Origin of the sequence: Burkholderia sp. BCC1996 (assembly GCF_905339955.1) — a bacterium.
Lineage (GTDB): Bacteria > Pseudomonadota > Gammaproteobacteria > Burkholderiales > Burkholderiaceae > Burkholderia.
The window spans coordinates 1-55170 of the sequence record NZ_CAJPHM010000025.1; the positions used below are offsets into that span (position 1 = coordinate 1).

Genomic DNA, 55170 nt, shown 5'->3' on the forward strand with positions numbered 1-55170 from the left:
GGTTAAGAACCGGTCGCTCACTCAAAGCTGACAGGAATATGAATTGCTTCATAAACCTGACTTACTTTAGTGTGAGACTCTTGATACTTTCGCTATCTGATCCGAGGATCAGCTCGCGGCCATCAAGCGCCCACACTTATCGGCTGTTAATTTTTAAAGAGCATTTCTGCAAGAAACTTCGTGTTTCTCAGCAGCGCTGCGTTTTCAGCAGCAGAGAAGCGAGATTATCAACCGTTTTTTAAAACTCGTCAACAACTTTTTTAACTACTTCGTTGCGACGACTGCGGTTTAAATTCGTATGCACTGGAGTCGCTAAAACCGACTTCAACAGCACCGCTTCCCTTCTTTCCCCCGCGCTGCGTTTCCGTTAGCGCGAAAGAGGCGTGATTCTAAGCACCTGCCCCGGTCTCCGCAACCCCTTTTGTGAAATATTTTTGACGTGCTAGGCCGGGAGCCGCTGAGCCGCCCTAGTGGTCATATATAAGCGGCACGGCAAGAGCAGCCTCGGTCCCCCGTGAACAGCCCCGCCGTCGCGAACTCAACCTTCCGTCAATTACCGCCCAACCATCGCCCTCACCACGCCGTCCCGTCGAATCAGTCCGTGATACAGCGCCGCCGCGAAGTGCGCGAGGAACGTCAAGAAGAACAGATAGGCCAGCACGCGATGCGCGACCCGGAGCCAGGCGAACGCAACCGGATCAGCCGCAACGATCGCCGGCAACTGCACGCCGCCGCCCAAGGTCACCGGATACCCGCCAGCCGACAGCATCGCCCACCCGATCAGCGGCATCGCCAGCATCAGCGCATACAGCACCAGATGCGACCCATGCGCGGCAACCTTCTGCCACCCAGGCAAATCCTCAGGCAACGCCGGCGGCTTCGACGAAAACCGCACCACGATCCGCACACACACCAGCACCAGCACGGCAATCCCCAGCGGCTTGTGCAACGCCACCAGGAAATCGTGCCGCCCGGAAACCGACGCCACCATTCCTACCCCGATGAACAGCATCGCGACGATCATCGCGGCCATCACCCAATGCAGCAGCCTCGCCGGCAAGCCAAACGTCGTAGCAGCCTTCATCATCGTCCCTCCGCACTCAATCGCGCCGCGCCAGCCACGCCGGCCTCTTCACTCGTCCTGCGCAGATACGAATCCGCATAAGCCGCCGACCGCGCCGCCAGCAACGGATCCCCCGACACCTGAATCCCCTGCGGCAGCACCGTCGGGTCGTAATTCACGTCCCGGCACGGCCCGCTGTCCTGCAGCTCCACGCGATCGAGCACGAGCGTGCCCGCGTCGATCGTCATCCGCTGCGCGGGCCAGGTCTTCGTCGCGTCGTCCACCGGGTCGCCGGGTTCCGCCAGCGTGACCAGTAGCTTCCACTTCTGCGCGCCGTCCGCGATGCGCCGCGTCAGGTCCTGCTGCAGCACGTTCGGATCCGCGGCCGTCGCGACGTCCCCGGCGCCCGCCGTCTGCTCCGGCACGACGCGCCATCGCACCGCCTGGCGCTTGCCGGCCGCATCGACGAAGTAGAACGCGTTCAGCCCGTAATAGCTTTCGGTGACGTAGCTCGCGCTCGGCTTCGCACCCTTCACCCAGGCGCGGAACGCGGCCGTCTCCGGATGCGCGCCGAAAAACGCCTTCACCTTCTCCGGATCGGGCTTGCCCGTCGCCGGATCCGGCCGGGTCGCGAGCAGTTGCGCGTAGAACGCCTTCGGCGTCGCCACCGGAAACACCGGCATCGCGTTCATCCCGGTCCGCCATTGCTGGCCATCCGGTGCGGTGAGCTTCAGCGCGAGACTGCGGATCGGCACGCTGCTGTCTGGCGCATACGGATTTCCGCCCGGCAGTGCGAAGCGCCCGACCACCGGCGTGCGCACCGCCTTGAAGAACGGCGCGACCGAATACGCGCTCGCGGCGCCGTTGCCTTCGAAATAGCCGGTCACGCACACGCCCTTCGCGTGATTGCGCCGGAAACCCGGATGCTCGCCGCCGGCCGTCTGCAGCGCGTCGACGAGCCGGTGCGGGGTCAGACGCGCCGGCGCGAGCCAGCCGCCGACATACCCGAACGCCACGGCCACGCCGGCCACCGCGCCGCCGATCACGGCCCAGCGCCACCATCCGTGCCCAGGCTCGCGCGGCGGTGAAGAAGAGGATGATTGCTTCATGGATGCACTCCCGATCGTCAGATCATTGTCGAACGCGTGTAGGACGCCACCCGCGCCGCTTTATTCCATGAAGAAATTTTTCGTATGCTGACGGAATAAGCGGCGCCGACCGGCGTCCTACGCGGCATCTCCACGCTTATCGGCTCGCGCCCCCGGCCATGCCCTCAAACGCCCCCGACGACGACGCATTGCGCGAACTCATCCCCAGGCTGCGACGCTTCGCGCTCTGGCTGGCACGTGATGTCCATGCGGCCGACGATCTCGTCCAGTCGACGCTCGAGCGTGCGCTGTCGCGCTGGGCGAGCCGCCGCGACGACGCGTCGCTGCGCAGCTGGCTCTTCACGATCCTTTACCGGCAGTTTCTCGACGGCAAACGCAGCGCGAAGCGCTATGCGTGGCTGCTCGGCCGCATTCGCGACGACGACGAAGCGCACTGGCCGTCCGCCGAACGCGAGGTGGCCGCGCGCGCGACGCTCGAAGCGTTCGGCCGTTTGTCCGACGAGCAGCGCAGCCTGCTGCTGCTCGTCGCGGTCGAGGGCTTCACGTATCGGGAAGTCGCCGACCTGCTCGACGTGCCGATCGGCACCGTGATGTCGCGACTCTCCCGCGCCCGCCAGGCGCTGCGCCAGCTCAGCGACGGCGAGCTTCCCGCTCCTTCTCTCCGTTTGATGAAATGAATACGCTCCGTCCCGACGAACACGATCTCCAGGCCTATGTCGACGGCCAGCTCGACGACGATGCGCGCGCCGCGGTCGAGCGATATCTCGCGCTGCATCCGGAGAGTGCGGAACAGGTGAAGCAATGGCAGCAGGATGCGCAGCGATTGCGGGCCGCGCTCGAAGGCGTGCGGATGCCTGGCGAGAATCCTGCGCTGGATCCGGCGGCGATTCGTGCGAAGCGTGCGGAGCGCTCGCGGGTGCGGTTCGCGATGGCGGCTTCGTTCGTGTTCTGTATCGGGCTCGGGACGTTTGGCGGGTGGCAGGCGCGTGGGTGGAACGCGGCGCCGCCGATTGCGCCGATGAGCGATGCGGTCGGGGCTTACCGGATGATGGTGGTCGATCAAACCGCGAAGGTGGATTTCCGGCCGAACGGTGCGGGCGATTTGCAGAGGTGGCTCACCCGCCGCGTCGGGGCATCAGCGAGGCTGCCGGATTTGAGTGCGGCGGGGTTCAGGCCGGTCGGCGGACGGTTGTTTACGACGGACAGTGGGGCCACGGCCGCGATGGTGCTCTATGAGGACGACGCCGGGCGGACGCTGAGCTTCTATCTCCGGCCCGCGGAATCGAAACATCGGCTGCTGCCGGCCGGGCAACGCGTGGATGGGTCGTTGCTGGCGCGGTATGGGTCGGTGAATGGGCTCAACTTCGCGGTGGTCGGGCCTGTGGATAGTCTTGGTGAGCACGCGGTCGTGAGGGCGCTCGATCAGCAGATTTGAGCTGGACGATAGGCTGTCAGTTGGTGGCCGTTGTGCGCTGACTGCGGTCCGTCCGATGCGGTTCGATAAGCCTGAAAGCACTCACATTCACCGTTCGGGGTCACAGCGTTTAAATTCGCTTTCGTGGTGGTTGTCCACACCGCGAACCTCGTCGCGGTGCGTTCCCGGATGGGTAGACCCTCTTCGGTTCCGACGTCACAGGGTTTGGCGTCTTCTGGACGCAGGATATCCACATCGGCCGCAGCGGCTCGGTATGCCGTCTCTGGTTGAATCACTCACCTTCGACCCGCACAGCATTTCGAGTGTCTTTGGGTCGCGATATCCACATCGCCCTCTCCGAGCTGGTACACAGGATTTCGATTCGGCCGCTCACGGGTTGTTCGCATGCGCGTGAGCGCTTCGAATCAATGTGTTCCCGATGGGGGCACACAGCGTTCCTGATTGTTTTGCGTGCCGGTTGTCCACACGCGACAATCGGGCGCTACGGCCGCACGGACTCCAGCGTCGTGTCGTCCGTCATGTCGTACGACGGTGGCGTGGTCGTCATAACGGATCCTTGTGCAGCCGCATCGGTCATGAGCACCCACGACGCAGCCAGCAATATCGATCACCAGCATCTCATTGACGGGAGCCTTCATCGATCGTCGGGATCGAACTTCACGTTGAATCGCTCGCCCTTGAACCGACAACGATCCCGAACCCCGGCGATTCTACAGATACGAGCGTTCGAGCTGGTCGCCGGTTTCGGCTTAGCTTGATCCATCCACCGCACGCAGTGCATATCCCGTCCGGATCACAGTCGGCGGACTGTGCTTATCCAAAGGTGTTAACAGAGTTCGTATATATACGTAGTGATAGTTAACAAGCCCGCAGCCTCACAGTGGATAACTTCCGTAACGCCCTGAATTTTCAGCATGAAGTGGAATGCATAACCACAGGCGATGCACAGGAAAATCGCTGTGCATCACAGAACAACTTTCCGTCGATTCACAGTCGCGCCGACATATCCTCAATCGTTCCACTGTGAATCCAGAGGCTTGCCGGACGGTTATCCATAGCGCGCTGTGGATAAGTTGCAGCGCCAGTCCGCCCCGCTATCGAACCATGGCAATCAGATACAGCCCTCCGAGGATCATCGCGACGCCTCCCCATTGCGCATACGACACACGCTCGCCGAAGAACACGATTCCGGCCAGAAAGACGAGCACGAACGTAAGCGCGGTAAACGGATACACGACGGTGAGCCCGGTCTTGCTCAAGGCGAAGATCCAGAGCACCGTGCCTGCGCCGTAGCAGAGCAACCCGAGCGCGACCCACGCATTGATGAATTCAGTCAATGCATGGCGGCCGTCGGCACCGATCTTGAACGCGACCTGGCCGGTTGCCGCGAGGAACACGCCGGCCAGAATGAGCACGTAGACGGACAGTTTCACCGGTGTTCCTCGTGGCGCTTCAATTGGTTGGCGACCATCCGGCTCTTCAGCATGGCGATGCCGGTTTTCACGCGCACCGGCAGCCAGCGCAGCAGGAACTTGCGTGCCTTGTAGCCGGGCGGCGACACGTCCGGTATGCCCGAACGGCTGTCGACGCGGTGTTGTCCGATCGCGTCCGGCAGCCGTTCCGCTTCGTCGGCGGCAACGAAAAAGAGCAGGTTGTAGCGGTACCACGGCTCGATGCGCATGTCTGCGGCGATCATCGGCCGGACGAAATCGAACAGCTGGTAGCCGTGGCGCGCGAACAGGTCACGCCAGAATTCGTAGCGCTGTTCGTTGATGTGGTTCTCGCCGCCCTGGCCAGGCACGGCGGCGGAAAACAGCACGCGCTTGCCGTGCCGGACGAGATTGTCGACGAGTGCCTCGCTGGATGCCTTTGGCACGTGCTCGCCGACTTCGAGGCACTGGACGAGATCGAACGATCGCCCGAGATCGAAGCGCTTCGAAATATCGGCCGGTACGAAATCGGCGGGGTCGACCATCAGCATCGAACGATCGACATAGTCGCCGTCGATGCCGGTGATGTCCTGCACGCCGAGCTGGCGATGCACGCTGAGCCATGCTCCGGCACCGCAACCGACGTCGAGGATACTTGCAGGCTTCAGCAGCGCGTTGACGCCGGGCAGCACGCCATGCGCCGACCGCGCCGATCCCTCGCGCTGGTACCGGTAGAAGATCTCGTCATACGAGCGCGGCGTATCGTCCGCGATGAATCCAGGTGACATCGCAATCTCCCGATGGCGCGATCGGTGCACGACGTGGCGCGACGCATCGCACCTCATGCGACGCAGTGCAATCAATCGCCTCGACAAGCCTGCTTCTCGTACACCGACCATTCGCCCGCCGTCTTCACGCGCACGACGCGACAGTCCGGATTGGCGAAAAACGTGTCCGGCAGCGGTGTCTCGGCGCGAACGAAGAAATACCGGTACAGGCGCCCTTGGTGCCGCTGCCAGTCGAAGTGCCGGTACAGCGGCAGCGGCGAGACGTCGGACGGCCCGACACCGGGCAGCCGGTCGAGCCGAAAGCGGACGATCTGCGGCGGGAACCGCGCGGCATTGAAATCGACGAATCCGCGGTGCTCGGCCTGATACCAGAGCGCGAAGTTCTCGTAGGCATACGGGTTGCCGGCGGCCGGGCTCGTCCTGTCGACCATGATCGCAAGACCGCGCTGTGCGGGTTCGATCGCGTTGGCAACCACGTCGAAATCAGCGCTCTCGTCGGCGAAGCGCAGCGCGCGGACACCTTGCTGAACGATGAAACCGGCGCAGACCACGGCAAGGAGCAACTGCGTCATCAGCGCGAGCTGCGGCATTCGTCGGCCGGGTTCCATCGGTGCGGGCGCGCGGAACATCAGCGCATAAAACGGAAACAGGAACAGCGCAAAGCGCGGATACAGGAAAAACGTGTTGATCGCGAACAGCGGCACCGTAAACCAGACGATGGTCACGATGATTGCCGGTACATAGGCGGCGACTTGCCGGTTCGGTTTCGATGCCATCACGAACGGTGCGGCAGCGATCAGCAGGAATGCCAGCAGCGAACGGCTGTCGCCGGCGACACCCCACGGATAGAGCACGGCCGCGAACACGCGCACGACCGGGCTGATCCCCCACATCACGGTAAACGGATACATCGGCGTCAGATCGACGTCACGATGCAACGCCGCGTACAGCACGGTGACGGAGGCGAGGATCGCATACGGCCACGAGGCGAGCAGCACGCGCGGCAACATGCTGGTCCGGCGCAGGCGCACGAGCAGGAACAGCACGCCGATCGCGTTCGCGAACACGAAGAGTAGTCCGTGCGAGAAAAACAGCGCGAGATTCACGAGCACCAGCATTGCGCCGCGGCGGGCTGTCGGCCGCCCGGCATAGTCGAGCGCGAGCGCCAGGAAGATCATCGCGACCGGTACGGCGACGAGGTACGAGTAGAAACCGAACTCGTATGCGAAGCCGAAGAATCCGGGCACGCACAGCCAGTCGAGGCGCGGGTCCGTACCGAGACGCCGGCGCAGTGCGAGGTACGCGGCGACGAAACCATAGAACGACAGGGTCAGCATGACCTTGAACGCAGCCGCGACCGGCATCACGAACGAAAGCAGCGCCGCCGCGCCATAGCCGAGCAGGTAGGGCGTAAACAGATTGATCCGCAGCAATGGCGCCCATGGCGACTGGCCGCGCAGCATGTCGCGCAGCGTGGCGACCTGCGCCGCATGCTGCGGAAGATCGACCATCGGCGGGTGCGGCGCGAGCCAGAACAGCAGGCCGGCGGCGGCGACCGTCGCAACGAACAATGCGCGCAACGTGCGATCGGCTGTGCGATATGGCCACGCACGCGGCAAGCGGCCGCTTACCGTGCTGTCATCCATTGCACGAGCCCCCGCATGAGAGACCGCCGCCAGCCTGGCACCGGGCCGTTGCGCGACAGGACCGATGGCCCGTCATAGCGTCTTCTCGACGATGAAGCGCGGGCGCTGCTTCGTCTCCGAATAGATCTTCGCGACATAGCCGCCGATTACGCCGAGGAACAGCAACTGCAGGCCGCCGAGAAAATACATCGGGATCACGGTGGACGCCCAACCGGGCACCGAACGGTCGGTGAACAGCCGGATCGACAGCGCCCAGATGCCGAACACGGTCGAGGCCAGCGCGAGCAGCGCGCCAACGTACGCGCTCCATTGCAGCGGCTTCGTCGAAAACGACGCGACGCCGTCCGACGCGAGCAGGATCATCCTCGCCAACGGATATTTGCTTTCGCCGGCGAAGCGCGGCTGCCGGTCGTACCGGACGATCGCGGTACGGAAGCCCAGCAGCGGCACGATGCCGCGCAGGAACAGGTTGACCTCGCGGAAGCCGCGCAATTCTTCGATCGCCCGGCGGCTCATCAGGCGGAAGTCCGCGTGATCCGGCAAGATGTCGACGCCGAAGCGGCGCAGCAGCCGGTAGTAGCCGCGCGCACTGACGCGCTTGAAGAAGCCGTCGCTGTCACGACGCTGCCGCACGCCGAATACGATCTCGGCGCCGGACTGGTATTCGCGCAGCATGCGCGGAATCGCGTCGAGGTCGTCCTGGAGATCGGCGTCGAGACTGATCAGCACGTCGCCGTTGACTCTCATGAGCCCGGCAAGCAATGCGTTCTGGTGCCCGTGGTTGCGCGACAGCTTGAGGCCGTGGATACGTGGATCGGCTGCATGGAAGCCTTCGATGAGGGACCAGGTCCGGTCGTGTGAACCGTCGTCGACGAAGGTCACGCCGCTCGCGCCGTCAATGATGCCGTCGCGGGTAAGCTGATCAAGCAGGATCGTGAGCCGGCGTACGGTTTCCGGCAACACGGCTTCTTCGTTGAAGCAGGGAATTACCAGATTGAGCGCGACCATACCCACCCCGATATCGTTACGCGTGCGTTGCGGTCTGCCGTCGTCACGAGGCGCTACTGGTTCGTGCAAGGTGGCGGGCGGATCGTGCATCGCGCGCGCCTGTTCCCCGTGACCGGATCGGGCCGGTTCCTGCTCTTGATTGTCGTTCGCAACCCCCGGCCCCGGATTCGCGACGAATCCATTATGACGGAACGTACCCGGGCCCGGTGAGACGTCGCAGTGAGGATGAACCCGGATGCGATTGCGGTCTGCGCTCGAGCGCCGGACGATCCCCCAACGCATCCACCCCGATTCAAAAAATTTTCACGAAGGGGCTTGCGCACCTCCAAAACCCTCTCTATAATTCGCGGCTTCTTAGGCTCGTAGCTCAGTTGGTTAGAGCACCACCTTGACATGGTGGGGGTCGTTGGTTCGAATCCAATCGAGCCTACCAACGAACAAAATGAAGGGGTCTGGCAGCTCGCATTGCCTACAGGCAATCCGGCTCGCCAACATACAAACGCCACGCGGCAACATCGCGTGGCGTTTTTCTTTTTGCGGCCGAAACTGCGCATGCATGTGCAGATGCAGCGTGTACGATCCATGCACGACAGGCAGCCGGCAGTGGGTAAAAGCAGGGCGCAGAGCACGAAAAGCGGTCGCAAAGCCCCCGCTCGTTACGCATCAATGCAGATGCTTCAACTTGTCAGGATTCCGCACGACATAGATCGCGACGACCTTCCCGCCCTCGATCTCGAGAGCCGTCGTCTGCAGCTCGCCATCCGCTTCCAGTGTGACGAACCCCGGCAGCCCGTTGACGAACCCCGCGCGCACGAGCTTCGACGCATGCGTGGCGAACAGCTCGGCGAGGTACGCGTGCACCTTCATCACGCGCTCGAAGCCGAACACCGGCTTGCCCGCGGCCGTGCGCTTGCCGCCGCCGTCCGAATGCAGGCTCACGTCCTCGGCGAGCATCGCGCCTAGCGCGCGCATGTCGCCGCTGCGCGACGCCGCGAAAAACGCCTCGGCCAGCTCGATCCCGCGCTGCTTCTCGACATGAAACCGCGGCCGCGCCTCGCGCACATGCGTGCGCGCCCGCGCGGCGAGCTGCCGGCAGGCGGCCGGGTCACGCTGGATCGTCGTCGCGATCTCGTCGAACGCGAGGCCGAACACGTCGTGCAGCAGGAACGCCGCACGTTCGAGCGGCGACAACCGTTCGAGCGCGAGCATCAGCGGCAGCGTGACGTCCTCCTGTTCATCTTCCTCGACGACCGGCTCGGGCAGCCACGGGCCGATGTAGGTCTCGCGCCGGTGCCGCGCGGACTTGAGCTGGTCGAGGCACATGCGCATCACCATGCGGCGCAGGAACGCCTCGGGCACGCGCACCTCGGTGCGATCGACGTCCATCCAGCGGATGAACGCCTCCTGCACGATGTCCTCGGCGTCCGCGACGGAACCGAGCATCCGGTACGCGACGCGCATCAGCGTCCGACGCAGCGGGTCGAAGCTCGCCGCTGCGTCGGCCCGGTCTGCGGCGCTGCCGGCGGCCGGATCGAGGTGGGTCATCACGCCACCATCTTCGCGGCAGCGGCCTTCGCCTCGGCGGGATCGATCCACAGCCCGAAGCCGACGGCCAGCCGGTTCCAGCCGTTGATCACGTTGATCATCACCGTGAGTTTCACCTGTTCCTCCTGGCTGAAGTGGTCGTTCAGCACCGCATACGCGGCCTCGTGCGCGCCATGGCCTTCTGAAAGCCGCGTGAGCGCGTCGGTCCAGCCGAGCGCCGCGCGTTCGCGGTCGGTGTAGCAGGGCGCTTCACGCCATGCGGCCAGCAGGTTGATGCGTTGCTCGGTCTCGCCTTGCTCGCGCGCCTCGACGGTGTGCATGTTAAGGCAGTTCGCGCACGCGTTGATTTGCGACGCGCGGATCTTGACCAGCTCGATCAGCGTCGGCTCGAGGCTCCCGGCAGCGGCGACCGAGACGGCCATCCAGTTCTTCATCAATGCGGGCGCGGCGGCAAACGGATTGAGTTTCGCAGTCATGGTTCCTTCTCCTTTCGTGTGGGTTCCGGCGATATGACGAGCGAGCCCTGCGCCCCTGTGACATCGACGCAAAAAAATTTTCAAAAACGGGGAAGCGCGCGGAGGGCAGAGCGGTTGAACGGCGGTGTCGTGGTCCGCGACACCGACGCGCGGACCCGTGCCGATTTCGATGCCATGGCGCCGCTCCCATGGCGAACCCGTGTCATCCGATCTTTCATGACGCCGGTGTGGATGTCATGAGATGTCGGCATGGAGAACCCGCGGGCATACACATTGCGTTCACCCTCCGAGCCGCCGTCATGACGGGCATCGACGGTTCGTCACGCCGCCGCCCCGCGCATGATCGATGCTTTCATCTTTCTTTCGCGCTCGTTTCACCCGAAATCCGATTCGCGACCTTCACATTTCTGGCCCATACTGTTCTGCACGGGCAGATGAAGTCACGCCGCACCAGCGGCCCGGCGCGCGCGCCGGCTGTCCGACGACGCAGCAATGAAGGTCGCACGTCAGCCGCGCGCATCCGAGCGCAAGGCTTTCCTTTTTCCGGCAACGCAACGCAGCGAATCGCGACGTGAACGGTAAACCGATGAGCCTCCTTGCATCCCAGCTTCAGCGCCGTTACCAGGACGTGCGCGCCCATAGCATCGCGTTGACCGCGACGCTGTCCGCCGAAGACCAGGCCGTGCAGTCGATGCCCGACGCGAGTCCGGTGAAATGGCATCTCGCGCATACGACCTGGTTTTTCGAAACCGTCGTACTGATGCGTCGCGTGCGCGGCTACGCGCCGTTCGACGACGCGTTCCAGTTCCTCTTCAATTCCTATTACGAAGCGCTCGGCCCCCGCCATCCGCGGCCGCAGCGCGGGCTGCTCACGCGTCCGTCGCTCGATGAGGTGCACGCGTACCGGCAGTACGTCGACGATGCGATGCTGCGCGCGCTCGACGGTGCCGATCCGGCGTTGCTCGCCACGATCGCGCCCGAGATCGAGCTCGGCCTGCATCACGAACAGCAGCATCAGGAACTGATCGTCACGGACATGCTGCATGCGTTCTCGTGCAACCCGCTGAAGCCCGCGTTCCGGCCGCGCAGCGGCGCCGATGTGCACGCCGGGCGCGCCGGGCACGCCGCCCTGGCCGCGGGCGATGCCGGCCCGTTGCGCTGGCTGCATCAGCCGGGCGGGCTCGTCGAGATCGGCCACGATGGCGCCGCGTTCTCGTTCGACAACGAACGGCCGCGCCATACGGCGCTCGTGCGTCCGTGCGAGATCGCGAACCGTCTCGTGACGAATGCGGAATTCGCGGCCTTCATCGCGGACGGCGGCTATGCACGCCCCGAATACTGGCTGTCCGACGGCTGGGCGACGGTGCAGCGGGAAGGGTGGCAAGGGCCCGCGTACTGGATTCCCGGCGACGACGGTGATCCGGCAGCCGCACACGCGTGGCGCGCGTTCGGCCTGCACGGCGTCGAGCCGCTCGCGCCCGATGCACCCGTGTGTCACGTGAGCTTCTACGAGGCGGCGGCGTATGCGGAATGGGCCGGCGCACGCCTGCCGACCGAATTCGAATGGGAGGCCGCGTTCGGCGCGGATGGCATCGCGCAGATGCTCGGGCACGTCTGGCAGTGGACGCGTTCGTCCTACGAGCCGTATCCGGGCTTTCGGCCGCTCGCGGGCGTCGCTGCGGAATACAACGGCAAGTTCATGGTCGGCCAGCAAGTCCTGCGCGGCAGCAGCATCGCGACCCCGCCGGGGCACGAACGGCCGACGTACCGCAATTTCTTTCCGCCGGCCGCGCGCTGGCAATTCACGGGAGTGCGACTTGCGCGAGACGTCTGATCTGACGGCCACGAGCGGTGGCCTGCAACCCGCCCGCGATGCGCGGCCGAGCGCGTTCGAGCGCGACCTGATCGACGGGCTGTCGCGCACGCCGCGCAGCATTCCGCCGAAATACTTCTACGATGCGGCCGGCTCCGCGCTGTTCGATCGCATCTGCGAACTGCCGGAGTATTACCCGACGCGTACCGAACTCGGGATCCTGCGCGATCGCGCGGCCGAGATCGTGCGGCGCGTCGGCCCGCATGCGGACATCGTCGAATTCGGCGCGGGCTCGCTCGAGAAGATCCGCGTGCTGCTCGACGCGTGCGCGGACAACTATGCGAACGCGCCGGCGCGCTACGTGCCGATCGACATCTCGGCCGACTACCTGCACGGCGCGGCCGCGCGACTGCGTGCCGCGTATCCGTGGCTCGACGTCGCGCCGCTCGCGGCCGACTACACGAAGGCCGAGCAGCTCGCCGAGCTGACCGGCACGCCACGCCGGCGCATCGGCTTCTTTCCCGGCTCGACGATCGGCAACTTCTCGCCGGAGGAAGCCGATACGTTCCTGCGCGACGCCGCGCGGCTGTTGCGCGGCGGCGGCCTGCTGGTCGGTGCGGATCTCGTGAAGGACGAACGCACGCTGCATCACGCGTACAACGACGCGCAGGGCGTGACCGCCCAGTTCAACCTGAACCTGCTCGCCCGCGCGAACGCGGAGCTCGGCGCGGATTTCGATCTCGACGCGTTCTCGCATTGCGCGTTCTACGACCGTGAGCTGCAGCGCATCGAGATGCATCTCGTCAGCGATATCGCGCAGACGGTGCACGTGCGTGGCCACGCGTTCCGCTTCGAGGCCGGCGAACGCATCCACACGGAGAACTCGCACAAGTTCACGATAGACGGCTTCCAGGCGATCGCGCGGCGTGCGGGCTTCGAGCCCGACACCGTGTGGACCGACGCGGACCACCTGTTCAGCGTGCACTGGCTGCGCAGCGTCGACGATATCCGCGCGTAACGTCGTCGCGAGTCGTCGCGATCCGCTCGCACGGCGTGCGCGCGGGACGCGTGCGGTCTGCGTCGCCGGCCCGCGCGCCGGCAAAATTTCCCGACTCTCCGATTCGATGCGTCGTTGCAACGGCGTGTCGAATCGCTCGTGCCCCTTGTCCCGCAAGGCTTCGCGCCCCTCCGTAAACGTCCGTTACCGGTCTCGCATACCGGTTTCACCTGTGTCCGCCCGTGGTGCCTAGACTCCGAACCGTAGTCACATGACGCACGACACGTGCAGGGAGTCGCGAAATGAGCAAGAAACTTATTCTCGGTGCAGTTCTCGGCGTAGCGGCGCTGGCAGCTTCGGGCGTCGCATCGGCCCACGTCGACCTGTCGGTCGGCATCGGTGTGCCGGGCGTCTATGCGGCGCCGGCGCCGGTCTACGTCGCGCCGCCGCCGGTGACGTACGCGCCGGTTGGCTACTATCGCGATGACGACTGGCGTGAGCGTCAATGGCGCGAACACGAATGGCGCCGTCGTGAATGGCGCGAGCACGAGTGGCGCGAGCGCGGCTGGCGTGACGGCGACGGCTGGCGCGGCCGCTGGAACTGAACCGGGCAACCGGTTCACGAGGACACCGAGTACGACGACGAGAGGAGCGTGATCGCATGATGCCCATTCGACACATCAGGTATAGCGCGGCGGCCGCCGTCGTCGCGCTCGCAACGATCGGCAGCGCGCACGCGGCGGGCTGCATGAAGGGCGCGGTGGTGGGCGGCGTCGCCGGCCACTACGCGGGACATCACGCCGTGGTCGGCGCGGTCGGCGGCTGTATCGTGGGCCGCCACATGGCGAAGAAGCACGAGCAGGAACTGGCCGCGCAGCGCAAGGCCGCCGCGCAGGGCGTGCAGCCGGCGCAGTAAGCGTAGCCACCGGCGGAACGGCGCGATCGCGCCGTCTCCGCCTTTCGTTTCCCTTGTCGGGTGGCGGCCGACCGGCCGGTTCATCAAGCATGCCGAACGCCGTCGGATTGATCCGACGAAACCGCGCCGCGCGCGCCGTTACGATCATTTACAACGCCGCGCCGCACGAAGCGCGCGCGTACCTAGAATGCAGTCACTCGAACGCGCTCCAGGGAGCAAACAATGAAAACGCAACGATATCTGTCCGTGCTCGCAGCTGCGCTGCTCGCACTCGGCGCCGTTTCCGCGCAGGCGGCGGGCGGCGGCAATGGTGGCGGTGGTGGTGGCAACGGCGGCGGCCATGGCGCCGGCGGGATGGGCGGCATGGGTGCCAATGCGGGCGGCATGTCCGCCGGCCACATGAGCGGTGAAGCGCTGAGCAACTCGAACGGCATGCACGCGGGCGACCGCGACAAGGGCCTGTCGCGCGCAGCCGATCGCTCCGATTCGATCGCCGATCGTGCCGGCGCGCAGCCGGGCAGCGGTCACGGGCGCTCGCACGGGCACACCGCGCATGCATCGAAGTCCACGCGCCACGCGCATCGGAACGCATTCGGCCACACGCTGTAAGCGCGGCGCACGCATGCGGAAGAAGGGCGCTTCGGCGCCCTTTTTCATTGCCAGCGGACCAAGGGGCGCCGCGGTGAGTCGCGTTGCTCGTCGCGCATCGACCCCGATTTGCAACCAGCCGTAACCGCACGCACGAACGCGCCAGAATACGAACCGCTTTCACGCGAATGACAGGCGGATTCGCTCCCCCATACGCGGGCATCGCAGCAGCGCCGCGGCCCGCGCCATGAAAAAAGGGCGGCTCGTCGCCGCCCTTCGTTTCAGCGTCCCGCGCCCGCCAGCGGCGCGACGGCTGCAACAGGCTCGAACAACGCGTCGGCCTGCCTGACGCGCACGAACCGCGCGGCCGCCCCGCCGTCCACCAGCGCCCGGAAATGCGCTTCGCCGCACGCGAGCTTCGCGCGCTCGTGCTCGCTGGTCACGTCGCCGTCTGCATTCGGCGTATCGACGACGAAGTACAGCCGCTCGCCGCCATCCTGCTCCGCGAGCACCGCCCAGTCGGGGTGATAGCTGCCGAGCGGCGTCGGCACGCGGAACCATGCGGGCAACTTCGCGTACAGCTTCACGCCGTCGTGCGCTTCCAGCGCATCGGCGAACGCGCGCTCGGCGTCGGTCTCGCACACGACGGCCTCGTGGATCGACTTCCGCGCATCCGGCCGCAGGTTGCGCAGATAACCGGTCAGCGCCTCGCTTTCGAACGACTCGAGCGCATGCACGTGGCGCTCGCCGAGCTTCCGGTACGCGATGCCGGCAACCAGCGCGAGCCGCTTGCAGCGGTTGATCGCATCGGCGGCCAGCGCGATGAACTGCTGCGGATTCACGCGGAAATCGTCGAGCCGGCCGCTGTCGGCCAGGATCGTCGCGAGCGAGCGGCGCGTGAGCTGCGTGCGGTCCTGCAGTTCGGTGAGCAGGTCGGGTAGCGGCAGCTCGCCTTCATCGATCAGCACCGTGCCGGCGCCGGCCACCTCGATCGCCTCGATGCCGGCCTTGCCGATGTCGATCTCGGCCTTGCGCCACTGCAGCCGCGCGCGCGCGATGTCCGGCGCGTCGCGCAGCGCGGCCGTGCAGTCGCGCACGAGCTTCGCGTTGTCGAACTCGACGCTGTACACGGTGCGATGGCGGATGCGGTCCCACAACGCGCGGAAGTCGTCGCCGAACACGACGGCCTTGCCCGACGCGTCGCGCCGCAACGCGATCGCGCGCCGCTCGTCCGCGTTGCGCACCGCGAAGCGGCCCGACAGCTTGCGCAGCGTCGCGACGATCGGCGCGCGCAGCGTCTCGAACGCCGCGGGCAGCACGAGCGCGCTCTGGCGCAGCGCATCCTTCAGCCGGTCGAGCACCTTGCCCTGCGCGTCGACGTAGCCCTGCTCGTGCAGATGGGTCCACAGCACGCGCGACAGCTCGATGCCGAGCGCATGCGCGGGCCCGTCGCCTTCCTGCACCGGCAGCGCCGCGAACTGGTGTTCCTCGACGATCCCGAAACGGATGCCCGTATCGGCCTCGATTTCCTTCTGCAGGTTCTCCGCGAACGACTCGTAGCGCTCGGTCGCGATCACGGTGAGCGTGTTCACGCCCGGATCGCGCACGCGTTCGCCGTCCTGGTCGACGGCGAGGCGCAGCCCGCGGCCGAGCGTCTGGCGACGCTCGCGTTCGGTCTGGATGTCGCGCAGCGTGCAGATCTGGAACACGTTCGGGTTGTCCCAGCCTTCCTTCAGCGCCGAATGCGAGAAGATGAACTTCAGCGGCGTGTCGAACGACAGCAGCGCTTCCTTCTCGCGCATGATGAGGCCGTACGCGCGCTCCGCGTTCTCGCGGGCCGCGGCGCTGCTTTCGCTCGTGTCGGTCCAGCCGCCCTTGCGGTCGATCGAGAAGTAGCCGTTGTGCGCGCGCTCGACTTCGAGCGCGACGTCGACGCCGTCGAATAGCGCACGGTAGGCCGGCACACGCGCCGCGCGCGCATATTCTTCTTCGAAGATCAGCGCGTAGTCGCCCTTCACCGGCATCCCGTTCTCGTCGTAGCGGCGATAGCGTTCGACCGAATCGACGAAGAACAGCGACAGCACCTTCACGCCGCGCTCGGCCAGGCGCAATTCCTTGTCGAGATGCTCGCGGATCGTGCGGCGGATCATCTCGCGCTGCACGGCGAGTGTGTCGATGTCGCCGAACGCCTCGCCGAGCGACAGGAACGACTCGCCTTCCGGATGGCGCAGCTCGACGTACTCGGCGCCCTTCACCGCATGCACTTCGCCGATCCGCAGCCCCGCGTACAGCGCGCGCTTGGTCAGGCGCTCGAGATCGTCGCCGTCGGTGGCCGTCACGATCTGGCGCTTCACGCCGGCCGCGGTCGCGACGTCGAGCTCGATGCGTGCGCTGATCGCACCGCGCCGGTTCGACACGCCGACGAGCCGCACGTAAGGCTTGTTGTGCGCATCCTCGACGATCGCCGACGCGATCTCGATCTGCTTGACGAGCTTGCGTTCGTACGCGTCGACCGCGTCGAGCCGGTACACCATGTGGTGACGGTCGACGTGCGTGGCCGAATAGCGCAGCGTGCAGAGCGGCGCCATCGCGGCGAGCGCTTCGCGCCCGCGCCCCTCGAGCCCGCCGTCGACGCTCTGCGGCTCGTCGACGATCACGATCGGCCGCGTCGCGCGGATCAGGTCGATCGGCTTCTCGCCGCCGGTCTTCTCGCTGTCTTTATAGAGGTTGTTGATCTCTTTCTTGTTGATCGCGGCGACCGTCATCACCATGATCTGGATCGCCGCGCTCGCCGCGAAGTGGCGCACCTGGCCGAGCTTCGCGGAGTCGTACAGGAAGTAGTCGTACGGCACGCCCGCGTACAGCGCGCGGAAATGATCCTCGGTGATCGAGAGCGTCTTGTGCACGCCTTCCTTGATCGCGATCGACGGCACGACGATCACGAACTTCGTGAAGCCGTAGCGGCGGTTCAGCTCGAAGATCGTGCGCAGGTACACGTAGGTCTTGCCGGTGCCGGTCTCCATCTCGACGGTGAAGTCGCGCGAGCCGGGCTGGCCGGACGGCGGCAGCCCGCCGCGCAGCTGGACGTCGGCGAGGTTGCGCGCGAGCGCGTCGTCGGTCAGCGACAGCCGGTTGCCGACGCCTTGCTCCGACACCGCGAAGCCGAGCGAGCCTTGCGCCGCGGCCGTCGTGCCGGGCGCGGCGTTCGCGAGCACGCTGAAGTCGCCGCGATACGATTCCTGGCCGCGAAACAGGTCGCAGACGGCGTCGATCGCCTCGCGCTGGTAGTCGAGATCCGCTTCGAAATGCAGCCGCATCACAGGCTCCGCACGCGCTTCACGCCGTGCTGTTCGAGCAGCGCGGCGAGATTGAGCTTCGCGACGTCGTCGACGAAGCCGCTGTCGCGGAACAGGCACGTGACGTCGCGCGTGGCACCCGTCGCGTCGAGCAGCTCGACGATGCCGTCGGCGAGCGGGCCCGCGTCGTCGCGCGCGATGCGCGCGTCGAAGCACGCGACGATCGAGCGGCCGATCAGGTGCACGGTCTTGCCCGCGACCGGGTGACGTTCGACCGGCGTGCACAGATCGAGGCCGAGCTTCAACGTGAGTTCGGCGAGCAGGTCGTCCTCGCTGCGGCCGGTCTTCACGTGCTCGACGGATGCGAACAGCGCGTGGTCGAAGTCGTCGCGGCGCGGATCCCATTCGATCACGTTGGTCGTGTCGAGCCGGTACACGCGGAAACCGAGGTCGCCATAGCTTTCCGGGTAGTCGCGCGCGACCTGCTGCGCGGTGCGGCGCAGGCGTTCCTTCGTGATTTCCGCGAGCGTCAGCGGCTTCTTCAGCTTCGCGCAGAAATCGGCGGCCGCCAGCTGCGTCTTGTCGCGGCGGTCGAGCGCCTCGGGCAGCTGCACGAGGATGTAGCGCCGCGCGCCGCCGTCGGTCGCGTTCACCTGCATCACCGCGTGGCCGGTCGAGCCGGAACCCGCGAAGCAGTCGAGCACGATGTCGTCGCCGCGCGTGCACCAGCCGATCACCGCCGCCGCGAAATCCACCGGCTTCGGCTGGTCGAACGGGATGCCGAGCGTCTTCAGCAGCGCGTCGTCGGAGCCGGCGAACGGCAGCACCGACGGCACGTTCTCGTACATGTTCTCGTCGAGGTAGTAGATCCGCTGCGGCTGCGTGGTTTCATCCGGACCGAATTCGATCTGGCCGCGCTCGATCAGCGCCTGCATCGTCGCGGGCGGGTTGCGCCAGCCGCGCGCCGGCATCGCGCACGGCTTGCCGGTGACCGGGTGGATCAGCGGCGTGAAATACTCGTCCGGCGCCTTCTTCTTGTTCGGCCACGCCATCGACACGAGGCGATACACGCGCCCGTCGGCCGACAGCCGGTCGTACATCACCTCGCCGCCGGACAGGTTGGTCTGCGCCTTCATCCACGCGCGGTAGGCCTTCTGCGCGTCCTTCGCGTTGCCGCTGCGGTACACCGCGTCGTGCGCGGCATCCAGCATGCGCTGCGCATTGCGCTTCGGGCGCTTCAGCGGCGCCTGCTCGAGCAGCGTCTCGGCGTTGCGCGCGAACAGCACCAGCGATTCGTGCTGGTACGCGACGCCGCGCGCATCGCCCTTCGGGTTGCGCTTGTCCCACACGGCCACGCCGAGCTCGTTCTCCTCGCCGAAGATCTCGCGCAGCATCAGCACGAGCGCATGCACCTCGTGCTCGTCGATGTGCACGGCGATCAGCCCTTCGTCGGACAGCAGCGCGTGCGCGAGCTTCAGGCGCGGATACATCATGTTCAGCCAGTCGGTGTGGAACCGGCCGTTCGCCTCGGTGTTGGTGCTGCGCTTCACGCCGCCTTCGGTCTGGCCCGTCATCGCCAGGTAGTGGCGGATGCTGTCGCTGAAGTCGTCCGGATAGACGAAATCGCTGCCGGTGTTGTACGGCGGGTCGATGTAGACGAGCTTCACCTTGCCCGCGTAGCTCTTGTGCAGCAGCTTCATCACGTCGAGGTTGTCGCCCTCGATCACGAGGTGGCGCGTGTCGTCCCACGCGACGCTGTCGGCAGGGCACGGACGCAGCGTGCCCGTCGACGGCGTGAGTGCGGCCTGGCGCGCGCTGCGCTTGCCGTGCCAGTGGAAGCCGTAGCGCTCGTCGGCGTCGCCGACGGTGCGCTCGCCGACCAGCGCCTTGAGCACGTCGACGTCGACCGACGCGCCGTCCGGGCCTTCGGTCACGAGTTCGGGGAACAGCGCCTTCAGGCGCGCGACGTTGTCGGCGGTGAAATCCGTCGACATCGCCTGCGGGCTCGCCGCATCGAGTTTCTGCATCGTTTTTTCCATCGGAGCCCGGCCGCGTGCGCCAGGACGTCGGGCGCACTCACGGCTCCGGCGGCAATGGCCACCCGGGCAAACCCGAAACGCTAGCGAGTCGGTCGGCGCAGGTCAAGCACCGATGTGAGGGCATCGTGCGCGCATCGGCCGCGATCGCCCGCCGGACGGGCCGCAAGCGGCTTCGGGCCGGTGGTCGCGGCGGCGGCCGACCGGCGTTCCCCGGGGGCGCTGCGCGGGCCAAAAGCGACGAAAAAACGGCGAAAAAAAGGGCACGGTCAGCGCGATGCGCCGCCGTGCCAGCATGGAGAATCCCGGATGGAGGGTGTGGCGGAGCCCGGCGGGCCCCGCCCGATGACCGGCCCTCGGGTCAGAAGCGCGTGCGGATGCCCGACGTCAGTTCGAGCTGGTTCTTCGCGCCGAACGTCGACGACACCTTGTAGCCGCCATGCAGCTTCATGTAGTCGCCGGCCAGATACACCTCGGTGCGCTTGCTCAGGTGGTAGAACACCGACCCGTAGATCGTCTCCTTGAAGCCGTTGCCGACGCCGTTGGTCAGGCTGAACGCGCCGAGGTTCGCGTTCGGCGTGAAGCCGTCGGCGTTGTACGCGGCGTTCTTGATGCGCATCTGCTGATAACCGAGCTCGTAGTCGAGCGCGCCCTTCGGCGCGATCTTCATCGACACGGTCCACGAATCGTCGTGGCGCTGGCCGAGCGCGCCCTGGTCGCCGTTGTAGCGGAAGTAGCCGGCGTTCAGGCGCACGATGCTGAACGAGTAGTCGCCGCCGACCGAGAACGTCTGGTTCCTGAAGCCGTTGTGGTTCACGTGGTTGTAGAAGCCCGACACGGCGAACGGCCCGCCGTTGTAGCCGAGCGCGACCTGGTATGCGGAGCCGGTCGCGAACGAGGTCGAGTTGCTGAACTGGTAGCCGGCGCTCGCGAAGATGCCGTTGCTGAACAGCTTCTTCCACGCGACGCCGTTGTTGTAGCGCGTGCCGGTCGGGCCGGCCGCGTAGAAGATCATTTGCTTGAAGTTGTTCGAGTTGGTCCAGCCGCCTTCCTCGGTCGTCAGCTTCGCGGAGCCGTACGCGTCGCCGTAGATCGCCGATGCGTCGCGCGCGATCGTGTTCTGGAAGCCGGCCGTCAGCTTGCCGAAGCGCTCGTCCTCGACGCCGACCCATGCGTCACGGTCGAAGATCTGGCCTTCGTCTTCCATCTGGCCGTTCGCGACCACGAATTCGCTTTCGAGGCGGAAGATGATCTTCGTGCCGCCACCGATGTCCTCGGCGCCTTTCAGGCCCCAGCGGCTGCCGCTGAACCACGGCTCGCCTTCGTTGCCCATGCCGATCACATGGTTGCCGTTGGCGTCGGCGTGGGTCCGGTAGGTCGGAAAGCTCAGGTCCATCAGGCCGTAAAGCTGCACGCTCGACTGCGCCTGCGCCTGGGTGCCGGCGCACAGGCCTGCCGCCGCGATGGAAAGGGCAAGGGTTTTTCGTTTCAAGATCGTCTCCTCCGAGCTGCCGCATTGAAATCTGTTTGTTGGCAGTACGTAATGTATGCCGATTGTTGCCGACCACAGCGAGAGGGCCGACGCATAGCATCGTAGAGGGGGCAATCCTTCACGCCGCTTTCCCGGAGGAAAGAATCGGATCGGTGAAAACACCGAAATCGCAATAATCGGGAATCGGGCAAGCGGGCAGCCCGCGGGCTGCCAAAACAACATTACGTGCTGCGAATCGATGCCGCGGGCCGCGCCGTCAGTCCTGCGCGGTCTTCGCGCGCAGGATATAGCCGAGCCCGCGCAGCGTGATGATCTCGGCCGTGCTGAGCGCGAGATGCTTGCGCAGCCGGTGGATGTAGATGTCGATCGCATCCGCGCTCGGCTCGTCGTCGAGCGCGAACACGCTGTCCATCAGCCGCGCCTTCGATACCGTCTTGTTCTGCTGCAGCATCAGCGTTTCGAGAATCGCATGCTCGCGGCGGCGCAGCGCGAGCACCGTGTCGCCGCAGCGGAATTCACGCGTGCCGAACGCATAGACGAGATCGCCGCACACGAGCTGCGTCGTGCCGACGCCGGCCTGCCGGCGGATCAGCGCGCGGATCCGCGCGACCAGCTCGCGCGATTCGAACGGCTTGACCACGTAGTCGTCGGCGCCCGCGCCGAAGCAGTCGACCTTGTCGTCGACCGAGCCGTGCGCGGTCAGCATCAGCACCGGCACGTTGTCGTTGCGGCGCCGCAATCGCGCGAGCACCTCCTTGCCGCTGATGCCAGGCAGCCGCATGTCGAGCAGCACCGCGTCGTAGCGCTCGGTCTTCAGCACGGTATCGGCGCGCTCGCCGTCGCCGACGCAGTCGACCGCGAAATCCTCGCCGCGCAGCAGGTTCACGATCCAGTGCGCGAGTTCGGCGTTGTCTTCGACCAGCAGGAGTTTCATGGCGACTTCATCTCTTCAAGGAAACGTCGGGCCGCCCCAAGTTTCCCGCCCGGCAGGAAGTCCCCTTGGGGGCCTGGCGCGCAGCGACCGGTTTGGGCGCACTCTTCAATCGTACGCGGGCAGCCGCACGGTCACGACGATACCGCGATTGCCGGGGCCCGGCGCGAGCGACGCGCTGCCGCCGTGCGCCTGCGCGATCTCGCGGACGATCGCGAGGCCCAGGCCCGAGCCTTCGGTGTCGGCCGACACGCGGTAGAACCGCTTGAACACGTGCGGCCGCGCTTCGGCCGGAATGCCGGGGCCGTTGTCGACCACCTCCAGCACGACCGCGGCGCCGTCGCGCCGTGCCGCGACCGTCACGCAGCCGCCCGGCTGCGTATAGCGCACCGCGTTGTCGACGAGGTTCATCACCAGCGCGGTCAGCAGGCTGTCGCTGCCCGCGACGTCGAGCCGTTCGCCGAGATCGGCGCCGAGGTCGATGTTGCGCTGCTGCGCGAGCACGATCGTTTCCTCGAGCACGCTCGACACGACGGCCGCGAGATCGACGCGATGCGTGAGCAGCGTCGACGGCGTCGCTTCCGCGTGCGCGAGCAGCAGCAGCTTGTCGGTCACGTCGGCCATCTTGCGGCTGCTGCGCTGCATGCTGTCGAGCACCGACGCCAGCTCGCGATCGTCATGGTCGCGCTGCTGCGCGTACTGGATCTGCGTGTCGAGCACCGCGATCGGCGTGCGCAGCTGGTGCGCGGCGTCGGCGATGAAGCGACGCTGCGTGGCCGTGTGCGTATTGAGCCGCGCGATGCACTGGTTGATCGCGTCGACGATCGGCCGCAGCTCGTGCTGCAGCCGCTCCGGGCGGATCGGCTCCAGTTCCATCGGCCCGCGGTCGGCGACGTCGTCCTTCAGCTTCATCAGCGGGCGCAGCTCGAGTGTGAGGCCGAGATAGACGAGCACGATCGCGAGCACCAGCATCAGCGACAGGCGCACGAGCTGCGGCCGCCAGATCGTCGCGACCATCGCGTCGTACGAGCGCGTCGTCTTCGCGACGATCACCGTGACCGTCTCGATCTGCCCCTCGTCGTACAGCTGGCGATCGTAGGCGGCCGCGCGCAGCCGCACGCCGTCGAGCGACGTGTCGTACAGCGTCGGCTCGACCCCGTGCCGCCCGGGCACCGCGAGCGCCGGGTTGCCCGCGAGCAGCCGGTCGTGGCCGTCGATCACCTTGTAGAACACCGAATCGCCCGACGGCGATTCGAAGATCTCCAGCGCGGCCGGCGGCACGTCGGCCGCCGGCCGCCCGTTGCGCCATTCGACGTCCTCGCCGATCGTGCGCGCGGACGCGACGAGCGCGCTGTCCTGCACGAGCCCGGCCGTGCGCCGCGCGGTGTCGTACGACATCGCGCCCGCGATCAGCACGAAAGCCGCGAGCGGCAGCAGCAGCCACCACAAGAGCCGCCCGCGCAGGCTGTGCGCCATTCCGTCTCCTCAATGCCGAACCGCGCCGGGGCAACCGGCGCGGTTCGGGCGTGTCATTCGATGATGCGTGCGTTGCTCAGAACGCGGCGGGGCGCCACTTGAGCAAGCGCTTCTCGAGCCAGGTCAGCAGGTAGTCGGCGGCCAGCGCGACCACGGCCAGCACGATCATCGCCGCGAACACGCCGCTCGCGTTGAACGCGCCCTGGGCGGTGGAGATTAGCAGGCCGATGCCCTGCTTGGAACCCAGGAATTCGCCGACGACCGCACCGACCAGCGCGAAACCGAAGCTCACGTGCAGGCTCGCGAGAATCCACGACAGCGCGGACGGAATCACGACCGACGTGGTGATCTGCCGGCGCGACGCGCCGAGGATCTGCGCGTTCGCGATCAGGTAGCGGTCGGCTTCGCGCACGCCCTGGAACGCGTTGCCGAACACGACGAAGAACACCATCACGACGGCCAGCGCGATCTTCGACGCCATGCCGAGGCCGAGCGCGATCACGAAAATCGAGCCGAGCACGACGCGCGGGATCGAGTTCGCGATCTGGATATAGAGGCCGAACACGTCGGACATCAGCTTGTTGCGGCCGAGTACGATCCCGCAGAGCACGCCGGCGACCGAGCCGATCAGGAAGCCGATCGTGGTTTCCTCGAGCGTCACCCAGACCTGCGTAAGCAGCGGCCCTTGCGACGTGCCGTTCGCGAACCAGTCCTGGAGCTGCGCGAAGATCAGCGTCGGCTGCGAGAAGAAGAACGGATCGATCCACTTCAGGCGCGCGGCGAGTTCCCAGCCGCCCAGCACGACGACGAGCACGGCGATCCGCAGGCCGATGATCAGTTGCCGGCGGCGGCGCAGCCGGGTTTGAGCGGCACGCGACTCGTCCTCGAGCGACGGTGCCGGAATGGCGGTGGGGGGAAGCGTCATGTCGGTCATGCTCCTGTCCTATCCTGTCCTGTCCTTGCTGCTGTCAGCCGATCTGCACTTCTTCGCGCAGGTCGTGCCAGATGTCCTTGGAAATTTCGATGAAGCGCGTGTCGTAGCGAATCTCCGACGTGACGCGCGGGCGCGGCAGGTCGATCTCGTACACGCGCTTGAGCGTCGCGGGGCGCGCGGTCAGCACGAACACGCGGTCGGCGAGCGCGATCGCCTCCTCGAGATCGTGCGTGACGAACACGACCGAGCCCTTGTTCGCGGACCACAGCTGCAGCAGCTCGTCCTGCATCAGCGTGCGTGTCTGCATGTCGAGCGCGGAGAACGGCTCGTCCATCAGCAGGATTTCCGGCTGGTTGATGAAGGTCTGCGCGAGCGCGACGCGCTTGCGCATCCCGCCGGAGAGCTGGTGCGGGTAGTGTTTCGTGAACTTGTCGAGGCCGACCTTGCGGATCCATTCCTCGGCCTGCGCATAGGCGACGTCCTTCGAGCGGCCGCGAAACAGCGGGCCTGCCGCGACGTTGTCGATCACGTTGCGCCACGGGAACACCGCGTCGGCCTGGAACACGAAGCCGATGCGCGGATCGATCCCGTCGACCGGGCGGCCCATCACGCGCACCTCGCCGGAAGCCGGCTTCAACAGCCCGGTGATCAGGTTCAGCGTGGTCGACTTGCCGCAGCCGGTCGGCCCGACGATCGCGATGAACTCGCCGCGCGCGACGCTCATGCTGAAGTCGCGCAGCGCGACGGTGGCCTTGCCTTCCGGCGAAATGAAGCGGCACGACACATTGCGAAACTCGATCGCCGGTGTGCTCGGAGAAACTGCCTGGGTCATCGCATTCGTCCTGCGGGTGAGGAGGGCGCCGCATCGTGGCGGCGCCGGGCCGGTCAGCCGGGCCGGAACGGGGAACGCGCGGCGGCGGGATCGCCGCCGCCGGCGCCGAGATCGATTACTTCGCGTTCACGAAATCGTTGGTGTAGGTGCGCGCCAGGTCGATGTGCTTGCCCTTCACCGACGGGTTGAACGCCGACAGTACCTTCAGCACGGTCGCCGGGCCGTCGGCCGGCATCTTCGCGTCGGCGGTGTACATCGGCAGCGATGCCTTCAGCGCGGACACGTAAAGCGCCTTGTCCTTCTGGTAGTCGGCCGGCATCTTCGCGGCGATCTCCTCGGCGCTGTGCGTGTGGATGAACTGCATCGTCTTCGCGAACGCGTGCGCGAGCTTGGTGGCTTCGGCCTTGTGCGAATCGGCCCACGCCGACTGCACGTACAGGCTCGCCGCCGGATAGGTGCCGCCGAGCGCGGCGCGCGTGCCTTCCAGCGTGCGCAGGTCGACCAGCACCTTCGCGTCGCCCATCTTCTCGAGCGCGGACACCGTCGGCTCGGTCGTCATCCCGGCGTCGATGCGGCCCTGCTTGATCGCGGCGATGAAGCTCGCGTCGGCGCCGACCGGCAGCATCGTGTACTGCGTCGACGGCACGCCGTGCTGCAGCGCGAGGTATTGGGTGAGGAAGCTCGTCGACGAGCCGAGGCCGGTCACGCCGAGCGTCTTGCCCTTCGCGTCGGCCATCGACTTGAAGGTGGGTGCCGCCTTGGTCGACACCATCTCGACCTCGCCCGGCACCTGGCCGAACACGGCGATCGCCTTCACGTCCTTGCCCTTGCTCTGCAGGTCGATCGTGTGGTCGTAGAAGCCGACGACGCCCTGCACGGCGCCCGCCAGCAGCTCGTTCTCGGCGTCGACGCCGGCCGGCTGCGACAGCAGCTCGACGTCGAGCCCTTCGGCCTTGAAGTTGCCGAGCTCCTGCGTGAGCCGCGCGGGCAGGTAGATCAGCTTCGCGATCCCGCCGACCATGATCGTGATCTTGCCGCCGTCGTCGGCGAAAGCGGGGTGAGCGGCGAGCGCGCAGCTCAGGCTGGCTGCCACGGCGAGGGTGCGCAGGATGGGTCGCATCGGGGTCGTCTCCTTCGTTGTATTCGTATGGCGCGATGCTTGCTGCATCGTCCTGACGAGTATAGGGAGGCGAAACCTTCCGGTACCTTTCGCGGGCGGGCGATTCCTTTAGGGGTTTTCCAGCAATCGGCGGCTCAAGCGACCTGGCGCCACCCGATCAACACCCGCCCCATCGCATCCAGCCCCATGTCGAACAGATGCGACACGAACGGCACGAGGTTCGGGATCATCAGTTGCACGAGCAACAGCCCGACCAGCATCGTGACCGGAAAGCCGATCTGGAAGATGCCGATCTGCGGCGCCGCGCGGTTCAGGATCCCGAGCGCGAGGTTCGCGATCAGCAGCGCCGCGACGACCGGCAGCGCGAGCAGCAGCCCCATCTCGAACACGGTCGCGCCGAACGCGGCGAGCGTGCGCCAGCCGGGCGCGTGCAGCAGGTCGGCCGACACCGGCAGCGTCTGGAACGACGCGGCCAGCGCCGCGAACACCTGCAGGTGGCCGTCCACCGCGAGAAACGCGAGCATCGCGATCGCGTTCAGGAAGCGGCCCATCGCCGGCGTCGCGCCGTTCGAATGCGGGTCGAAGAAGGTCGCGAAGCCGAGCCCCATCGACAGGCCGATGAAGTCGCCGGCCGCCTCGACGGCCGCGAACACGATCTGCATCGTGAAGCCCATCGCGACGCCGATCAGGAACTGCGTGACGACGATCCAGATGCCCTGCGCGGAGAACACCGTGACGCCCGGCATCGCGCCGAGCGTCGGCGCGACGACCAGCGCCAGGAACGCGGCGATGCCGATCTTCACGCGCACCGGCACGGCCGCATGGCCGACCACGGGTGCCGTCGCGACGAGCGCGAGCATCCGCACGAACGGCCACAGGAAGGCCGTCAGCCAGCCGTTGAGCTGCGCGTAGGTAACCGAGAACATCGGCGGGGAACGAAAGCCTGGCGCGCCGCTCAGCCGGCGCCGAGCGTCGCGACGTGCAGCAGCGTCTGCCGCAGGTAGTCGAGCATCGTCGTCAGCATCCACGGGCCGGCGATCACGAGCGTCGCGGCCACCGCGAGCAGCTTCGGGATGAACGACAGCGTCGATTCGTTGATCTGCGTCGCGGCCTGGAACAGGCTCACGACGAGGCCGACCGCGAGCGCGACCAGCAGCAGCGGGGCGGCCAGCAGCAGGCCGACCATCATCGCCTGGTGCGCCAGCGTCATCACCTGTTCGGGTGTCATCGTGCGCTTCCTCCGCTTACGTGAAGCTCTGCGCGAGCGAGCCGATCAGGAGCTGCCAGCCGTCGACCAGCACGAACAGCATCAGCTTGAACGGCAGCGACACGGTGGACGGCGACACCATCATCATCCCCATCGACATCAGCACGCTCGCGACGACCATGTCGATGATCAGGAACGGGATGAAGATCGTGAAGCCGATCTGGAAGCCGGTCTTCAGCTCGCTCGTGACGAACGCGGGCACCAGCAGCGACAGCGGCACGTCTTCCGGGCCCTGCATCGGCGCGGCCTTCGAGATCTTCGCGAACAGCGCGAGATCGGTCTCGCGGGTCTGCTTCAGCATGAAGGTCTTGAACGGCGCGACGCCGCGCTGCACGGCCTGCTCCATCGGCATCGAGCCGTCGGAAAACGGCTTGTAGCCGTCGGCGTACGCGCGGTCGAGCACCGGCGACATCACGAAGAAGGTGAGGAACATCGCGAGGCCGACCAGCACCTGGTTCGGCGGCGTCGTCGCGGTGCCGAGCGCTTGGCGCAGCAGCGACAGCACGATGATGATGCGCGTGAAGCTCGTCATCATCAGCAGCATCGCCGGCAGGAACGACAGCATCGTGAGCAGCAGCATCGTCTGCACGCTCAGCGAATAGGTGGTGCCGCCGTTCGGGCCCGGGCTCGTGTTGAACGCGGGCAGGCCGGCCCCCTGCGCGCACGCGAGCGCCGGGGCGGCGCAGAGGATCAGCACGGGCGTGAAGCGCGCCGCGCGACGCAGGAATTCGTGTTTCATCGGAATGCGAGTACGGAAAGAGGGCGCGACGCCATGTCAGCGGTCCTTGCCGCGTCCGAAGCGCTTCGCGGCTTCGCCCGCGAGCGCGTCGCGAAACCGCGCGCCGAACGTGCCGGGCTGACCGCCGCCGGTTGCGGTGCCGCCGGCAGGAGCCTCGACCGTCGCGGTGGCCGCCGCCGAGCCGGCCGGCAGCGTATGCAGCAGCCGCACGTTGCCCGGCGCGACGCCGAGCACGAGCCAGGTATCGCCGATCTCGACGATCGTCGCGCTTTCCTTCGCGCCGAGCCCGACGCTCGACACGACCTTCAGCGGGCCGCCGCGCCGCGCGGGCTGGAACCCGAAGCGGCGCGCGAGCCACGCGCAGCCGAACACGAGGCCGATCACGACCGCGAGCCCGACGAGTGTCTGCAGCACCGCGCCGACGCCGAGCGACGGCACGGCCGAGCCGACCGTCACGCTCGATGCGATGGCGCCGGCGTTGTTCACCGCGTTCATGTCGGCGGCGCCGGCCGGCGCGCACGCAAGCGACGCGGCAACGGCAGCCGCCGCCGCGATCGCGAACAGGCGCGCGCGCCGGCCAGACGTCACGACTTTCATCGATTCAGCTTCCGGATCCGTTCGGCCGGCGTGATGATGTCGGTCAGCCGGATGCCGAACTTGTCGTTGACCACCACGACCTCGCCCTGCGCGATCAGGCAGCCGTTCACGAGCACGTCCATCGGCTCGCCGGCGAGGCCGTCGAGCTCGACGACCGACCCCTGCGCGAGCTGCAGCAGGTTGCGGATCGCGATCTTGGTGCGGCCGAGCTCCACGGTCATCTTGACCGGGATGTCGAGAATCATCTCGATGTCGTTGTGCGTCGAGCTGGCCGCAGCCTTCGACAGCGGCTGGAACACGCCGGCGCCGGTCGCGCCCGCCTGCACCGGCTGCTGGTTCTGCTCGGCGAGCGCGGCAGCCCAGTCGTCAATGCCCGAATCCTCTTCCGCGGCGGCGGGCGCGGCCTGCACGGCCGCGGCCGATTCCGCGAGGGCCGCGTCGGCGAGTGCCTGCGGGTCGAGTTCGGTCGTCGGGTTCAGCTCACTCATATCCACCTTCCTTCATCGTGTCGCCCGCGCTGATCATCTTCTGTACGCGCAACGCATATTGACCATTGAAAATGCCGTAGCCGCACTCCATCACCGGCACGCCGTCGACCTTCGCGGTGATCGTGTCCGCGATCTCCAGCGGCAGCACGTCGCCCGCGCGCAGGTTCAGGATCTTCTCGAACGTCGACGGGATCTCGGCGAGATCCGCGCTCAGCTCGACCTCGGCCGACTGCACCTGCTGCGACAGCACGCGCACCCAGCGGCGGTCGACTTCGAGCGCCTCGCCCTGGATCGGCGACGCGAGCACGTCGCGGATCGGCTCGACCATCGAGTACGGCATGCAGATGTGCAGCGTGCCGCCGGTCGGTCCGAACTCGATCGAGAACTGCGTGACGATCACGATCTCGTTCGGCGTCGCGACGTTCGCGAACTGCGTGTGCATCTCCGAGCGCACGAATTCGAACTGCAGCGGCCGCACGCTCTTCCACGCGGTCGTGTAGTGCTCGAACACGAGGTTCAGCAGCTTGCCGATGATCCGCTGCTCGGTGGCCGTGAAGTCGCGGCCCTCGACGCGCGTGTGGAAACGCCCGTCGCCGCCGAACAGGTTGTCGACGACGAAGAACACGAGGTTCGGGTCGAACACGAACAGCGACGTGCCGCGCAGCGGCTTCACGTGCACCAGGTTCAGGTTCGTCGGGATCGGCAGGTTGCGGGTGAACTCGCTGTACTTCTGTACCTTCACCTGGCTCACGGAGATTTCCGCCGTGCGCCGCATGAAGTTGAAGATGCCGATCCGCAAGAGGCGCGCGAAGCGGTCGTTGATGATCTCGAGGCCGGGCATCCGGCCGCGGACGATCCGCTCCTGCGTCGCGATGTTGTAGGGGCGGACGCCCGACGTATCGCGCTGCTCGTCGATTGCGTCGGTTTCGCCCGTGACGCCCTTGAGGAGGGCATCGACCTCCTCCTGGGACATGAACTCCTGGTGGCCCATGCGCGCTCCTTTTCCGGCCGCGTTACTGGACGACGAATTCGGTGAACAGCACGTCGTCGACCTTCGCGCGCTGGTTGCCCGGCTGCGTCGGCTGTTCGATCAGCTCGCGCAGCTCCTTCGCGAGCGAACGCTTGCCGTCCGGCGTCGCGAGATCCTCGGGATGCTTGTTCGACAGCGCGAGCAGGATCCGGCTGCGGGTCTCCGGCATGCGCGCAGTCAGCTGCTCCTGTGCCTTCGGGTCGGTGAGCTTCAGCGACAGGCCGACGCGCAGGTAGTGCTGCACGCCGTCGTCCGACTGCAGGTTGACGGTCAGCGGGTCGAGCGGGAAGAACACCGGAGCGGCCAGCGGCGCCGGTTCGGCGGGCGCGCTCGCATGGCCGACGCCGGTCTTGCTCAGGAACACGTACATGCCGCCCGCGGCGGCGGCCGCTGCGCCCAGCGCGATGACGGCGATGAGCGCGATGCGCTTGAACTTGGCGGACGAGGCCGGCTTGTCGGCAGTCGGGTTTGCGGTCGTGGAGGCCATGTGAATGCGTGCGTGATGTCTCGTAGCATGCATTGTTCGGCATCCGGGCCGAGCCCGATGGGCGGAAAAGAGGGGGGAATTGCGGCTATCTCAGCCGATTGTCGGCCGCGTGTCGGCTCGATGCAGGGTACGAGCGGCGGGAAAACGGCGTCTGCGAGCGGTGAGGCAGGCGACCGGCGGGCATCCGGGCCTTCGGGCGGGAAGGGCGGGCGGCGGCACCCGCCCGCGCATCGTCAGATCGGCAGCAGCGACAGCAGCGGCGCGATCAGCACCATCGCCACGCCCGCGATCATCATCGTGAGGCTCGACACGACGCCTTCCTCGCTGCCGATCTCGCGCGCCTTCGCCGTGCCCACGCCGTGGGCGGCCGCGCCGAACAGCGCGCCGCGCGCGAGCCGCGTGCGCATCGGCACCAGCGCGAGCACGATCTCGCCGAGCAGCATCCCGCAGATGCCGGTCGCGATCACGAACAGCGCGGTGAGGTCCTTCGGCGCATGGATCTTGTCGGACACGGCGAGCGCGAACGGGGTCGACACCGAGCGCGTCATCAGCGAGCGCTGCAGCTCAGGCGACAGGTGCAGCAGCTTCGCGAGCAGCAGCGATCCGCACACGCCGGCACCGATCCCGACCGCGACGCCGACCGACAGCGACAGCCAGTGGCGGCGGATCAGGTCGCGATACTCGTAGATCGGCACCGCGAACGCGATCGTCGCCGGGCCGAGCAGCCACATCAGCCAGCGCGTGTCGCGGAAGTAGACCGAATACGGGATGCCGGTCAGCACGACGAGCAGCGCCAGCACGCCCGGCACGAACACGAGCGGCGAGAACAGCAGCGTCTTCCTGTATGCGTAGAGCCGCTTCGACACGAAATACAGGACGACCGTCAGCACGAAGCAGCCGACGGAGATCGCGGTATTCACGCGGTCGGCGGACAGGTTCGACAGCAGCGCAAGCATCGCAGGCTCCGGCTCAGTGGGCCGACGCGGTCGCGAGGCGCGCACGGCGGCGCTCGGCGAACACACGCTGCGCGGCGAGCCGGCGCTCGAGCTTCGCGGCGAGGTCGACCGCCACCGCCACCGCAACCATCACGAACGCGGTGCCGGCGAGCATGACCAGCGCGATGCGCCAGCCGTCCTCGCGGAACAGCCCGCCATACTGGACGGCCGCGACAGCGGCCGGCACGAAGAACAGCAGCATGTCGGACAGGAGCCAGTTCGCGCCGTCCTTCACCCACGCGGGCGCGACCCGGCCCGAGAACAGCAGCGCGAGCAGCACCGCGAGGCCGACCACGCCGGACGGCACCGGCAGCCCGACCGTGCGCACGGCCCAGTCGACCGCCATCCACAGCACGCCGAGCGCGGCGGCCTGCAGCACGATCCGGCCCGTACGCGCAACGTTGCCCGCGGCGGCGGGGCGGGCGGCGGCAGTGGCGGTCGGCTTGGTCATGGCGGGCTCCATACAGATATTGCGTTGATGGTGTGAGTATAGGGTTTCCCCTAACCATAAATAAAATGACTTGTCTCTATCCTTGTCATTCCAATTCGGAATTCAGCTTGGTTCGTTGCACCAACTTGGGGAGTCATCGATGGAATTGCGCGCGCTGCGGTACTTCGTCGAGGTGGTCCGTCAGCAGAGCTTCACGGCGGCTGCCGACCGGTTGTTCGTCACGCAGCCGACCATCAGCAAGATGGTGAAGGCGCTCGAGGACGAGATCGGCTCGCCGCTGTTGCTGCGCGACGGCCGGCAGATGGTGCTGACCGACGCGGGGCGGATCGTGTTCCAGCGCGGCCAGGACGTGCTCGCCGCGCAGGCGCAGCTGCAGTCGGAGCTGAAGGATCTGGGCACGCTCGGGCGCGGCGAGCTGACGATCGGCATTCCGCCGCTCGGCGGGTCGCTGTTCACGCCGATCATCGCCGCGTACAAGCAGCGTTATCCGAACATCGAGCTGAAGCTGTTCGAGCAGGGCGCGCGGATGATCGAGGCCGCGCTGATGTCGGGCGAGCTCGAGCTCGGCGGGCTGCTGGAGCCGGTCGATCCGGCCACGTTCGAGCGACTGCCGATGGTGCGCGCGCCGCTGTGGCTGGTCGCACCGCGCGAGTCGCGCTGGGAGGATCACACGGCCGTGCCGCTCGCCGATCTGGCGCGCGAGTCGTTCGTGTTCTACGCGGAAAGCCTCGCGCTGCACGACGCGGTGCTCGACGCGTGCCGGCAGGCCGGCTTCACGCCGTCGATCGTGAGCCGCAGCGGTCATTGGGATTTCATGGCCGCGCTGGTGCACGCGGGCGTCGGCATCGCGCTGTTGCCGGAGCCGTACTGCCGGCGGCTCGATGCGCGGCAGTTCACGTGCCGGCCGATCGTCGAGCCGGAGATCACCTGGGCGATCGCGCTCGGCTGGCTGAAGAAGGGTTACCTGTCGCACGCGGCGCGGGCGTGGCTCGACGTCGCGCGGGCGACGCTGCCGATCGCGTCGGGCGACGACCTGGCCTTCGGCGGGTTGCGGGCGCGGGAGTGAGGCGCGCGGCGCGGGCAGAATTCAGACGTGCTGAATCGGGCCCGCGTACCGCGCAACGGTGTGGTCGTGCGTGAGCAGCGATACACCTTCCGAAATTGCCTGCGCGATCAACAGCCGATCGAACGGATCGCGATGGACCGCCGGCAACTGCTCGACGCAGAGAACGTGCGCGCTCGTGATCGGCAATTCCACGTAGCCGACATCGAGCAGGTTGCGACGGAGCAGATGGGGATCGACCTGGAAATCGTCCCGATCCAGTCCGCGCTTGATCACGATTTCCCAGAGACTCACGACACTGAAAAGCAGGGTATAAGCCGGATCCTGAATGATCGACCGGGCGCTGCTCGGTAGTTCCGCAGCGTCGGCCGCCGCCCAAAGGAGCAGATGGGTGTCGAGCAGGACTTTCACGCGTCGCCCTCGAACAGCCTCCGAATGGCCTCGTCACCCATCGTGTCGAAATCGTCGGGAACCTGAATCTGTCCCTTCATGAAGCCGATCCGAGCCGGGGGAACGGCTTCAGGCGCATTGATCGGCACCACCTTGACGAGCGGCTTGCCGGCTTTCGCGATCACGAACGGTTCGCCCGCGTGGACGGCTTCGTCAATCAAACGCGATAGATTCGTCTTCGCGTCATGCATGTTGTAGGTCTGCATTCCCTCATCCCATGTGAACTAAGTTCAGTAATTTACTTAGCTTAGTCCGAACGGAAGGGGCTTGCAAGACGAACAAGGTGCAGCGAAAACGGTCCAGCCTCCGCGTTCAGTGCCCCATCGCCGGCCCCGCGCCTTTCCTCGGCTTCGTGATCCACACGAGCGCCGCGAGCGCGATGAACACGCCCGCCGACAGATGGAAGAAGTCGTTGGTCGCCATCATGAAGCCCTGCTGCGTGACGAGCTGGTTGAGCTGCGCGTTGGCCGTCTGCCCGACGATCCCGAGCTGCGCGAGCGCGCCCTGGTAGTCGGTCGTGCTCTGCGCGTAGATGCTCACCGATTCCGACAGCCGCGCGTGGTGATAGATCGCATCGTTCTCCCAGAACGTCGAGCTGGCCGCGGTGCCGATCGCGCCGGACAGCGTGCGCAGGAAGTTCGACAGCCCGGACGCGCTCGCGAGCCGCTCGTCGGAGATGCTCGACAGCGTGATCGTCGTCATCGGCACGAAGAAGCACGCGACGCCGATCCCCTGCACGAGCCGCGGCAGGATCACGTGGTTGAACGGCACGTCGAGCGTGAACGTCGAATTCCAGACCGATACACCCGCGAACACGATGAACGCGAAGCTCGCGACCATCCGCAGGTCGAGCCGGTGCATGTTGCGCCCGATCAGCGGCGACAGCACCAGCGCGAGCAGCCCGACCGGCGCGGTCGCGAGGCCGGCCTTGCCGGCCGTGTAGCCCATCACCGTCTGCAGCCACAGCGGGAAGATCACGACCGAGCCGAAGAACGCCATGAAGCCGAACGAGATGATCAGCGCGCCGAGCGCGAAGTTGCGGTCCTTGAACAGCGACAGGTCGACCACCGGTTCCTTCTCGGTCGCCTCCCACACGAGCATGAACGCGATCGACACGACCGCGATCAGCGCGAGCGCGACGATGAAGCTCGAGTTGAACCAGTCGCGGTCCTTGCCGAGGTCCAGCATCATCTGCAGGCACGACACGCCGATCACGAGCAGCGCGAGGCCGACCGCGTCGATCCGCTGCTTCGTCGTCTTCGTCTCGCGGCCGCGCAGCAGGAAGTACGCGCAGGCCGCCGAGAAGATGCCGATCGGCAGGTTGATGTAGAAGATCCACGGCCATGTGTAGTTGTCGCTGATCCAGCCGCCCAGCAACGGGCCGAAGATCGGCGCGACGATCACCGTCATCGCCCACAGCCCGAGCGCGAGCCCGCGCTTCGCGGGCGGATAGCTGCGCATCAGGATCGTCTGCGACAGCGGCACCATCGGCCCGGACACGAGGCCCTGCAGCAGCCGGAACGCGATCAGCGTCTCGAAGTTCGACGCGAGGCCGCACAGCGCCGACGCGATCGTGAACGCAAGCACCGACAGCGTGAACAGGCGCACCTCGCCGACCCGCCGTGCGAGCCAGCCGGTCAGCGGCACCGCGATCGCGGACGCGACCGAATACGACGAGATCACCCACGTGCCTTCGCTCGTCGCGACGCCGAGGCTGCCCGAGATGGTCGGCACCGCGACGTTCGCGATCGACGTGTCGAGCACTTCCATGAAGGTGCCGAGCGCGAGCCCGACGGTGAGGAGCGCGAGCGCGCCGCCGGTAAGCGGCGCGGGTTGGGCGGCAGGTGGCGCGGCGGATGCCGTGGTGGCGGACATCGGAATCTCCTAGACGCGGCACGCGCAGCGCGCCGGCACAACACACGGGCGCACCCTATCGCGCGGCCCGGACGGGTGGAACGGGTGAGGGGAGAGATGGAGCACGTGCCTCGTCATCTTCTGCCCAGACAGAGAAATAAGCGAATGCTTAACCTAGACATCGGGCCTCCCGCGCTCAGCAATCCGGTTCGTCGGGCTTCGGGCAGCCGGCATCGCCGGGCCCGTTGGCGATGAACCGCTGCAGCAGGCCGGTGAGCAGCGCGAGTTCGTCGGCCGAGAAACCGGCGAGCTGCGCGTTCAACGCGGTCGCGATCAGCGACGGCAGCGCGCGGGCCGCGTCGGCGCCGCGCTCGGTCAGCGTCAGCTCGATCACGCGGCGGTCCTGTTCGCTGCGCGAGCGCGCGATCAGGCCCTTGCGCTCGAGGCGGTCGAGCATCCGGGTCATCGAACCGCTGTCGTACGACATCTTGCGCGACAGCTCGAACGGCGTGCGCGCATAACCGCGCGACAGCAGCAGGATCACGCCGATCTGCTGCGCGGTGAGGTCGTACGGCTCGAGTGCGCGGTCCATTCTCTCGACGAGCGCCTGCCGGGCCTTGGTCAGGTAATAACCGAGGCTCGTTTCCAGTGCAATGGTGTCGGGATCGTAGAGGCCGCCGTTCATGCGAATTGCGCGCGCAGCAACAGTGCGTTTCAGGTCAAAACGCGCCCAGTATCTTGAAAAATGATTGCTTAGTCAATATTATTTCAGGCAACCAGTTACGACGTGCATGCCGCACTGCCGGAGACGATGTTCTGACCGCTCAGCCCGCGCTGCCGGGCACCCCGAGGATGTTCGCAATGCTGTTCCTGAAAAATGCCGCCGGCGCGCTGCGCCGCAACCTGACCGATACCGCTCATCATGTGTTCTCCGGGCCGCACCGCGGCTGGAAGATCGCGCTGTACGTGACGATGCTGGTGGTGCCGGGCGGGTCGCTCGCGGCGCTCGGGTTTGCCTGGTTCGATCACCGCCGGCAGCGCAACGCGAAGGGCGCCGCCCGCCGCACGAGCCGGCCGGCGGCCACGGAGCCGTCGACATGGCGGTCCGCCGCCGATCCCGTCCCGGTGCCCGCGCGCTGCCACTGACACCGCTCGCTCCCGCCATCCCGACCGAATGCCGGCCGCACCCCGCGTCCCGGCGTCGCCTGCGCCGCATTCGTCGCCTGCCTCGAGCGCAAGCGATCCGTAATGACCGGTAAACCGGCCGGCCGCGCCGGTAACACATTCGTGCCGCCGCGCACCGTACCCTTAGGGCTGCGCGGCTTTCCCGCCGTCAGTTACCATTTGTCCGCCAGCGGCACGACGACCGCATCGCGCGACGCCGCTCGCCGGCCGCAGCATCCCGACAGGAAAACCACCATGCCGTACGCTCCCCTCCCGCGCGCCCTTCGCCCGCTGAGCGCCGCCGTCGCCGTCGCGACGGCCGTGCTGCTCGCCGGCTGCGCCGTCGGGCCCGACTATCACCGGCCCGACACGTCGATCCCCGCCGCCTTCAAGGAAGCGCCGGCCGGCTGGAAAGTCGCGCAGCCCGCCGACCGCGCCGACCGCGGTCCGTGGTGGAGCGTCTACAACGACCCGCAGCTCGACGCACTGGTCGGCAAGCTCAACGCATCGAACCAGACCATCGCGCAATCGGCCGCCGCGTACCGGCAGGCCCGCGCGCTCGTCGCCGAAGCGCGTGCCGCGTACTTCCCGACCGTCGGGCTGACCGCCTCGGGCTCACGCTCCCGGACGGGGCGTACGTCGTCTTCGTCGAGCTTCGGCAGCAGTTCGTCGATCAGCAACAGCTACAGCGTCGGCCTCGACGCGAGCTGGGAACCCGACCTGTGGGGCAAGGTGAGCCGCACCGTCAGCGCGCAGCGCGCCGGCGAAGCGGCCGCCGCGGCCGATCTCGCGAACGCGCGGCTCTCGCAGCAGGCGCTGCTCGCGCAGACCTACTTCCAGCTGCGCACGTCCGACGCGCTGCAGAAGCTGCTCGACGACACCGTGAAGTCGTACGGCGAATCGCTGAAGCTCACGCAGAACCAGTACGCGCAGGGCGTCGCCGCGCGCGCGGACGTGATCCAGGCGCAGACGCAGCTGCAGAGCGCGCAGGCCGCGTCGATCGACAACGGCGTCGCGCGCGCGCAGTACGAGCATGCGATCGCGACACTGATCGGCGAACCGGCATCGACGTTCTCGCTGGCGCCGAACCCGCTCGCGGCGGAGCCGCCGATCACGCCGGTCGACGTGCCGTCCGCGCTGCTCGAGCGCCGGCCCGACATCGCGGCGGCCGAGCGCCGCGCGGCGGCCGCGAACGAGCAGATCGGCGTCGCGATCGCCGCGTTCTTCCCGACACTCACCCTGTCGGCCACCGGCGGCTTCCAGAGCTCGGTGTGGTCGCAACTGTTCACGCTGCCCGCGCGGTTCTGGACGGTCGGCCCGCAGCTCGCGGCGACGCTGTTCGACGCCGGCCTGCGCGCCGCGCAAACGGATGCCGCGCGCGCGACCTACGACCAGGACGTCGCCGCGTACCGCCTCGCGGTGCTCACCGCGTTCCAGGACGTCGAGGACAACCTCGCGTCGCAGCGCATCCTCGCGCAGGAAGTCGACGTGCAGCGGCAGGCCGTCGACAGCGCCCAGCACGCGCTCGCGATCGTCACGAACCAGTACAAGGCCGGCACGGTCGCCTACCTGAACGTGCTGACCGCGCAGACCACCGCGTTCACCGCGCAGCAGAAGCTCGCGACGATCGCCGGCCAGCGAATGGTGTCGTCGGTCGGGCTCGTGAAGGCGCTCGGCGGCGGCTGGGATGCGTCGGACCTCGCGCGCGAAACGGGTGACATGGCGGCACCGGCGCCGGCATCCGGTGCGGCGGCGCCGACCGCGACCGCGCCGTCGGCCGCCGTGCCGCTCGCGCAGAAGTAAGACGGAAAGGAGAGGGTGGCGCGCGTCAGCGCGTCGCGTCGCCGAAGATCAGCGACACTTCGTTGTTGCCGATCGGATGGCCGAGCAGGTTCAGCAGCCCCGCGAGGTTCGCCTGCTGCTCGGGCGCCGCATGCGCGGTGCCGCGAAACGAACCCTGGCCGGGGCCGAAGCTGCCGTGTCCGTCGAGGAACAGCGGGCCCTGCGTCGTCGACAGGTCGAGATCGGCGCCCGAGCCCTTCGCCTGCAGCACTGCGCGATACGACCCGAGCGGCTTCACGCGCGACACGCGCGAACTCATCGAATCGATCGTCACCGTCAGCTGGCCGAACGCGCTGTTGCCGATCATCCGCCAGTCGGTCCACCCGAGCCGCACGTCGCCCTGCAGGTCGAGCGTGTTGAACGGCGTGCCGAGCCCGGCAAGCAGCGACGCGGGCACGGCCATCGTGCCCGCCGACAGCACGGCGCCGCGCCACGTCGCGTCGAGCGTGACGGCGTCGGGCATCGCCTCGGTCTGCCGCATGCGCATCCGCACGCGCCCGGTCAGGAGCGGCCAGAAGCCCGTGGTCCATTCGACCCGCCCCGGCAGCAGCGTTGCCGCGCTCTGGTCCGCGCCCGGTGCGAGCATCAGCGTGCCCGAGCCGTGCCACAGCGATCCGTCCGGATCGACGAGGTTCACGTGGCCGCCGCTCGCGCGCGCGAACTGCGGCGCGATCCACGCGGCCGGCGCGAGCGCGACGAGCGTCAGCGCCGTCGCGAACCCGCCCGCCACCACCCACGGCAATGCGGCGACGAGCCGCCTGATCCCTGGCCTCATCGGCCGACCGTCGCTGGTTTCATCCACTGCGTCATTTCTGCGTCGAGGGTTGCATCACGGCCGTCAGGTCGACCTGGCCGTCTTCCTTCAGTCCGGTCACGTGCGCTTCGCCGACCTGCACCTTGAACTGCCGGCGCGCGTCGTCGAGCCACTGCGTCCACACCGGAAACGAGGCGTTCTTCATCTGGATCTGCACACCGTTGCCGACGACCTGCACCTGCGCGCCCTGCAGCCCGTGATCGGACAGCGACGCGGTGAGCGCATCCTTCAGCGCAAGACCGGTCGGCGCGACGCCTTGCGCGGCGGCCGTCAACGACTTCGCCTCGTTGGCCTGCGCGGTCATCTGCGCGAGTTCCTGGCGCATCGTCGGCAGCGCGCGCCGGATCCGCGCGCGGCCTTCCTCCGCGGGCGACCACAGCACCGAATACGCGATCGCGACGGCCAGCACGGCGCCGCCCCAGCCGAGCAGCGTCCGCTCGCGCGGCGTGCGCTCGCCCCAGAACTGGGCCAGCGCCTGGGTCAGTTGTTCCGTCTTCATGAGCGGCTCCGGATCGTCCATTTGCCGGTGCTGCTGTCGACTTCGCCGGTCAGCCCGTTGCGCGCGAGACGCTGCGGGAAATCGGGGTCGACCTTGACCTCCGGCTTGAAGCCGACGTCGAGCCGCCGGTCGTGATAATCGAGCGACCCGATACCGTTCAGCGGCAGCGCGCCCATCGAACGCGACAGCCCGCTCGACAGCGCGAGAAAATCGTTCGGCGACAGCTCGCCCGCCGCGAGGCGCAGCTGGTCGAGCTGACGCTGCATCTGCGCGGGCGGATCGAGCACCGTCGTCGTCTTCGGGAAGGCAGACAGCAGCGTCTCGGTGATCTGCGCGGACAGCGCGTCGCGCTCGCGCGACAGCTTCCACCAGTGCAGGTTCATCCCGATCACCGCGACGCCGAGCGTGGCCGCGGCGAGTGCGATCGGCACGCGCAGGCGCTTCAGCGTCGCGCGGTCGAAGCGCCACGGCTGCGATTCGAATTCGAACTGGCACAGATCGAAGCGCTCGGTCAGCGCACGCCGCGCGAACGCATCGAACGGCAGCGGTTGCGCGCCCGGCAGCAGCGGGCCGTCGGCGCGTCCGACCGACGCGAGGCGCGGCTCCGCGCCCGGTTCGCCGAGTTCGTACAGTTCGACGTCGCCGCCGCCCGCGAGCGCGGCGAGCGTGCCGGCCGCGCGCGACGCGGGCGCCGCGAACCCTTCGCCGAGCGCGCCGCGCGCGACCGCGAACTCGAGACGCGGCGCACCGGCCGCGGCCGGCTGCGCGCCGGCTTCCACGAGCACCGGCTCGATCGCCGTCGTGAGGCCGAGCACCGCGGCGACCGCGGTCGGGCGCGCAGGCGGCTCGACCGCATCCGTGAGCGCGTCGGCTTGGGTGGCCTCACCGTCGGCATGCGCATCCGGTCCAGCTTCCGCCGCCGGCGCGCGCGGTGCGGGCAGGCAGCGCGTCGCGGGCACCGCGCTCAGGTGCGGGTGGCCGGCCGCGGTGAAGGCATCACAGATCGCGCGGAACCACGCGCGGTCGACGACGGCCAGCACGCGGCGGCCGTCGGGCAGCGCGACCGGATCGAGCGCGACATGGCAGCCGAGCGGATCCTGGATCAGCTGATCCTCGACGATGTTCGGCAGCGCCTGGCGCAGCTTCGGCCCCTTGAGCGGCGGCACGGTCGCGGCCAGCAGCAGCACGTCGCGCGCGGCGACGATCAGCACCGTCGCGTTCGCGCGCGGCAGCAGCGCGAGCGCGGCGCGGCCCGCGCGCTGCACCTGGCCGGCCTTGTCCACGAGCGTGAACGGCAGCTCGGGCCACTGCCATTCCTGCAACGGCACGGCCGGCTCGCGCGGCGGCAAAGAAACAATCAGCGTGCTCAAGAGCTCCTCTCCCGGATGGCGTCGTTATAGCTGGTCGCGGATGCGCACGACCCGCGTCGAGTGCGTGGTCGGATCACGATACACGAGCGAGGTGCGATCGACCTCCGCGCGATCGTGCTGAATCCGGCCATGCACGATGAAGTAACTCGAATTGACGTCGACGAGGCTCGAGTCGATCGTCACGTTCGGCGCGCCGGCACCGCGCAGCGCGAGCTGCACGTCGCCGACGTTGCGGAAAAACACGGTCTCGCGCCGCGCGACGAGCGCCTGCGCCGACGACACGCTCATCCCCGGCATCAGCGCCGCGATCACCTCGGCCGGCGCGGTGTTCATGTTCACCGGCGTCGTGGTCGGCAGCACGGTGACGAACGGGCGCAGCCGCGCGACCATTTCGGGCGTGACGCCGTCGACGTCGAGCAGGCTGTCGACGCCGGTCATCACGAGCGGCGCGGGCCCGCGGTCGCCGTCGGACATCCCCGGCTCGTCGGTGAAGTTGCCGGCCGTGTCGCCGCCGGGCACCGGCGCGGTCGCGGCCGTTCCGGCGCCGGGCAGCGTCGGCGTCTGGAAACGCGTCGCCGAGTGCATCAGGCCCGCGCGCATCTGCAGCGCGATGCGCTTCGCGAGCGCGCCGTCGTAGCCGAGGGTCGTCAACAGCCGCTGGAACGCCTGGAGCTGCATCGCGTTGAGCTGCAGCACGCCGGGCGCCGGCGACGACACGAGGTTGCGCAGGTTGTACTTCGCCTGCGCGTCCTCGATCGATCCGGAGATGTAGGTATCTTCGCCGCCGTTGTCGTTCGGCGCGCCGATCCGGCCGAGGAAATCCGACAGCTTCGTCTGCGCGATCGGTACGGCCCAGATCCCGCCGAGATAGGTGATGCCGGGCGCCGTGTCGCCCTCGGAGCGCAGGATCATGCGCGTCCAGTCGAGCGCGCCGCGCGCGACCCACTGCGCCTGCGCGATCACGCGCTGGTTCTCGATGCGGCGAATCTGCACCTGCTGGCGCCACAGCATCCCCGACACGAGGATCGCCGACAGCGCGACGACGAGCAGCGCGGTGATGATCGCCGCGCCGCGCTCGCGGCGGGCGCGTGCGGCGAACCGGGTACGGTGAGGGCGCGCGCGCATCGTCATTCCCCGACGAGGAAGATGCGCGTGACGGGCACGCGCAGCGACGTCGCGCCGATGCTGACCTGCAGCCCCGTCACCGCCCGCGCCGGCGGCGCGTTGCCGATCTGCGGCACCTTCAGCGCGTCGTTGTTCTGCGCGAGCGCGTCGTTGGCCGTCTGCAGGTTGGTGGTCCAGCCGACGCGCGGCACGTACAGCTTCGCGTCGATCGCACCGACGCCGCCCATCAGCGCGACCCAGCTCCAGCCGTCGACGCTGCTGTCCTTCAGCACGTCGCGCAGGCGGTTCGCGTCGTCGAGCGGCGGCGACGCATAGCGCACGACGCGCCCGCCGGCGATCCGGTAGCGGACCACCTGCAGCCGCGGCGCGGCGCCCGGCACGTCGAGCTCGCGGACGATCTGCAGCGTGTTGCCGGCGACGCCGATCGCCGGCTGGCCGGCTTCGTCGTCGGTCGCGGCGAGCCGCGCGTCGATGCGCATCTGGTCGAACATCTGCGCGAACACGCGCTCGTCTTCCATCGCGGCCGCGACCTTGTCGCGGCCGCGCATGATCTGGTCGAGCCCGCGCCACGACAGGATCGCGACCACCGCGAGGATCGCGATCGCGATCATCAGTTCGATCAGCGTGAAGCCGCGCACGCGGCGCGAGCCGGCGGCGCGCAGGGGCCGGCGCGGCATCGGCGCGTCAGAGCGGACGGCTGGTTTCATTCGCGACCACCGTCACCATTTGCGCGAGCACGCCGGCGCGCCCCGGCATGCTCACCGACATCTGCACGCGCCGGAACACCGGGTTCGGCGTCGTGCTCACGCGCTGCGTGCAGACCAGCTGCAGGTTGCCCTGCGAACAGTCGAAGCTCTGTTCGCCGACCTCCGGCCACGCATGCGTGAGGCGCAGTTGCGCGAGCGCGTTGTCGGCACTCCAGCCGGCGAGCAGCCGGCGGTGGAGATCGGATGCATTGGTCGCCATCGTGCCGACCGCGCGGATCGACGCGGCGAGCGCGACCGCGATGATCGCGAGCGCGACCAGCACCTCGATCATCGTGAAGCCGCGCGCCCCGGCGAGGCCGGCCGCAGGCCGGTCTCCGGAGGAAGTACGCCTGGGGTGCCCCGAAGGGAGTCCCCTTGGGGGGCGGGAAGCGGCCGGAAAGGGCAGGCGACGACGCATCGTCATTGCACCTCGTAGCGGCCGTTGCCGGTGCCGACGATCGTCGCGCTGCCGACCGCCGAATGCAGCGTCACGCGCACCGGCGTGTCGATGCTTTCCGTGCCGAACACGACGCGGCTCGCGCGCGTGTCGGCCCCGGGATAGTCGATATCGGCGCCCGTGACGCCGCCGTCCCAGTCGCGCGGGCGCAGCACGTCGTCGCGCAGCGTGTGCCAGCCGTCGGGCGAGCTCACGTCGAAGCGGAAACCGTGCGCGGTCGGCTGCCACGCGATCGGGCGCGCGCGCACCTGTGCTTCGTCGCCGGCCGTCTCGAACAGCAGCGCGATGCGCTGCGCTTCCTCGCGCAGGTCGGTGCGCGGATTGCGCGTCAACGACAGCGACGCGAGCGACACCAGCAGGCCCGCGATCACGAGCACGACCAGCATCTCGAGCAGCGTGAAGCCGCGTGCGCGTGCCGCGGTCACGGCCGCGCCGCGCCGCACGCGGCCGTCGCGGGCATCGCGGCGAGCGCGAGCGGAGCGCAAGGGCGTGCGAGGGGCGGGCATGGAGTGAAGAACGGGGAGAACGTCGGGACGGTCAGCGCAGGCTTACTGCCACGAACCGATGTCGGAATCGTTGCTCTCGCCGCCTTCCTTGCCGTCGGCGCCGTAGCTGAACACGTCGATCTCGCCGTGCACGCCCGGGTTCAGGTACTTGTACCCGTTGCCCCACGGATCGTTCGGCAGGCGCTCGAGATAGCCGCCGTCCTTCCAGTTGTTCGGGATCGGATCGGTGGTCGGCTTCTGGATCAGCGCGTTCAGGCCCTGTTCCTGGGTCGGATAGCGGCCGTTGTCGAGCCGGTACAGCTTGAGCGCCTGCATGATCGTGCCGATGTCCTGCTTCGCGGCGATACGGCGCGCCTCGTCGGGACGGCTCATGATCTTCGGCACGATCAGTGCCGCCAGGATCCCGAGGATCGCGACCACCACCATGATCTCGATCAGCGTGAAACCGCGCTGACGGCGCACGGCCGCATTACGGCGAGTGATCCACGTTTGCATGACTGACTACCTCTTCCAAAAAATGTCGTCGATTAAGTGACGCACCCGGCGCATTCCGGACGTTTTGCCTGACGGCCAGCTTCCGTTTCCCCCGGGCGCGGAGCACGCATTGTAAGGCGCGCACTGCCGAGGGCTTTCACCCAACGCAAATTTCATATACATCCGTACAATAGCGCGCATGAACGCGCTCTCGATCCGGATCCTCTCCCTAGCCCTCTTCGCGGGTTTGTGCGCGACGGCCACCTACTGGGTCGTCACGCTGTCGGCCCGCGAAGCGCCGCTGCCCGCCGCCGCCGCGCGGTTGCCGATCCGCACCGAGGACGCCGCCGCGCTCTTCGGCGGACAGCTCGACAAGAATCCCGTGCAGGACATCCACCTGTTCGGCATTCTCGCGCTCGATCATGGCGGCGCCGCGATCGTCGGCATCGGCGGCGAGCCGCCGCGCGCCGTGTCGCTCGGCGCGGAGCTCGCGCCCGGCGCGAAGCTCGCCGAAGTGCGCAACCGCTCGATCATCGTCGACCGCAACGGCGCGCGCGCCGAAGTCCAGCTCCCCGCGAACACGCCGTCCCCCGCGATCTACATGCGTTGATCGGCGGTGGCCTGACCGGCGGTCAGGCCGTCACTGCACCATGTTGTTCAGCTCGATGATCGGCAGCATCACGGCCAGCACGATCACGAGCACGATCCCGCCCATCGCCAGGATCAAGAGCGGCTCGAGCAGGCTCGTCAGGAACATCGTGCGGCGTTCGAGCTCGCGCGCTTCACCTTCCGCCGCGCGATCCAGCATCGTCGTCACGTCGCCCGTCGCTTCGCCCGAACGGATCAGGTGCACGAGCACCGGCGGAAACGTCTTCACGTTGTTCAGCGCGCGCGACAGCGCGGAGCCTTCGCGCACGCGCACGATCGCGTCGTCGATGTTCGCGCGCATCGCGCGGTTCGACAGCGTCTCGCCGGCCGCCTGCAGCGCGCGCAGGATCGGCACGCCGGCCGCGGTCAGGATGCCGAGCGTGCTCGCGAAGCGCACCGTGTTGTAGCCCCGCACGAGCTTGCCCGCGAGCGGCGCGGTCAGCACCCAGCGGTCGAACGCGAGCCTGGGCCCGTCGCGCGACAGCGTCGCCTTCACGACCCACACGACGAGCGCGGCCGCGATCAGGATCGCCCACCACCAGTGCCGCACGAAATCCGACAGCGCCATCATCACGACCGTGAGGATCGGCAGCTGCTGCTTCGTGCTCGCGAACACGTTGACGACCTGCGGCACGACGTAGCTCAGCAGGAACGTGACGATGCCGAACGCGATCAGCGTGACGATCCCCGGATACGTGAACGCGAGCAGGATCTTCTGCTTCAGCGCGTTGCTCTGTTCGATGTAGTCGGCCAGGCGCGACAGCACGATGCCGAGCTTGCCGGTGTGCTCGCCCGCCGCGACGAGCGCGCGATAGATTTCCGGGAAGTCGCGCGGATGCTGGCCCAGCGCATTCGCGAGCGAGTGGCCGCCGAGCACTTCCGCGCGGATCGAGGCCATCAGTTCGCGGATATAGTCGCGCTCGGCCTGCTCGGTGAGCACGCCGAGCGCCTCGTCGAGCGGCAGCCCCGCGATCAGCAGGCTCGCGAGCTGGCGCGTGAGGATCGCCTGCTCGCGCTGCGACAGCTTGCGGCCGAACGCGAGGCGCTGCGAGCGCGCACCGCGGCTCGCGCTGGCGGCCGGCTCGACCACCAGCGGCGTGAGCCCCTGCGTGCGCAACTGGCCGCGCGCGGCGCGCGCGCTGTCGGCATCGATCACGCCCTTCTGCGCGCGCCCGGCCGCATCGATTGCTTCGAAACGGAATGCCGACATCGCGCTATGCGCCTCCCGTCACGCGCAGCACTTCCTCGAGCGACGTCGCACCGGCCGCGAGCCAGCGCTCGGCGTCGTCGCGCAGCGTGCGCATCCCTTCCGCGCGGCCCGCGGCGAGAATCTCCGCATCGGCCGCGTTGCGGTGGATCAGCGTGCGTATCGAATCGTCGACCACCAGCAGTTCGTATACGCCGCGCCGGCCCGTGTAGCCCGAATGCCCGCACTTGTCGCAGCCGACCGGATGCCACACGGTGCGGCCTTCCTCCTGCCGCTCTTCCTTGCAGACCGGGCAGAGCTGCCGCACCAGGCGCTGCGCGAGCACGCCGAGCAGCGACGACGCGAGCAGGTACGGCTCGACGCCCATGTCGGTCAGGCGCGTGACGGCGGACGCCGCATCGTTGGTGTGCAGCGTCGCGAGCACGAGGTGGCCCGTGAGCGACGCCTGCACCGCGATCTGCGCGGTTTCGAGGTCGCGGATTTCGCCGATCATGATCACGTCCGGGTCCTGGCGCAGGATCGAACGCAGCGCGCGGGCGAAGGTCATCCCGATCCGCTCGTTCACCTGCGTCTGGCCGATGCCGGACAGGTCGTATTCGATCGGATCCTCGACGGTCATGATGTTGGTCGTCGCCGTTTCGAGCCGCGACATCGACGCATACAGCGTCGTCGTCTTGCCCGAACCGGTCGGGCCCGTCACCAGCACGATGCCGTGCGGGCGGCCGATCAGCTTGTCGAACTGGACGAGCGTGTCGCGGCCCATCCCGAGCGCTTCGAGGTTCAGGCGCTGCGCGTCCTTTTCCAGCAGACGCAGCACCGCGCGCTCGCCGTGCCCGGTCGGCAGCGTCGACACGCGCACGTCGACCGGCCGGCCGCCGACGCGCAGCGTGATGCGGCCGTCCTGCGGCAGGCGTTTCTCGGCGATGTCGAGCTGCGCCATGATCTTGATCCGCGAGATCAGCGCGCCGTGCAGCGCCTTCTTCGGGCGCACGACGTCGCGCAGCGTGCCGTCGACGCGGAACCGCACGACCGATGCATTCTCGAACGGCTCGATGTGAATGTCCGATGCCTGTTCGCGCGCCGCTTGCGTGAGCAGCGCGTTGATCATCCGGATGATCGGCGCATCGTCTTCCGATTCGAGCAGATCCTCGACTTCGGGGATGTCCTGCATCAGCCGCGACAGGTCGACTTCGCCTTCGACCTCGCCGACGATCTGCGCCGCGCTGCCGTCCTGGCGCGCGTAGGCCTGGTTGATCGCCTGCGCGAGCTCGTCGGCCGGCACGCGATGCACGGAGATCGAGCCGAAGTTGCGCGCGATTTCGGCGAGCGCCGCATCGTTCGTGCGTTCGCTGATCCACACCTCGAGCGTGTCGTCGAGCTGGTGCGCGATCAGCACCTGGCCGCTCTTCGCGAAACCGTACGGCAACAGGCGCGCGGCGAGCGGCGACGGCGGCTGCCGTTCGCCGGGCGTGCCGTCGTGAGCGGAGGATGCGAGCACGTCGCTCACTGCGAGGCTCCCGGCGTGGCGGTCAGCGGCTGTTGCGGCACGGCCTGCTGCGGTACGCTCCGCGGCTGCGCGGGAGTTGCCTCCGGCAGCGGCTGGGCCGGCACCGGCGCCACCTGGCGTTGCAGCTGCTGACGGCGCATCTTGTCGAGATCGAACAGGTTCCCGGCCGGCGTGCCGCCCTGGCTCGGGCCGAGCGGCATCGGCGGGACGATCGGATCGTCCTTGTCGCGGATCACGTTGTTGTCCGACTTGTACGCGCCCGTCACGCCCTGGATGTAGTCGTAGCGGTTGGCCGTGACTTCCTGCGCGGTGCCGCGATCGGAAATGATCACGGGGCGCAGGAACACCATCAGGTTGGTTTTCGCACGCACCTTCGATTCCGAACGGAACAGCTGGCCGATCCACGGAATGTCGCCGAGCAGCGGGACCTTGCTGTTCGATACCTGGTAGTTGTCCTGCATCAAGCCGCCGAGCACGATGATCTCGCCGTTGTCGGCCAGGATCGTCGACTGGATCGACCGTTTCGTGAAGGTCGGGCCGGTCTGCGCGCTGGTCGTGCCGGCGACGACCGCCGAATCCTCGGTATAGAGCTGCAGCTTCAGGATCCCGCCGTCGGTGATCTGCGGCTTCACGTGCAGCGTCAGGCCGACGTCGCGACGGTCGTAGGTGTTGAACGCGTTGCTCGTCGTGCCGCTCGTCAGGTTCGAATACGAACCGGTTGCGATCGGCACGTTCTGGCCGACCACGATCTTCGCTTCCTCGTTGTCGAGCGTGATCAGGTTCGGCGTCGACAGCACGTTCGCGTCGCTCACGCCCGCAAAGTATTGCAGCAGCGCGCCGAGCCCCTGCACGCCGAACATGTTGTGCAGCCAGCCGATGTTGAGCCCCTGGGACAACTGCCCGAGGTTGGAGGCCAGCCCGCCTCCGGTGATCCCGCCGGCCGCGTTGGCCACACCGCCGGCCGTCAGGTTGATGATGCTGTTGCCGAGGCCCAGCCCGGGGTTCAGGTTCGTGCCGCCGAGAAACTGGCCGCTCGCCACCTGCCACTGGATGCCGAGGTTGCCCTGCGTCGTCGAGTTCAGCTCGACGATCAGCGCTTCGATATAGACCTGCGCGCGCCGTGCGTCGAGCTGGTCGATCACCGAGCGCAGGTTGCGGTAGACCGGGTCGGACGCGGTGATGATCAGCGAGTTGGTCGCCGAGTCGGCCTGGATCATCCCGCCCGGCTGGTTGTCGTCGCCCTTTTCCTTGTCGCCGCCGAGCAGGCCGCCCGTGCCGAGGCCGCCGCCGGACGAACCGCTGCCGCCGTAGGCGGACGAAGAAGACGAACCGCCCAAGCCGCCCGACGGCAGCGGCGGGGTGCCCGACGTGCCGGTCGAGAAGTTGCCGCTCTGCGACGAGCCGCCGCCCTGGTTGAAGCTGTTCGCGTCGTTGGACGACGCCGACGAACCGCTGTCGCTGCTGCTCTTGCCGAGCATCCCGCGCAGCGTCTTCGCGAGCTTCACCGCGTCGGCGTTGCGCAGCGGCACGACGTGCATGTTGCCGGGCACCGCGCTCGGCGCGTCGAGCTGCTGCACGAGGCGCTTCGCGGCCGCGAGGCGCGACGCGCTCGACGCGCGCAGCATCAGCGAGTTGGTGCGCGGGTCGGCCGTGACCGACACCTTCAGCGTCGCGTCGCTGTTGCCGATCGCGCCCGGGTCGAGCATCTTCTGCAGCTGCGCGGCGAGGTCGATCGCGTTCGCATTGCGCAGCGGCACGACCTGGACCTGCGCGCCCGCGGCGCTGTCGACGCCCGAGATGATCTGCGCGATTCGGCGCACGTTGTCCGCGTAGTCGGTGACGACGATCGTGTTGTTCGCCGGGTAGGCGGTGACCGTGTTGTTCGGCGAGATCAGCGGCCGCAGCACCGGCAGCAGGTTGTTCGCCGATTCGTTGCGCAGCTCGAACACCTGCGTGATGACCTGGTCGCCGCGCGCCTGCGGCGCATTGCCGACATAGGTCGGCACGCCCTGCAGCTTCGCGTCGGCTTCCGGCACGACCTTCAGCACCCCGTGATCCTGCACGAGCGCGAAGCCCTGCATGCGCAGCGCCGACTGCAGCGTCTTCAGCGCCTGGTCTTCCGGCACCGGACGTTCAGCCACGAGATTGAGCTGCCCCTTCACGCGGGGGTCGACGATGATGGTCTTGCCGGTTGCGGCACCGATCGCCTTGGCGACCTGGTCGATGTCCGCATTCACGAAATTGAGCGTGACCTGAGCGTAGGCGGCCTGCGAGACGATGATGCCGGCGACGATCAGGGTCGTCGCGATGCGCCGCATAACGAAGCGATTTCTTGTCATGGATGAATGGGTCGATGCCGGCTCAGGCCACTTCCGGCGGTAGTGCTGGGATCCAGGTCCGAAAGAGGCGACATTAGCAGCTTTTCATGTCCGGAATATCACATTGAGCCGAGGACTGTCTCACATACGACATGTATCCGGCGCACCGTATGCAATATGTAAGATTTCGCCGCCGCCCCGGGCTGCCGCCCATCGCCGTCGTTTTTGCGATGAATCGACACGAAAATGCGGTATAAACGGGCAGCCGTCGTTCGCATGTCGCCACGTGACGGACTCTCGGTATGATACGGGCGGCACGTTTCCAGTCGCACGAATAACGGACACGGGTTTTCCCGATCCTTGCGCCCATTTCTTTCGTTTTCCGCACCATGAACAGACGGTTCGCTTCGATCGCGTTGATCGCCGCCGGCGTGTGGTTCGCCTGCGGAAGCGCACGCGCGGATTGTTTCGACGAGGCCGCCCGCTACCAGAAGGTCAATCCGCTGATCCTGCGCGCGATCGCGTGGCAGGAGTCGCACAACCGGCCCGACGCGCTGAACAAGAATACGAACGGCTCGGTCGACTACGGCCTGATGCAGATCAATTCGATCCACCTGCCGACGCTGTCGCGCTACGGCATCGGCCGCGACACGCTGATGCAGCCGTGCAAGAACGTCTACATCGCCGCTTGGCACCTGCGCCAGAAGATGAATCGCTACGGCAACACATGGCAGGCCGTCGGCGCCTATCATTCGGAAACGCCGTCGCTGCGCGACAAGTATGCGCGGCAGATCGCCGGGATCCTGACGCAGTGGAAGCTGATGCCGCCCGAGCAGTGACGCCGCGCCGCGGCGCTTGCCGACGCCGTGCCGCTCGGCCGGCGCGCGTTTGATGCACAATGCGGATCTCACGCCGCGGTTTCGACCGGCCCGGGCGACCGGCTCCGGGCCGATCGCGCCCCGTCAGGACGCCGCGGCCGCTTTTCCCTCTTTTCCGTTGGTGCAAATCGTTATGAATCCGGCAATGAACCAGCCGTTGCCCGTCACCGTGCTGTCCGGTTTCCTCGGCGCCGGCAAGACCACGCTGCTCAATCACATCCTCGCGAACCGCGCGGGCCTGAAAGTCGCCGTGATCGTCAACGATCTCGCGGCGGTCAACATCGACGCGTCGCTCGTACGCGATGCGCAGGCGTTGTCGCATGTCGAGGAACGCCTGGTCGAGATGTCGAACGGCTGCATCTGCTGCACGCTGCGCGACGACCTGCTCGTCGAGATCCGCAATCTCGCGGCGGATGGCCGCTTCGACGCGATCGTGATCGAATCGACCGGCATCGCGGAGCCGATGCCGATCGCCGAAACCTTCACGTTCGTCGACGACGACGGCGCATCGCTGTCGAACGTCGCGCGGCTCGACACGCTCGTCACCGTGGTCGACGCCTACAATTTCCTGCGCGACTACGGTTCCGACGACGCGCTCGCGACGCGCGGCATCGCCGCATCGGACGAAGACGATCGCACGCTCGTCGAGCTGCTGATCGAGCAGATCGAGTTCTGCGACGTGCTCGTGATCAACAAGACCGACCTCGTCGGCGCGGAAGAACTCGCGCGTCTGCAGCACATCCTCGCGCGGCTCAACCCGCGCGCGCACCAGGTCGTGTCGACGTTCGGCAACGTGCCGCTCGAGGAAGTGCTGAACACCGGCCGCTTCGATTTCGACGAGGCCGCGAACGCGCCGGGCTGGCTCGCGTCGCTCGATCACGATCACACGCATTGCGACGATCCCGAGTGCCACGATCCGCACCATGCGCACGTGCATGGCGAAGCCGACGAATTCGGCATCGGCAATTTTGTTTACCGCGCGCGCCGACCGTTTCATCCGGCACGGCTCTGGGCGCTGCTGCATCAGGAGTGGCCGGGCGTGCTGCGCAGCAAGGGCTTCTTCTGGCTCGCGACGCGCAACGACATCGCGGGCTCGCTGTCGCAGGCGGGCGGCGTGTGCCGGCATGGCCCGGCGGGCCTCTGGTGGGCCGCGCAGGATCGCGCGGAATGGCCGGACGACGACGAGTTGCTCGCCGAAATTCGCACGGAGTGGCAGGGCGACCTCGACGACCGCTCGGTCGGCGATCGCCGTCAGGAACTGGTGCTGATCGGCATCGGGCTCGATGCCGACGCGTGGCGCGCAAAACTCGACGCATGCCTGCTCACCGATGCGGAATTCGCGCTCGGTGCGGCGCAATGGAGCGCGTTCGACGATCCGTTCCCGGTGTGGGATGTCGATGCGCACGACGACGACGATCCCGGCGACACGCAGATCGTGCACGCGTAATACGCGGTAAAAACGGCTTGCGACAGGCAACCGTTAAATCTTGCAAGAGTGGCGCGAACTGTGGCAAAAATGCCGCGCGCGCCCAACAAAAAACCCGCCGAACGGCGGGTTTTTTTCCTGGAACAGGCGCTGGATTAACGCTTGTTGACGGCGTCCTTGAACGCCTTGCCAGCCGTGAACTTGACCGTCTTGGCTGCCGGGATCTTGATGGTTTCGCCGGTCTTCGGGTTGCGGCCCGTACGTGCTGCGCGCTTGCCCGAACCGAAGCTGCCGAAGCCGATCAGCTGAACCGCATCACCCTTCGACACGGCCTTCTTGATGACTTCGAGCAGCGTGTCCAGCGTTTCGCCGGTTTGAGCCTTGCTGGCGCCCGTTTGGGCGGCGACGGCGTCGATCAGTTCCTGTTTGTTCATTAAGGTTCCTTTTTCAGGTTAGGTTTGACACGAACAGCGCGAACGCGCCGATTATACGTGCGCGAACCGTGCCGTCGAGAGTCAGACTTCGACGGCACAGCGCCGAATCCTGGCCCGCGCGACGTGCCGTCCGGTTTGCCGGAAGGCCACCCCGCGGTACGGCGTTGCTATGATAGCGCAGCGCAAACCCAATAACGACAAGGGTTTCAAAGATTTTCATCGGTATTTCGCCGAATGAATCGTCGATTGCCCGTTTTTTGACCTGCGCCAACCGGACGGGATACGCAGCCGGGTCCGCCGCCGCGCAACGCCGTTGGTTTTTGCCAACGACCCGCCGGACGCCTCCGCGCAATCCCTTGCCAGGCTTGGCTGCCACGTTTTTTGTTTCGCATGCCCGACCGACTCGTTCCCGCCACGCTCGCGTTTCGCGACGACGGCACCCTCATCTCGCCCGCGTACGGCGACATCTATCACAACGTCGCAGGCGCGCTCGCGCAGGCGAACTACGTGTTCATCGCGGGCAACGCGCTGCCCGGGCGCTGGCAAGGCCGGCGCACGTTCACGATCGTCGAGACGGGGTTCGGCGCGGGCGTCAACTTCCTCGCGACCTGGGCCGCCTGGCGCGACGATCCCGCGCGCTGCGAACGGCTGCATTTCGTGTCGTTCGAGAAGCATCCGTTTTCGCGCGACGACCTGCGCCGGGCACTGTCCCATATGGTTGCGAACACAACGATATCGACGGAAGCAGAAATGCTCGCCGATGCGTGGCCGATGCTCGTTCCCGGTTTTCATCGCCTCGAATTCGACGCTGGCCGGGTCGTGCTCACGCTCGCGCTGGGCGACGCGTGCGAGATGCTGCCGAAACTGGTCGCACGCGCCGATGCGTTCTATCTGGACGGTTTCGCGCCCGCGAAAAACCCGGATCTCTGGTCGGCCGACGTGTTCCGCGCGCTCGCACGTATCGCCGCCGAGAAGGCGACCTTTGCGACCTATTCGAGCGCGGGCGTGGTGAAACAAGCGCTCCTCGAAGCGGGTTTCACGTATCGCAAGATGGCGGGCCTGGCCGGCAAGTTCGCGATGCTCGCGGGCGAATACGCACCGCGCTGGCGGATGCGCCGGCACGAACCACCGCGCGCGTTGCCGGTTGCCGCGCGCGACGCGATCGTGATCGGCGCGGGGCTGGCCGGCTGCGCGGTCGTCGAACGGCTCGCCGCGCGCGGCTGGAACGTCACGCTGATCGAGCGGCACGCGCGAATCGCGAGCGACGCATCGGGCAATCCGGCCGGCGTATTCCATCCACTGATGACGCGCGACGACAACGTCGCGAGCCGCCTCACGCGCAGCGGTTTCCTGCATGCGCTGGCGCGCTGGCGCGCGCTGGAGCATGCGGGCCATGCGTTCGC

At 67.4% G+C, this 55170-nt stretch carries 57 protein-coding genes and 1 tRNA gene (1 of these 58 only partly in view); 16 read left to right on the forward strand and 42 right to left on the reverse strand.

Features of this window, described 5'->3' with window-relative positions; translation table 11 throughout:
- Nucleotides 1–553: 553 nt before the first annotated feature.
- Both U4Z64_RS29250 and U4Z64_RS29255 read right to left on the reverse strand, forming a co-directional pair.
- A complete protein-coding gene (locus tag U4Z64_RS29250) occupies nt 554–1087 on the reverse strand; it encodes a cytochrome b (protein ID WP_321821801.1) in 534 nt (177 codons plus the stop codon).
- On the reverse strand, nt 1084–2172 hold the full coding sequence (locus tag U4Z64_RS29255; RefSeq protein ID WP_321821802.1) for a catalase family peroxidase: 1089 nt from the start codon (nt 2170–2172) through the stop codon (nt 1084–1086). The genes U4Z64_RS29250 and U4Z64_RS29255 overlap by 4 nt, the downstream gene beginning before the upstream one ends.
- A gap of 158 nt (nt 2173–2330) precedes the next feature.
- Here U4Z64_RS29255 and U4Z64_RS29260 point away from each other — a divergent pair, with 158 nt between their 5' ends.
- Nucleotides 2331–2849, forward strand: coding sequence for a sigma-70 family RNA polymerase sigma factor (locus U4Z64_RS29260; RefSeq protein WP_124520413.1), 519 nt, complete (start codon nt 2331–2333; stop codon nt 2847–2849).
- Nucleotides 2846–3607 carry an anti-sigma factor gene (locus U4Z64_RS29265; RefSeq protein ID WP_321821803.1) on the forward strand — a complete coding sequence of 254 codons (762 nt, stop codon included), beginning with the start codon at nt 2846–2848 and terminating at the stop codon, nt 3605–3607. Before U4Z64_RS29260 ends, U4Z64_RS29265 begins: the two co-directional genes overlap by 4 nt.
- Before the next feature lie 1094 nt (nt 3608–4701).
- Here U4Z64_RS29265 and U4Z64_RS29270 read toward each other — a convergent pair.
- The 4 genes from U4Z64_RS29270 to U4Z64_RS29285 form a co-directional block, all read right to left on the reverse strand.
- On the reverse strand, nt 4702–5040 hold the full coding sequence (locus U4Z64_RS29270; protein WP_124486771.1) for an EamA family transporter: 339 nt from the start codon (nt 5038–5040) through the stop codon (nt 4702–4704).
- A complete protein-coding gene (locus tag U4Z64_RS29275) occupies nt 5037–5825 on the reverse strand; it encodes a class I SAM-dependent methyltransferase (RefSeq protein ID WP_321821804.1) in 789 nt (262 codons plus the stop codon). Before U4Z64_RS29275 ends, U4Z64_RS29270 begins: the two co-directional genes overlap by 4 nt.
- Nucleotides 5826–5896: 71 nt before the next feature.
- Entirely contained in the window at nt 5897–7405 is a 1509-nt protein-coding gene (locus U4Z64_RS29280) for a hypothetical protein (RefSeq protein ID WP_321821805.1), read from the reverse strand.
- A gap of 138 nt (nt 7406–7543) precedes the next feature.
- Nucleotides 7544–8479, reverse strand: coding sequence for a glycosyltransferase family 2 protein (locus U4Z64_RS29285; RefSeq protein ID WP_044845175.1), 936 nt, complete (start codon nt 8477–8479; stop codon nt 7544–7546).
- Between the two features lie 356 nt (nt 8480–8835).
- Here U4Z64_RS29285 and U4Z64_RS29290 point away from each other — a divergent pair.
- A tRNA-Val gene (locus tag U4Z64_RS29290) sits at nt 8836–8912 on the forward strand.
- Between the two features lie 230 nt (nt 8913–9142).
- On the opposite strand, the gene U4Z64_RS29295 is transcribed toward U4Z64_RS29290, so the two are convergent.
- The gene (locus U4Z64_RS29295; RefSeq protein WP_321821806.1) at nt 9143–10024 is read right to left on the reverse strand and encodes a sigma-70 family RNA polymerase sigma factor; all 882 of its coding nucleotides are present in this window, start codon (nt 10022–10024) and stop codon (nt 9143–9145) included.
- Complete coding sequence (locus U4Z64_RS29300; RefSeq protein WP_124893300.1) at nt 10024–10500, reverse strand: carboxymuconolactone decarboxylase family protein; 477 nt, start codon at nt 10498–10500, stop codon at nt 10024–10026. The genes U4Z64_RS29295 and U4Z64_RS29300 overlap by 1 nt, the downstream gene beginning before the upstream one ends.
- 299 nt (nt 10501–10799) lie before the next feature.
- On the opposite strand from U4Z64_RS29300, the gene U4Z64_RS29305 reads away from it, so the two are divergent.
- From U4Z64_RS29305 to U4Z64_RS29330, 6 genes are all read left to right on the forward strand, one after another.
- On the forward strand, nt 10800–11075 hold the full coding sequence (locus U4Z64_RS29305) for a hypothetical protein (protein ID WP_321821807.1): 276 nt from the start codon (nt 10800–10802) through the stop codon (nt 11073–11075).
- An 11-nt stretch (nt 11076–11086) separates the two neighbouring features.
- Nucleotides 11087–12334: an ergothioneine biosynthesis protein EgtB gene (egtB, locus tag U4Z64_RS29310; protein WP_321821808.1), complete on the forward strand. Its 1248-nt coding sequence runs from the start codon at nt 11087–11089 to the stop codon at nt 12332–12334.
- On the forward strand, nt 12318–13331 hold the full coding sequence (gene egtD / locus U4Z64_RS29315) for an L-histidine N(alpha)-methyltransferase (protein ID WP_321802007.1): 1014 nt from the start codon (nt 12318–12320) through the stop codon (nt 13329–13331). The genes egtB and egtD overlap by 17 nt, the downstream gene beginning before the upstream one ends.
- 281 nt (nt 13332–13612) lie before the next feature.
- The gene (locus U4Z64_RS29320) at nt 13613–13915 is read left to right on the forward strand and encodes a hypothetical protein (protein ID WP_044845179.1); all 303 of its coding nucleotides are present in this window, start codon (nt 13613–13615) and stop codon (nt 13913–13915) included.
- Between the two features lie 56 nt (nt 13916–13971).
- A complete protein-coding gene (locus U4Z64_RS29325) occupies nt 13972–14226 on the forward strand; it encodes a glycine zipper 2TM domain protein (RefSeq protein WP_044845180.1) in 255 nt (84 codons plus the stop codon).
- 222 nt (nt 14227–14448) lie between these two features.
- The gene (locus U4Z64_RS29330; protein WP_321821809.1) at nt 14449–14835 is read left to right on the forward strand and encodes a hypothetical protein; all 387 of its coding nucleotides are present in this window, start codon (nt 14449–14451) and stop codon (nt 14833–14835) included.
- A 260-nt stretch (nt 14836–15095) separates the two neighbouring features.
- On the opposite strand, the gene U4Z64_RS29335 is transcribed toward U4Z64_RS29330, so the two are convergent.
- The 17 genes from U4Z64_RS29335 to U4Z64_RS29415 form a co-directional block, all read right to left on the reverse strand.
- Nucleotides 15096–18131: a type III restriction-modification system endonuclease gene (locus U4Z64_RS29335; RefSeq protein ID WP_321821810.1), complete on the reverse strand. Its 3036-nt coding sequence runs from the start codon at nt 18129–18131 to the stop codon at nt 15096–15098.
- Nucleotides 18131–20149 (reverse strand): site-specific DNA-methyltransferase, encoded by a 2019-nt coding sequence (locus tag U4Z64_RS29340; RefSeq protein WP_321821811.1) that lies wholly within the window; start codon nt 20147–20149, stop codon nt 18131–18133. Before U4Z64_RS29340 ends, U4Z64_RS29335 begins: the two co-directional genes overlap by 1 nt.
- 358 nt (nt 20150–20507) lie before the next feature.
- Nucleotides 20508–21638 carry a porin gene (locus U4Z64_RS29345; protein ID WP_321812080.1) on the reverse strand — a complete coding sequence of 377 codons (1131 nt, stop codon included), beginning with the start codon at nt 21636–21638 and terminating at the stop codon, nt 20508–20510.
- A 256-nt stretch (nt 21639–21894) separates the two neighbouring features.
- Nucleotides 21895–22572 (reverse strand): response regulator, encoded by a 678-nt coding sequence (locus U4Z64_RS29350; protein WP_044845185.1) that lies wholly within the window; start codon nt 22570–22572, stop codon nt 21895–21897.
- Between the two features lie 105 nt (nt 22573–22677).
- On the reverse strand, nt 22678–24045 hold the full coding sequence (locus U4Z64_RS29355) for a sensor histidine kinase (protein WP_321812081.1): 1368 nt from the start codon (nt 24043–24045) through the stop codon (nt 22678–22680).
- Nucleotides 24046–24121: 76 nt separating this feature from the next.
- Nucleotides 24122–24979: an ABC transporter permease gene (locus U4Z64_RS29360; protein ID WP_124486786.1), complete on the reverse strand. Its 858-nt coding sequence runs from the start codon at nt 24977–24979 to the stop codon at nt 24122–24124.
- Nucleotides 24980–25013: 34 nt separating this feature from the next.
- A complete protein-coding gene (locus U4Z64_RS29365) occupies nt 25014–25811 on the reverse strand; it encodes an ABC transporter ATP-binding protein (protein ID WP_044845187.1) in 798 nt (265 codons plus the stop codon).
- Between the two features lie 115 nt (nt 25812–25926).
- Entirely contained in the window at nt 25927–26931 is a 1005-nt protein-coding gene (locus U4Z64_RS29370) for an ABC transporter substrate-binding protein (RefSeq protein ID WP_044845245.1), read from the reverse strand.
- Nucleotides 26932–27065: 134 nt separating this feature from the next.
- Nucleotides 27066–27857 (reverse strand): flagellar biosynthetic protein FliR, encoded by a 792-nt coding sequence (fliR, locus tag U4Z64_RS29375; RefSeq protein ID WP_321802013.1) that lies wholly within the window; start codon nt 27855–27857, stop codon nt 27066–27068.
- A gap of 29 nt (nt 27858–27886) precedes the next feature.
- Nucleotides 27887–28159: a flagellar biosynthesis protein FliQ gene (gene fliQ / locus U4Z64_RS29380; protein WP_006750427.1), complete on the reverse strand. Its 273-nt coding sequence runs from the start codon at nt 28157–28159 to the stop codon at nt 27887–27889.
- 16 nt (nt 28160–28175) lie between these two features.
- Nucleotides 28176–28937 (reverse strand): flagellar type III secretion system pore protein FliP, encoded by a 762-nt coding sequence (fliP, locus tag U4Z64_RS29385; RefSeq protein WP_321821812.1) that lies wholly within the window; start codon nt 28935–28937, stop codon nt 28176–28178.
- Nucleotides 28938–28973: 36 nt separating this feature from the next.
- Nucleotides 28974–29534 carry a flagellar biosynthetic protein FliO gene (gene fliO, locus U4Z64_RS29390; RefSeq protein ID WP_321821813.1) on the reverse strand — a complete coding sequence of 187 codons (561 nt, stop codon included), beginning with the start codon at nt 29532–29534 and terminating at the stop codon, nt 28974–28976.
- Nucleotides 29531–30022, reverse strand: coding sequence for a flagellar motor switch protein FliN (gene fliN / locus U4Z64_RS29395; protein WP_124486791.1), 492 nt, complete (start codon nt 30020–30022; stop codon nt 29531–29533). The genes fliO and fliN overlap by 4 nt, the downstream gene beginning before the upstream one ends.
- Nucleotides 30015–31013 carry a flagellar motor switch protein FliM gene (gene fliM, locus U4Z64_RS29400; protein WP_124486792.1) on the reverse strand — a complete coding sequence of 333 codons (999 nt, stop codon included), beginning with the start codon at nt 31011–31013 and terminating at the stop codon, nt 30015–30017. Before fliM ends, fliN begins: the two co-directional genes overlap by 8 nt.
- Before the next feature lie 22 nt (nt 31014–31035).
- Nucleotides 31036–31572, reverse strand: a complete 537-nt coding sequence (gene fliL / locus U4Z64_RS29405) for a flagellar basal body-associated protein FliL (protein ID WP_321821814.1) — start codon at nt 31570–31572, stop codon at nt 31036–31038.
- Nucleotides 31573–31772: 200 nt separating this feature from the next.
- A complete protein-coding gene (locus U4Z64_RS29410) occupies nt 31773–32495 on the reverse strand; it encodes an LrgB family protein (protein WP_044845194.1) in 723 nt (240 codons plus the stop codon).
- A gap of 13 nt (nt 32496–32508) precedes the next feature.
- A complete protein-coding gene (locus U4Z64_RS29415; RefSeq protein WP_321821815.1) occupies nt 32509–32985 on the reverse strand; it encodes a CidA/LrgA family protein in 477 nt (158 codons plus the stop codon).
- Nucleotides 32986–33124: 139 nt separating this feature from the next.
- On the opposite strand from U4Z64_RS29415, the gene U4Z64_RS29420 reads away from it, so the two are divergent.
- Complete coding sequence (locus U4Z64_RS29420) at nt 33125–34051, forward strand: LysR family transcriptional regulator (protein ID WP_044845196.1); 927 nt, start codon at nt 33125–33127, stop codon at nt 34049–34051.
- 21 nt (nt 34052–34072) lie between these two features.
- Here U4Z64_RS29420 and U4Z64_RS29425 read toward each other — a convergent pair whose 3' ends face one another.
- The 4 genes from U4Z64_RS29425 to U4Z64_RS29440 form a co-directional block, all read right to left on the reverse strand.
- Complete coding sequence (locus tag U4Z64_RS29425) at nt 34073–34459, reverse strand: type II toxin-antitoxin system VapC family toxin (RefSeq protein WP_257775091.1); 387 nt, start codon at nt 34457–34459, stop codon at nt 34073–34075.
- The gene (locus U4Z64_RS29430) at nt 34456–34704 is read right to left on the reverse strand and encodes a type II toxin-antitoxin system Phd/YefM family antitoxin (RefSeq protein WP_044845198.1); all 249 of its coding nucleotides are present in this window, start codon (nt 34702–34704) and stop codon (nt 34456–34458) included. The genes U4Z64_RS29425 and U4Z64_RS29430 overlap by 4 nt, the downstream gene beginning before the upstream one ends.
- A 106-nt stretch (nt 34705–34810) precedes the next feature.
- The gene (locus U4Z64_RS29435) at nt 34811–36373 is read right to left on the reverse strand and encodes a DHA2 family efflux MFS transporter permease subunit (protein ID WP_321821816.1); all 1563 of its coding nucleotides are present in this window, start codon (nt 36371–36373) and stop codon (nt 34811–34813) included.
- A 175-nt stretch (nt 36374–36548) separates the two neighbouring features.
- The gene (locus U4Z64_RS29440) at nt 36549–37037 is read right to left on the reverse strand and encodes a MarR family winged helix-turn-helix transcriptional regulator (RefSeq protein WP_044845200.1); all 489 of its coding nucleotides are present in this window, start codon (nt 37035–37037) and stop codon (nt 36549–36551) included.
- A gap of 176 nt (nt 37038–37213) precedes the next feature.
- Here U4Z64_RS29440 and U4Z64_RS29445 point away from each other — a divergent pair, with 176 nt between their 5' ends.
- Nucleotides 37214–37498, forward strand: a complete 285-nt coding sequence (locus U4Z64_RS29445) for a multidrug ABC transporter ATPase (RefSeq protein WP_082088525.1) — start codon at nt 37214–37216, stop codon at nt 37496–37498.
- Nucleotides 37499–37771: 273 nt separating this feature from the next.
- On the forward strand, nt 37772–39319 hold the full coding sequence (locus U4Z64_RS29450; RefSeq protein WP_321821817.1) for an efflux transporter outer membrane subunit: 1548 nt from the start codon (nt 37772–37774) through the stop codon (nt 39317–39319).
- Nucleotides 39320–39344: 25 nt separating this feature from the next.
- Here the strand turns inward: U4Z64_RS29450 and U4Z64_RS29455 are convergent, their stop codons facing one another.
- The 8 genes from U4Z64_RS29455 to gspG are packed head-to-tail and all read right to left on the reverse strand — an operon-like array spanning nt 39345 to nt 45370.
- Nucleotides 39345–40133 carry a type II secretion system protein N gene (locus U4Z64_RS29455; protein ID WP_044845203.1) on the reverse strand — a complete coding sequence of 263 codons (789 nt, stop codon included), beginning with the start codon at nt 40131–40133 and terminating at the stop codon, nt 39345–39347.
- 31 nt (nt 40134–40164) lie between these two features.
- On the reverse strand, nt 40165–40671 hold the full coding sequence (gene gspM / locus U4Z64_RS29460; protein ID WP_044845246.1) for a type II secretion system protein GspM: 507 nt from the start codon (nt 40669–40671) through the stop codon (nt 40165–40167).
- The gene (gene gspL / locus U4Z64_RS29465; protein WP_321821818.1) at nt 40668–42041 is read right to left on the reverse strand and encodes a type II secretion system protein GspL; all 1374 of its coding nucleotides are present in this window, start codon (nt 42039–42041) and stop codon (nt 40668–40670) included. Before gspL ends, gspM begins: the two co-directional genes overlap by 4 nt.
- Before the next feature lie 24 nt (nt 42042–42065).
- Nucleotides 42066–43166: a type II secretion system minor pseudopilin GspK gene (gspK, locus tag U4Z64_RS29470; protein ID WP_321821819.1), complete on the reverse strand. Its 1101-nt coding sequence runs from the start codon at nt 43164–43166 to the stop codon at nt 42066–42068.
- Between the two features lie 2 nt (nt 43167–43168).
- Nucleotides 43169–43873: a type II secretion system protein J gene (locus tag U4Z64_RS29475; RefSeq protein WP_124486801.1), complete on the reverse strand. Its 705-nt coding sequence runs from the start codon at nt 43871–43873 to the stop codon at nt 43169–43171.
- Nucleotides 43851–44330 (reverse strand): type II secretion system minor pseudopilin GspI, encoded by a 480-nt coding sequence (gene gspI, locus U4Z64_RS29480; RefSeq protein WP_415750609.1) that lies wholly within the window; start codon nt 44328–44330, stop codon nt 43851–43853. Before gspI ends, U4Z64_RS29475 begins: the two co-directional genes overlap by 23 nt.
- A 2-nt stretch (nt 44331–44332) precedes the next feature.
- Nucleotides 44333–44875 carry a GspH/FimT family pseudopilin gene (locus U4Z64_RS29485; protein WP_321821820.1) on the reverse strand — a complete coding sequence of 181 codons (543 nt, stop codon included), beginning with the start codon at nt 44873–44875 and terminating at the stop codon, nt 44333–44335.
- 42 nt (nt 44876–44917) lie between these two features.
- Nucleotides 44918–45370 (reverse strand): type II secretion system major pseudopilin GspG, encoded by a 453-nt coding sequence (gene gspG, locus U4Z64_RS29490; protein ID WP_027783126.1) that lies wholly within the window; start codon nt 45368–45370, stop codon nt 44918–44920.
- Nucleotides 45371–45548: 178 nt separating this feature from the next.
- Between gspG and U4Z64_RS29495 the strand changes: the two genes are divergently transcribed.
- Nucleotides 45549–45959 carry a hypothetical protein gene (locus U4Z64_RS29495; RefSeq protein WP_044845208.1) on the forward strand — a complete coding sequence of 137 codons (411 nt, stop codon included), beginning with the start codon at nt 45549–45551 and terminating at the stop codon, nt 45957–45959.
- Between the two features lie 30 nt (nt 45960–45989).
- Here U4Z64_RS29495 and gspF read toward each other — a convergent pair whose 3' ends face one another.
- The 3 genes from gspF to gspD are packed head-to-tail and all read right to left on the reverse strand — an operon-like array spanning nt 45990 to nt 51050.
- A complete protein-coding gene (gene gspF, locus U4Z64_RS29500; RefSeq protein ID WP_257775102.1) occupies nt 45990–47207 on the reverse strand; it encodes a type II secretion system inner membrane protein GspF in 1218 nt (405 codons plus the stop codon).
- Between the two features lie 4 nt (nt 47208–47211).
- Complete coding sequence (gspE, locus tag U4Z64_RS29505; RefSeq protein WP_415750610.1) at nt 47212–48702, reverse strand: type II secretion system ATPase GspE; 1491 nt, start codon at nt 48700–48702, stop codon at nt 47212–47214.
- A 5-nt stretch (nt 48703–48707) separates the two neighbouring features.
- Complete coding sequence (gene gspD / locus U4Z64_RS29510) at nt 48708–51050, reverse strand: type II secretion system secretin GspD (RefSeq protein WP_321821822.1); 2343 nt, start codon at nt 51048–51050, stop codon at nt 48708–48710.
- Between the two features lie 368 nt (nt 51051–51418).
- Here gspD and U4Z64_RS29515 point away from each other — a divergent pair, with 368 nt between their 5' ends.
- Nucleotides 51419–51868: a lytic transglycosylase domain-containing protein gene (locus tag U4Z64_RS29515; RefSeq protein ID WP_321812090.1), complete on the forward strand. Its 450-nt coding sequence runs from the start codon at nt 51419–51421 to the stop codon at nt 51866–51868.
- Nucleotides 51869–52040: 172 nt separating this feature from the next.
- The gene (locus tag U4Z64_RS29520) at nt 52041–53354 is read left to right on the forward strand and encodes a GTP-binding protein (protein ID WP_124571500.1); all 1314 of its coding nucleotides are present in this window, start codon (nt 52041–52043) and stop codon (nt 53352–53354) included.
- A gap of 134 nt (nt 53355–53488) precedes the next feature.
- Here the strand turns inward: U4Z64_RS29520 and U4Z64_RS29525 are convergent, their stop codons facing one another.
- Together U4Z64_RS29525 and U4Z64_RS29530 are read right to left on the reverse strand one after the other, a co-directional pair.
- A complete protein-coding gene (locus tag U4Z64_RS29525) occupies nt 53489–53767 on the reverse strand; it encodes an HU family DNA-binding protein (RefSeq protein ID WP_006401505.1) in 279 nt (92 codons plus the stop codon).
- Nucleotides 53768–53780: 13 nt separating this feature from the next.
- Nucleotides 53781–54143, reverse strand: coding sequence for a hypothetical protein (locus U4Z64_RS29530; RefSeq protein WP_124486807.1), 363 nt, complete (start codon nt 54141–54143; stop codon nt 53781–53783).
- Between the two features lie 14 nt (nt 54144–54157).
- On the opposite strand from U4Z64_RS29530, the gene mnmC reads away from it, so the two are divergent.
- Nucleotides 54158–55170, forward strand: partial view of a bifunctional tRNA (5-methylaminomethyl-2-thiouridine)(34)-methyltransferase MnmD/FAD-dependent 5-carboxymethylaminomethyl-2-thiouridine(34) oxidoreductase MnmC gene (gene mnmC / locus U4Z64_RS29535; RefSeq protein ID WP_321821823.1) — the 5' portion only. The gene runs 949 nt beyond the window's last position; 1013 of the gene's 1962 nt are visible here — the first part of the coding sequence; the start codon lies at nt 54158–54160; its stop codon lies off the right edge, out of view.

Bases quoted from the DNA above. Each gene is read 5' to 3' on its own strand.
- fliN (WP_124486791.1), bottom strand. From the start codon at position 30,022: ATGAGTGAGCTGAACCCGACGACCGAACTCGACCCGCAGGCACTCGCC.
- U4Z64_RS29250 (WP_321821801.1), bottom strand. From the start codon at position 1,087: ATGATGAAGGCTGCTACGACGTTTGGCTTGCCGGCGAGGCTGCTGCAT.
- U4Z64_RS29360 (WP_124486786.1), bottom strand. From the start codon at position 24,979: ATGACCGACATGACGCTTCCCCCCACCGCCATTCCGGCACCGTCGCTC.
- egtB (WP_321821808.1), top strand. From the start codon at position 11,087: ATGAGCCTCCTTGCATCCCAGCTTCAGCGCCGTTACCAGGACGTGCGC.
- U4Z64_RS29350 (WP_044845185.1), bottom strand. From the start codon at position 22,572: ATGAAACTCCTGCTGGTCGAAGACAACGCCGAACTCGCGCACTGGATC.
- U4Z64_RS29295 (WP_321821806.1), bottom strand. From the start codon at position 10,024: ATGACCCACCTCGATCCGGCCGCCGGCAGCGCCGCAGACCGGGCCGAC.
- U4Z64_RS29515 (WP_321812090.1), top strand. From the start codon at position 51,419: ATGAACAGACGGTTCGCTTCGATCGCGTTGATCGCCGCCGGCGTGTGG.
- U4Z64_RS29320 (WP_044845179.1), top strand. From the start codon at position 13,613: ATGAGCAAGAAACTTATTCTCGGTGCAGTTCTCGGCGTAGCGGCGCTG.
- fliL (WP_321821814.1), bottom strand. From the start codon at position 31,572: ATGCATGCTACGAGACATCACGCACGCATTCACATGGCCTCCACGACC.
- U4Z64_RS29445 (WP_082088525.1), top strand. From the start codon at position 37,214: ATGCTGTTCCTGAAAAATGCCGCCGGCGCGCTGCGCCGCAACCTGACC.
- U4Z64_RS29495 (WP_044845208.1), top strand. From the start codon at position 45,549: ATGAACGCGCTCTCGATCCGGATCCTCTCCCTAGCCCTCTTCGCGGGT.
- U4Z64_RS29420 (WP_044845196.1), top strand. From the start codon at position 33,125: ATGGAATTGCGCGCGCTGCGGTACTTCGTCGAGGTGGTCCGTCAGCAG.
- U4Z64_RS29525 (WP_006401505.1), bottom strand. From the start codon at position 53,767: ATGAACAAACAGGAACTGATCGACGCCGTCGCCGCCCAAACGGGCGCC.
- gspM (WP_044845246.1), bottom strand. From the start codon at position 40,671: ATGAAGACGGAACAACTGACCCAGGCGCTGGCCCAGTTCTGGGGCGAG.
- fliM (WP_124486792.1), bottom strand. From the start codon at position 31,013: ATGGGCCACCAGGAGTTCATGTCCCAGGAGGAGGTCGATGCCCTCCTC.
- U4Z64_RS29305 (WP_321821807.1), top strand. From the start codon at position 10,800: ATGACGGGCATCGACGGTTCGTCACGCCGCCGCCCCGCGCATGATCGA.
- gspI (WP_415750609.1), bottom strand. From the start codon at position 44,330: ATGCGTCGTCGCCTGCCCTTTCCGGCCGCTTCCCGCCCCCCAAGGGGA.
- fliO (WP_321821813.1), bottom strand. From the start codon at position 29,534: ATGAAAGTCGTGACGTCTGGCCGGCGCGCGCGCCTGTTCGCGATCGCG.
- U4Z64_RS29485 (WP_321821820.1), bottom strand. From the start codon at position 44,875: ATGCCCGCCCCTCGCACGCCCTTGCGCTCCGCTCGCGCTCGCCGCGAT.
- U4Z64_RS29355 (WP_321812081.1), bottom strand. From the start codon at position 24,045: ATGGCGCACAGCCTGCGCGGGCGGCTCTTGTGGTGGCTGCTGCTGCCG.
- U4Z64_RS29450 (WP_321821817.1), top strand. From the start codon at position 37,772: ATGCCGTACGCTCCCCTCCCGCGCGCCCTTCGCCCGCTGAGCGCCGCC.
- U4Z64_RS29370 (WP_044845245.1), bottom strand. From the start codon at position 26,931: ATGCGACCCATCCTGCGCACCCTCGCCGTGGCAGCCAGCCTGAGCTGC.
- U4Z64_RS29435 (WP_321821816.1), bottom strand. From the start codon at position 36,373: ATGTCCGCCACCACGGCATCCGCCGCGCCACCTGCCGCCCAACCCGCG.
- U4Z64_RS29520 (WP_124571500.1), top strand. From the start codon at position 52,041: ATGAATCCGGCAATGAACCAGCCGTTGCCCGTCACCGTGCTGTCCGGT.
- U4Z64_RS29275 (WP_321821804.1), bottom strand. From the start codon at position 5,825: ATGTCACCTGGATTCATCGCGGACGATACGCCGCGCTCGTATGACGAG.
- gspD (WP_321821822.1), bottom strand. From the start codon at position 51,050: ATGACAAGAAATCGCTTCGTTATGCGGCGCATCGCGACGACCCTGATC.
- U4Z64_RS29255 (WP_321821802.1), bottom strand. From the start codon at position 2,172: ATGAAGCAATCATCCTCTTCTTCACCGCCGCGCGAGCCTGGGCACGGA.
- U4Z64_RS29300 (WP_124893300.1), bottom strand. From the start codon at position 10,500: ATGACTGCGAAACTCAATCCGTTTGCCGCCGCGCCCGCATTGATGAAG.
- U4Z64_RS29440 (WP_044845200.1), bottom strand. From the start codon at position 37,037: ATGAACGGCGGCCTCTACGATCCCGACACCATTGCACTGGAAACGAGC.
- U4Z64_RS29325 (WP_044845180.1), top strand. From the start codon at position 13,972: ATGATGCCCATTCGACACATCAGGTATAGCGCGGCGGCCGCCGTCGTC.
- U4Z64_RS29410 (WP_044845194.1), bottom strand. From the start codon at position 32,495: ATGCTTGCGCTGCTGTCGAACCTGTCCGCCGACCGCGTGAATACCGCG.
- U4Z64_RS29285 (WP_044845175.1), bottom strand. From the start codon at position 8,479: ATGGTCGCGCTCAATCTGGTAATTCCCTGCTTCAACGAAGAAGCCGTG.
- U4Z64_RS29415 (WP_321821815.1), bottom strand. From the start codon at position 32,985: ATGACCAAGCCGACCGCCACTGCCGCCGCCCGCCCCGCCGCCGCGGGC.
- U4Z64_RS29455 (WP_044845203.1), bottom strand. From the start codon at position 40,133: ATGAGGCCAGGGATCAGGCGGCTCGTCGCCGCATTGCCGTGGGTGGTG.
- U4Z64_RS29330 (WP_321821809.1), top strand. From the start codon at position 14,449: ATGAAAACGCAACGATATCTGTCCGTGCTCGCAGCTGCGCTGCTCGCA.
- gspG (WP_027783126.1), bottom strand. From the start codon at position 45,370: ATGCAAACGTGGATCACTCGCCGTAATGCGGCCGTGCGCCGTCAGCGC.
- gspK (WP_321821819.1), bottom strand. From the start codon at position 43,166: ATGCGCGCGCGCCCTCACCGTACCCGGTTCGCCGCACGCGCCCGCCGC.
- U4Z64_RS29265 (WP_321821803.1), top strand. From the start codon at position 2,846: ATGAATACGCTCCGTCCCGACGAACACGATCTCCAGGCCTATGTCGAC.
- U4Z64_RS29430 (WP_044845198.1), bottom strand. From the start codon at position 34,704: ATGCAGACCTACAACATGCATGACGCGAAGACGAATCTATCGCGTTTG.
- fliR (WP_321802013.1), bottom strand. From the start codon at position 27,857: ATGTTCTCGGTTACCTACGCGCAGCTCAACGGCTGGCTGACGGCCTTC.
- gspF (WP_257775102.1), bottom strand. From the start codon at position 47,207: ATGTCGGCATTCCGTTTCGAAGCAATCGATGCGGCCGGGCGCGCGCAG.
- U4Z64_RS29260 (WP_124520413.1), top strand. From the start codon at position 2,331: ATGCCCTCAAACGCCCCCGACGACGACGCATTGCGCGAACTCATCCCC.
- fliP (WP_321821812.1), bottom strand. From the start codon at position 28,937: ATGAAACACGAATTCCTGCGTCGCGCGGCGCGCTTCACGCCCGTGCTG.
- U4Z64_RS29335 (WP_321821810.1), bottom strand. From the start codon at position 18,131: ATGCGGCTGCATTTCGAAGCGGATCTCGACTACCAGCGCGAGGCGATC.
- fliQ (WP_006750427.1), bottom strand. From the start codon at position 28,159: ATGACACCCGAACAGGTGATGACGCTGGCGCACCAGGCGATGATGGTC.
- U4Z64_RS29340 (WP_321821811.1), bottom strand. From the start codon at position 20,149: ATGGAAAAAACGATGCAGAAACTCGATGCGGCGAGCCCGCAGGCGATG.
- U4Z64_RS29475 (WP_124486801.1), bottom strand. From the start codon at position 43,873: ATGAAACCAGCCGTCCGCTCTGACGCGCCGATGCCGCGCCGGCCCCTG.
- U4Z64_RS29365 (WP_044845187.1), bottom strand. From the start codon at position 25,811: ATGACCCAGGCAGTTTCTCCGAGCACACCGGCGATCGAGTTTCGCAAT.